The organism is Pseudomonas sp. NY15437, assembly GCF_048068435.1.
Taxonomy (GTDB): Bacteria; Pseudomonadota; Gammaproteobacteria; order Pseudomonadales; family Pseudomonadaceae; genus Pseudomonas; species Pseudomonas nitroreducens_B.
This window is the reverse complement of sequence record NZ_JBLUQC010000016.1, coordinates 1-56046: the sequence shown is the minus strand read 5'-3', so window position 1 is coordinate 56046 and position 56046 is coordinate 1. Positions and strand designations below refer to the sequence as shown.

Annotated in this window: 52 protein-coding genes and 3 tRNA genes; 37 read left to right on the top strand and 18 right to left on the bottom strand. The window is 64.2% G+C overall.

Annotated features, from left to right (window positions below; translation table 11 throughout):
• Positions 1-153 precede the first annotated feature (153 nt).
• The 7 genes from ACNFIA_RS27055 to ACNFIA_RS27025 all read right to left on the bottom strand — a co-directional run bounded on the left by ACNFIA_RS27055 (position 154) and on the right by ACNFIA_RS27025 (position 4384).
• Positions 154-227, bottom strand: a tRNA-Cys gene (locus ACNFIA_RS27055).
• Between the two features lie 35 nt (positions 228-262).
• Positions 263-338 (bottom strand) — tRNA-Gly (locus tag ACNFIA_RS27050).
• A gap of 68 nt (positions 339-406) precedes the next feature.
• Positions 407-967, bottom strand: a complete 561-nt coding sequence (gene pgsA, locus ACNFIA_RS27045) for a CDP-diacylglycerol--glycerol-3-phosphate 3-phosphatidyltransferase (RefSeq protein ID WP_259755083.1) — start codon at positions 965-967, stop codon at positions 407-409.
• 32 nt (positions 968-999) lie between these two features.
• Positions 1000-2826, bottom strand: coding sequence for an excinuclease ABC subunit UvrC (gene uvrC / locus ACNFIA_RS27040; RefSeq protein ID WP_416790060.1), 1827 nt, complete (start codon positions 2824-2826; stop codon positions 1000-1002).
• A gap of 2 nt (positions 2827-2828) precedes the next feature.
• Positions 2829-3473, bottom strand: a complete 645-nt coding sequence (gene uvrY / locus ACNFIA_RS27035; protein ID WP_017517075.1) for a UvrY/SirA/GacA family response regulator transcription factor — start codon at positions 3471-3473, stop codon at positions 2829-2831.
• 343 nt (positions 3474-3816) lie between these two features.
• Positions 3817-4080: a hypothetical protein gene (locus tag ACNFIA_RS27030; RefSeq protein WP_416790058.1), complete on the bottom strand. Its 264-nt coding sequence runs from the start codon at positions 4078-4080 to the stop codon at positions 3817-3819.
• Positions 4081-4296: 216 nt separating this feature from the next.
• Positions 4297-4384 (bottom strand) — tRNA-Ser (locus ACNFIA_RS27025).
• Positions 4385-4518: 134 nt separating this feature from the next.
• On the opposite strand from ACNFIA_RS27025, the gene ACNFIA_RS27020 reads away from it, so the two are divergent.
• From ACNFIA_RS27020 to ACNFIA_RS26990, 7 genes are all read left to right on the top strand, one after another.
• Positions 4519-5184, top strand: a complete 666-nt coding sequence (locus ACNFIA_RS27020) for a Bax inhibitor-1/YccA family protein (protein WP_416790057.1) — start codon at positions 4519-4521, stop codon at positions 5182-5184.
• A 112-nt stretch (positions 5185-5296) separates the two neighbouring features.
• Positions 5297-5689, top strand: coding sequence for a sulfurtransferase complex subunit TusD (tusD, locus tag ACNFIA_RS27015; RefSeq protein WP_416790055.1), 393 nt, complete (start codon positions 5297-5299; stop codon positions 5687-5689).
• Positions 5689-6048 (top strand): sulfurtransferase complex subunit TusC, encoded by a 360-nt coding sequence (gene tusC / locus ACNFIA_RS27010; protein WP_416790054.1) that lies wholly within the window; start codon positions 5689-5691, stop codon positions 6046-6048. Before tusD ends, tusC begins: the two co-directional genes overlap by 1 nt.
• Positions 6048-6350, top strand: coding sequence for a sulfurtransferase complex subunit TusB (tusB, locus tag ACNFIA_RS27005; protein WP_416790052.1), 303 nt, complete (start codon positions 6048-6050; stop codon positions 6348-6350). Before tusC ends, tusB begins: the two co-directional genes overlap by 1 nt.
• Complete coding sequence (locus ACNFIA_RS27000; RefSeq protein ID WP_416790050.1) at positions 6347-6682, top strand: TusE/DsrC/DsvC family sulfur relay protein; 336 nt, start codon at positions 6347-6349, stop codon at positions 6680-6682. The genes tusB and ACNFIA_RS27000 overlap by 4 nt, the downstream gene beginning before the upstream one ends.
• Positions 6679-7677 (top strand): glycosyl transferase family protein, encoded by a 999-nt coding sequence (locus ACNFIA_RS26995; RefSeq protein WP_416790049.1) that lies wholly within the window; start codon positions 6679-6681, stop codon positions 7675-7677. The genes ACNFIA_RS27000 and ACNFIA_RS26995 overlap by 4 nt, the downstream gene beginning before the upstream one ends.
• Before the next feature lie 86 nt (positions 7678-7763).
• Complete coding sequence (locus tag ACNFIA_RS26990; protein WP_416790048.1) at positions 7764-8765, top strand: glutathione S-transferase family protein; 1002 nt, start codon at positions 7764-7766, stop codon at positions 8763-8765.
• Positions 8766-9107: 342 nt separating this feature from the next.
• On the opposite strand, the gene ACNFIA_RS26985 is transcribed toward ACNFIA_RS26990, so the two are convergent.
• The 6 genes from ACNFIA_RS26985 to ftsK are packed head-to-tail and all read right to left on the bottom strand — an operon-like array spanning position 9108 to position 16599.
• Positions 9108-9398, bottom strand: a complete 291-nt coding sequence (locus ACNFIA_RS26985) for a lysozyme inhibitor LprI family protein (protein ID WP_416790167.1) — start codon at positions 9396-9398, stop codon at positions 9108-9110.
• Positions 9399-9451: 53 nt separating this feature from the next.
• Positions 9452-10837: a siroheme synthase CysG gene (cysG, locus tag ACNFIA_RS26980; protein WP_416790047.1), complete on the bottom strand. Its 1386-nt coding sequence runs from the start codon at positions 10835-10837 to the stop codon at positions 9452-9454.
• Position 10838: 1 nt separating this feature from the next.
• Positions 10839-12119, bottom strand: coding sequence for a serine--tRNA ligase (gene serS, locus ACNFIA_RS26975; RefSeq protein WP_416790046.1), 1281 nt, complete (start codon positions 12117-12119; stop codon positions 10839-10841).
• 46 nt (positions 12120-12165) lie between these two features.
• Complete coding sequence (locus ACNFIA_RS26970; protein ID WP_259755099.1) at positions 12166-13491, bottom strand: replication-associated recombination protein A; 1326 nt, start codon at positions 13489-13491, stop codon at positions 12166-12168.
• A 53-nt stretch (positions 13492-13544) separates the two neighbouring features.
• Entirely contained in the window at positions 13545-14168 is a 624-nt protein-coding gene (lolA, locus tag ACNFIA_RS26965; protein ID WP_259755100.1) for an outer membrane lipoprotein chaperone LolA, read from the bottom strand.
• 19 nt (positions 14169-14187) lie between these two features.
• Complete coding sequence (gene ftsK, locus ACNFIA_RS26960) at positions 14188-16599, bottom strand: DNA translocase FtsK (protein WP_259755101.1); 2412 nt, start codon at positions 16597-16599, stop codon at positions 14188-14190.
• 221 nt (positions 16600-16820) lie between these two features.
• Here ftsK and trxB point away from each other — a divergent pair, with 221 nt between their 5' ends.
• From trxB to infA, 4 genes are all read left to right on the top strand, one after another.
• Positions 16821-17771 (top strand): thioredoxin-disulfide reductase, encoded by a 951-nt coding sequence (gene trxB / locus ACNFIA_RS26955; RefSeq protein WP_416790045.1) that lies wholly within the window; start codon positions 16821-16823, stop codon positions 17769-17771.
• Between the two features lie 36 nt (positions 17772-17807).
• On the top strand, positions 17808-18512 hold the full coding sequence (gene aat / locus ACNFIA_RS26950; protein WP_416790044.1) for a leucyl/phenylalanyl-tRNA--protein transferase: 705 nt from the start codon (positions 17808-17810) through the stop codon (positions 18510-18512).
• A gap of 31 nt (positions 18513-18543) precedes the next feature.
• Complete coding sequence (locus ACNFIA_RS26945; protein WP_416790043.1) at positions 18544-19251, top strand: arginyltransferase; 708 nt, start codon at positions 18544-18546, stop codon at positions 19249-19251.
• A 104-nt stretch (positions 19252-19355) separates the two neighbouring features.
• On the top strand, positions 19356-19574 hold the full coding sequence (infA, locus tag ACNFIA_RS26940; RefSeq protein ID WP_002553999.1) for a translation initiation factor IF-1: 219 nt from the start codon (positions 19356-19358) through the stop codon (positions 19572-19574).
• Between the two features lie 83 nt (positions 19575-19657).
• Here infA and clpA read toward each other — a convergent pair whose 3' ends face one another.
• Positions 19658-21931 (bottom strand): ATP-dependent Clp protease ATP-binding subunit ClpA, encoded by a 2274-nt coding sequence (gene clpA / locus ACNFIA_RS26935; RefSeq protein WP_416790042.1) that lies wholly within the window; start codon positions 21929-21931, stop codon positions 19658-19660.
• 28 nt (positions 21932-21959) lie between these two features.
• Entirely contained in the window at positions 21960-22322 is a 363-nt protein-coding gene (gene clpS, locus ACNFIA_RS26930) for an ATP-dependent Clp protease adapter ClpS (protein ID WP_259755106.1), read from the bottom strand.
• Between the two features lie 228 nt (positions 22323-22550).
• On the opposite strand from clpS, the gene cspD reads away from it, so the two are divergent.
• Positions 22551-22826, top strand: coding sequence for a cold shock domain-containing protein CspD (gene cspD / locus ACNFIA_RS26925; protein ID WP_259755107.1), 276 nt, complete (start codon positions 22551-22553; stop codon positions 22824-22826).
• 73 nt (positions 22827-22899) lie between these two features.
• Here cspD and icd read toward each other — a convergent pair whose 3' ends face one another.
• Positions 22900-24153: an NADP-dependent isocitrate dehydrogenase gene (icd, locus tag ACNFIA_RS26920; RefSeq protein ID WP_259755108.1), complete on the bottom strand. Its 1254-nt coding sequence runs from the start codon at positions 24151-24153 to the stop codon at positions 22900-22902.
• Between the two features lie 357 nt (positions 24154-24510).
• On the opposite strand from icd, the gene ACNFIA_RS26915 reads away from it, so the two are divergent.
• The 24 genes from ACNFIA_RS26915 to nuoN all read left to right on the top strand — a co-directional run bounded on the left by ACNFIA_RS26915 (position 24511) and on the right by nuoN (position 51765).
• A complete protein-coding gene (locus ACNFIA_RS26915) occupies positions 24511-26733 on the top strand; it encodes an NADP-dependent isocitrate dehydrogenase (protein ID WP_416790041.1) in 2223 nt (740 codons plus the stop codon).
• Between the two features lie 103 nt (positions 26734-26836).
• On the top strand, positions 26837-27280 hold the full coding sequence (locus tag ACNFIA_RS26910; protein ID WP_416790040.1) for an NUDIX hydrolase: 444 nt from the start codon (positions 26837-26839) through the stop codon (positions 27278-27280).
• Positions 27281-27352: 72 nt separating this feature from the next.
• Positions 27353-28492: a tRNA 2-thiouridine(34) synthase MnmA gene (gene mnmA / locus ACNFIA_RS26905; RefSeq protein ID WP_416790039.1), complete on the top strand. Its 1140-nt coding sequence runs from the start codon at positions 27353-27355 to the stop codon at positions 28490-28492.
• On the top strand, positions 28489-29109 hold the full coding sequence (gene hflD, locus ACNFIA_RS26900; RefSeq protein WP_259755113.1) for a high frequency lysogenization protein HflD: 621 nt from the start codon (positions 28489-28491) through the stop codon (positions 29107-29109). Before mnmA ends, hflD begins: the two co-directional genes overlap by 4 nt.
• Before the next feature lie 95 nt (positions 29110-29204).
• Positions 29205-30575, top strand: a complete 1371-nt coding sequence (purB, locus tag ACNFIA_RS26895; protein ID WP_259755114.1) for an adenylosuccinate lyase — start codon at positions 29205-29207, stop codon at positions 30573-30575.
• 60 nt (positions 30576-30635) lie between these two features.
• On the top strand, positions 30636-31811 hold the full coding sequence (locus ACNFIA_RS26890) for a cupin domain-containing protein (RefSeq protein ID WP_259755115.1): 1176 nt from the start codon (positions 30636-30638) through the stop codon (positions 31809-31811).
• Positions 31804-32232, top strand: a complete 429-nt coding sequence (locus ACNFIA_RS26885; RefSeq protein ID WP_259755116.1) for a GNAT family N-acetyltransferase — start codon at positions 31804-31806, stop codon at positions 32230-32232. The genes ACNFIA_RS26890 and ACNFIA_RS26885 overlap by 8 nt, the downstream gene beginning before the upstream one ends.
• Positions 32233-32241: 9 nt before the next feature.
• Positions 32242-32868, top strand: a complete 627-nt coding sequence (locus ACNFIA_RS26880) for a histone acetyltransferase HPA2 (protein WP_416790037.1) — start codon at positions 32242-32244, stop codon at positions 32866-32868.
• Positions 32865-33680: a secretin N-terminal domain-containing protein gene (locus ACNFIA_RS26875; RefSeq protein ID WP_259755118.1), complete on the top strand. Its 816-nt coding sequence runs from the start codon at positions 32865-32867 to the stop codon at positions 33678-33680. The genes ACNFIA_RS26880 and ACNFIA_RS26875 overlap by 4 nt, the downstream gene beginning before the upstream one ends.
• A gap of 509 nt (positions 33681-34189) precedes the next feature.
• A complete protein-coding gene (locus ACNFIA_RS26870) occupies positions 34190-35785 on the top strand; it encodes an isocitrate lyase (RefSeq protein WP_259755119.1) in 1596 nt (531 codons plus the stop codon).
• A gap of 174 nt (positions 35786-35959) precedes the next feature.
• Positions 35960-36451, top strand: a complete 492-nt coding sequence (locus tag ACNFIA_RS26865) for a DUF4442 domain-containing protein (RefSeq protein ID WP_416790035.1) — start codon at positions 35960-35962, stop codon at positions 36449-36451.
• Between the two features lie 440 nt (positions 36452-36891).
• Positions 36892-37305, top strand: a complete 414-nt coding sequence (locus ACNFIA_RS26860; protein WP_017517108.1) for an NADH-quinone oxidoreductase subunit A — start codon at positions 36892-36894, stop codon at positions 37303-37305.
• Positions 37306-37315: 10 nt separating this feature from the next.
• Entirely contained in the window at positions 37316-37993 is a 678-nt protein-coding gene (locus ACNFIA_RS26855; RefSeq protein WP_017517109.1) for a NuoB/complex I 20 kDa subunit family protein, read from the top strand.
• A gap of 59 nt (positions 37994-38052) precedes the next feature.
• Positions 38053-39834, top strand: coding sequence for an NADH-quinone oxidoreductase subunit C/D (nuoC, locus tag ACNFIA_RS26850; RefSeq protein ID WP_017517110.1), 1782 nt, complete (start codon positions 38053-38055; stop codon positions 39832-39834).
• Positions 39831-40331 (top strand): NADH-quinone oxidoreductase subunit NuoE, encoded by a 501-nt coding sequence (gene nuoE, locus ACNFIA_RS26845; protein WP_259759663.1) that lies wholly within the window; start codon positions 39831-39833, stop codon positions 40329-40331. Before nuoC ends, nuoE begins: the two co-directional genes overlap by 4 nt.
• Positions 40328-41677: an NADH-quinone oxidoreductase subunit NuoF gene (gene nuoF, locus ACNFIA_RS26840; RefSeq protein ID WP_207883118.1), complete on the top strand. Its 1350-nt coding sequence runs from the start codon at positions 40328-40330 to the stop codon at positions 41675-41677. Before nuoE ends, nuoF begins: the two co-directional genes overlap by 4 nt.
• Positions 41678-41806: 129 nt before the next feature.
• Positions 41807-44521 (top strand): NADH-quinone oxidoreductase subunit NuoG, encoded by a 2715-nt coding sequence (gene nuoG, locus ACNFIA_RS26835; RefSeq protein ID WP_416790033.1) that lies wholly within the window; start codon positions 41807-41809, stop codon positions 44519-44521.
• Positions 44518-45507 (top strand): NADH-quinone oxidoreductase subunit NuoH, encoded by a 990-nt coding sequence (gene nuoH / locus ACNFIA_RS26830; protein WP_259755126.1) that lies wholly within the window; start codon positions 44518-44520, stop codon positions 45505-45507. Before nuoG ends, nuoH begins: the two co-directional genes overlap by 4 nt.
• Positions 45508-45518: 11 nt before the next feature.
• Positions 45519-46067 (top strand): NADH-quinone oxidoreductase subunit NuoI, encoded by a 549-nt coding sequence (gene nuoI / locus ACNFIA_RS26825; RefSeq protein ID WP_015477483.1) that lies wholly within the window; start codon positions 45519-45521, stop codon positions 46065-46067.
• Between the two features lie 11 nt (positions 46068-46078).
• On the top strand, positions 46079-46579 hold the full coding sequence (gene nuoJ, locus ACNFIA_RS26820) for an NADH-quinone oxidoreductase subunit J (RefSeq protein ID WP_017517115.1): 501 nt from the start codon (positions 46079-46081) through the stop codon (positions 46577-46579).
• Positions 46580-46583: 4 nt separating this feature from the next.
• On the top strand, positions 46584-46892 hold the full coding sequence (nuoK, locus tag ACNFIA_RS26815; RefSeq protein ID WP_017517116.1) for an NADH-quinone oxidoreductase subunit NuoK: 309 nt from the start codon (positions 46584-46586) through the stop codon (positions 46890-46892).
• Positions 46889-48736 (top strand): NADH-quinone oxidoreductase subunit L, encoded by a 1848-nt coding sequence (nuoL, locus tag ACNFIA_RS26810; protein WP_416790032.1) that lies wholly within the window; start codon positions 46889-46891, stop codon positions 48734-48736. The genes nuoK and nuoL overlap by 4 nt, the downstream gene beginning before the upstream one ends.
• A gap of 28 nt (positions 48737-48764) precedes the next feature.
• Positions 48765-50294 (top strand): NADH-quinone oxidoreductase subunit M, encoded by a 1530-nt coding sequence (gene nuoM / locus ACNFIA_RS26805; protein ID WP_259755128.1) that lies wholly within the window; start codon positions 48765-48767, stop codon positions 50292-50294.
• A 7-nt stretch (positions 50295-50301) separates the two neighbouring features.
• Complete coding sequence (gene nuoN / locus ACNFIA_RS26800) at positions 50302-51765, top strand: NADH-quinone oxidoreductase subunit NuoN (RefSeq protein WP_259755129.1); 1464 nt, start codon at positions 50302-50304, stop codon at positions 51763-51765.
• A gap of 160 nt (positions 51766-51925) precedes the next feature.
• Here the strand turns inward: nuoN and ACNFIA_RS26795 are convergent, their stop codons facing one another.
• Positions 51926-52993: an AI-2E family transporter gene (locus tag ACNFIA_RS26795; RefSeq protein WP_259755130.1), complete on the bottom strand. Its 1068-nt coding sequence runs from the start codon at positions 52991-52993 to the stop codon at positions 51926-51928.
• Positions 52994-53084: 91 nt separating this feature from the next.
• Positions 53085-54404 carry a Na+/H+ antiporter family protein gene (locus tag ACNFIA_RS26790; RefSeq protein WP_416790029.1) on the bottom strand — a complete coding sequence of 440 codons (1320 nt, stop codon included), beginning with the start codon at positions 54402-54404 and terminating at the stop codon, positions 53085-53087.
• Between the two features lie 293 nt (positions 54405-54697).
• On the opposite strand from ACNFIA_RS26790, the gene ACNFIA_RS26785 reads away from it, so the two are divergent.
• A partial coding sequence (locus ACNFIA_RS26785; protein WP_416790028.1) for a HAMP domain-containing protein occupies positions 54698-56046 on the top strand: 1349 nt, incomplete at its 3' end.

The window sequence follows — 56046 nt, the reverse complement described above, 5'->3', positions numbered from 1 at the left end:
CGCTTTGCAGCGTCGCCGGGCTCCTGGGAGCCCGGAAAGGGCTGGACTATATACAGCCCTCCTCCCCCTGCGCAAGTTGCTGGAACGCACAATCCCTGCAGTGGGCAGTTAAAGAAAAAGCCCTGTAAATCGAGGATTTACAGGGCTTTTTGTTGGAGGCTGAGGTCGGAATCGAACCGGCGTTCACGGATTTGCAATCCGGTGCATAACCACTCTGCTACTCAGCCATAACACGGATGACTCAAGGCGAATCATCAAAATCTGGAGCGGGAAACGAGACTCGAACTCGCGACCCCGACCTTGGCAAGGTCGTGCTCTACCAACTGAGCTATTCCCGCGTTGTCGTGTTGACGGGCGCCATTCTAACGCTTCAGAAATGCCTGTCAACTCCTTGATTCAAAAAAACTTATTTCTCTTTCGGGGTGGTATTCAGATGCGGCCACGCCGCCAGCAGGTAGTGCAGCATCGACCACAGGGTGAGCACGGCGGCAACGATCAGGAGCGCATAGCCCACCAGCACCCAGAAGGTCATCAGCGGCGGATTGGCCAGAAGAATCACCAGCGCCAGCATCTGCGCTGCCGTCTTCCACTTGCCCAGACTGGAAACCGCCACGTGCGCCCGCGCGCCGATTTCGGCCATCCACTCGCGCAACGCGGAAACGACGATCTCACGACCGATGATGATGGCCGCCGGCAGGGTCAGCCACAGGTTGGCGTGTTCCTCCACCAGCAGCACCAGCGCGGTGGCGACCATCAGCTTGTCCGCTACCGGGTCGAGGAAAGCACCGAAGGGCGTGCTCTGCCCCAGTCGCCGCGCCAGATAGCCATCCAGCCAGTCGGTGGCGGCGGCAAGGGCGAAGACGGCGCTGGCTGCCAGGTGGCTGGCCGGGAACGGGAGATAGAACAGCAGGATGAAGATCGGGATGAGCAGAACGCGAAGCAGTGTGAGCAGGTTCGGGATATTCATCGGGTCGGTGGTCTGCGAGTTGAGCCGGCATTCTACTCGCTGTGCAGCGCAGCATAAATCTGCTCTGCCAGCTTTTTGCTGATGCCGGGGGCCTTGGCAATTTCATCGATACTGGCTCTGGCCAGCTCCTGCAACCCGCCGAAGTGCTTGAGCAGGTCGCGGCGACGCTTGGGACCGACGCCAGCGACATCTTCCAATGTCGATGTGCGTCGCGCCTTGCCGCGCCGCGCACGGTGGCCGGTGATGGCAAAGCGGTGAGCCTCGTCGCGGATCTGCTGGATCAGGTGCAGCGCCGGCGAGTCGGCAGGTAGCGTGAATTCGTGTTCGGCGTCGTTGAGGTACAGTGTTTCCAGCCCGGGCTTGCGGGTGACGCCCTTGGCGACGCCCAGCAGCGTCAACCCCACGACCGCCAGTTCCTGGAGCACTTCCTGGGCCATTGCCAACTGCCCCTTGCCACCATCCACCAGCAGGATGTCAGGCATCTTGCCCTCGCCTTCCTTGAGACGGCTGAAGCGGCGCGTGAGCGCCTGGTGCATCGCGGCGTAGTCATCGCCGCCGGTGATGCCTTCGATATTGAAGCGCCGATAGTCGGACTTCAGCGCGCCTTCCGGGCCGAAGACCACGCAGGACGCCACCGTCGCCTCGCCGCTGGAGTGGCTGATGTCAAAGCATTCCAGACGCTGCGGCGGCTCGGGCAAGTCCAGCGCCTCGCCCAGCGCTTCGAAGCGCGCCGCCATGTGCTGGCGGTTGGCGAGCCGCGCGGCGAGCGCCTGTTCGGCATTGGTGACGGCCAGTTGCTGCCAGCGCGCCCGGGTGCCGCGGACTCGCGGAGTGATTTCCAGCTGCCGCCCGCGCGACTCCTCGATGGCGGATGCCAGGATCGGGAAATCTTCATGCACCGCGTTGACGATCAACTCGTTCGGCAGATCGCGCTCGTGATGGCTGAGGTAGTACTGCCCAAGGAAGGCCAGCAAGACGTCGCCCACCTCCTCTTCGATGGCCACCTGCGGGAAGAAATTCTTGCTGCCGAGCACTCGGCCGCCACGCACGCTGATCAGATGCACGCAGGCGCCGCCAGGCGTGACGATGGCCGCCACCACGTCGACGTTGCCGGTGCCGAACTCCATGCTCTGCTGATCCTGCACGCGTCGCAGAATCTGTACCTGGTCACGCAGTTCCGCCGCCTTCTCGAAGTCCAGGCGCATCGCCGCCTGCTCCATGCTGGTGGACAGCTCCTCGGCCAGCACATTGCTGCGCCCTTCGAGGAACATGATCGAGTGGCGCACGTCTTCGGCGTACTCCTCCTCGCTCACCAGCCCGACACAGGGCGCCTTGCACCGCTTGATCTGGTACTGCAGGCACGGCCGCGTGCGGTTGCGGTAGTAGCTGTCCTCGCATTGGCGCACGAAGAAGGCTTTCTGCAGCAGCGCCAGGCTTTCGCGAATGGCGCCGGCGCTGGGATAAGGCCCGAAATACCGCCCTTTCGCCCGCTTGGCGCCGCGGTGGATGGTCAGGCGTGGGAACGCGTCCTCGCTCGACAGGAAGACATACGGATACGACTTATCGTCGCGCAGCAGGATGTTGTACGGCGGCCGCCATTCCTTGATCAGCGTCTGCTCGAGCAGCAGCGCCTCGGTCTCGTTGGCGGTGATGGTGGTCTCGACCTGGGCGATCTTCGCCACTAGGGCGGCCGTCTTGGGCGCCAGGCCGGATTTGCGGAAATAACTGGAGAGCCGCTTCTTGAGGTCCTTCGCCTTGCCAACATACAGCAGCTTGGCCTCGGCGTCGAACATGCGATAAACGCCCGGCCGGCCGCTGCAGGTGGCCAGGAACGCCGCCGAATCGAACGGTTGCACCATGGTCAGTTGCTGGCGTCGACCATGCCGTGCCGGACAGCCAGCAACGCCAACTCGACGTCACTGGTGATCGAGAGCTTCTCGAAAATGCGGTAGCGGTAGGTGTTCACGGTCTTGGGCGACAGACACAGCTTGTCCGAGATGCTCTGCACCTTGTGGCAGTTGGCGATCATCAGCGCGATCTGGATTTCGCGCTCGGACAAGGTATCGAAGGGCGATGCGTTGCGTTCCGGTTCGAACGACTTCAAAGCGAGGTTCTGGGCGATCTGCGGGCTGATATAGCGCTGGCCGGCGAAGACCTGGCGAATCGCCTGGACCATCTCGTCCAGGGCGGCGCCCTTGGTGAGGTAGCCCGCCGCTCCCGCCTGCATCAGACGTGTCGGGAACGGATCTTCCTCGCACACCGTCACCACCACCACGCGTACGTCCGGCTGGCTGCGCAGCAACTTGCGAGTGGCTTCGAGGCCGCCGATGCCGGGCATCTTCACGTCCATCAGCACCACGTCAGGCTTGAGCTCGCGCGCCAGTTGCAATCCGCGCTCGCCGGAGTCGGCCTGCCCAACGACCTGCAGGCCGTCGATATCGGCCAGCATGCGGGTAATTCCGGTGCGCACCAGATCGTGATCATCGACCACCAGCACCTTAATCACGCAGCACCCCTTGAGCAGAATGGAATGGCGAGCCCCCGGAAAGAGACTCCAAACAATTGCCGAACCTTAACAGAAAGCGACTCTACGACCTAGCTTGGAAGCGCTTCGCCAAAATGCAAGCGCCAGAGAAATGTGGCGCGGGCGAGACAAATGCTGACAGATGCGTCAAAGCACCTCTAGGACGGCCGTTCCGACAGTTTCCCATGTCGAATGCGGGGACGACAAAAGAGAAGAAGGCGCTGACATCTGGGCGCTATCAATAGCTGCCAGTCTGCGCCGCCTCCGGAGTTACACGCCGCACCGGAATCATGGCGGCCCTTACCGCAGCCCAGAGCCGGGGAGCTCAGGCTTCGACGGCATCCAGCAGGGCCCAGGGCTTGTAGCCTGCGTTGCGCGCGGCCTTCTCCGCCTCCAGGATCGCCTCGGTGCGGCTCAGCGAGCGCGAGCGATGCTCGAAGCGAAATGCCGGGCCGGTCGCTCCCCTGACACTCAGAACGATCTGGTATCCGCGCATGGGGTTACTGGCTTCCCGAGTGGTTTTTTCTTTTTTCTGCGCAACGCCCAGCGCTTCGCGCATCTGCCGCTCGAGATCTTCGACTTGGTTCATTCAGAGTTTTCCGAGAAATGGGACTGGTAGTTTAACTGAGAGGAGCAATGCCCTACAGAATCTTCCCTGAGGTTTGATCGGCTTTTCTTACGTATTTCTACCGGGCATCCAGCAAATGGTTGCCCGCAGTAGCGGAACAGCAAGAACGGCACCCCGCGAAGTGCCTCGCCAGAAACGCGAAAGCCCCGCAGTGCGGGGCTTTCAACGTTGTAATAGTGGCGGAAGCGTAGAGATTCGAACTCTAGGACAGTTGCCCGTCGACGGTTTTCAAGACCGTTGCCTTAAACCACTCGGCCACGCTTCCACATGAGCGGGCGGCAATATTACCGGATCGCAACACACTGTCAAACTCTGATGATTCAGCCCGCTTTTGCCTCTGTTATCATGGGCATCACTACGGTCATGGATCCGTATCCCGCTTAACAGGAGTGTCTCGACATGCAAGAACGGCAATATCTCGACTCCACAGCCGTGGAGCAGAAAGAGGTCAGCGGCGTCCTGCGCAATACCTACGGCCTGCTGGCCCTGACCCTGGCCTTCAGCGGCCTGGTGGCCTACGCCTCGCAGCAACTGCGCCTGCCCTATCTGGGCCCCATCGTTACTCTGCTCGGCTTCTACGGCCTGTTCTTCCTCACCGTGAAGCTGCGCAACAGCGGCTGGGGCCTGGTCAGCACCTTCGCCCTCACCGGCTTCATGGGCTACACCCTCGGCCCGATCCTGAACATGTACCTGGGCATGGCCAATGGTGCGAGCGTGATCTCGTCGGCCTTCTTCATGACCGCCCTGGTGTTCTTCGGCCTGTCCGCCTACGTGCTGACGACCCGCAAGGACATGAGCTTCCTGTCCGGCTTCATCAGCGCGGGCTTCTTCGTGCTGCTGGGCGCCGTGCTGGTATCGCTGTTCTTCCAGATCAGCGGCCTGCAACTGGCCATAAGCGCCGGCTTCGTGCTGTTCTCCTCGGCGATGATCCTGTTCCAGACCAGCGCGATCATCCACGGTGGCGAGCGCAACTACATCATGGCGACCATCAGCCTGTACGTCTCGATCTACAACCTGTTCATCAGCCTGCTGCAGCTCTTCGGCATCATGGGCAGCGACGACTGATCCTTCGGCCCTGCGAAAAAGCCCGTCTCGACGGGCTTTTTTCATTTCCGACAGGGCAAAAAAGCCGTGTTGCCGTATCATTCCGCGAACTATCGTTGCAGTCAGTCACCGTATGAAATTCGTCATTGCCCTCTTCTCTGCGCCGCACTCGCCGGCCGCGCGACGCGCCCTTCGCTTCGCCGAGGCTGCGCTGGCTGGCGGCCACGAAATCACCCGGCTGTTCTTCTACCAGGACGGCGTGCACAGCGCCTCGGCGAACACGGTCGCCAGCCAGGACGAGTTGGATGTGGCCGCCGCCTGGACGCGCTTCGTGGCCGATAACCATCTGGACGGCGTGGTCTGCATTGCCGCTGCGCTACGTCGCGGCGTGCTCAATGAGGAAGAAGCCAATCGCTACTCCCGCCCCGCCGCGAACCTGCGGGCTCCGTGGGAGCTTTCCGGCCTCGGTCAGCTGCATGAAGCGGCGCAACTGGCGGACCGCCTGGTCTGCTTCGGAGGCGATTGATGGCCAAGTCCTTGCTGATCATCAGCCGCCAGGCGCCCTGGGCCGGCCCCGCTGCGCGCGAAGCGCTGGACATCGCCCTGGCTGGCGGCGCGTTCGACCTGCCGATTTCCATGCTGTTCCTTGATGACGGCGTGTTCCAGCTCGCCCCTGGCCAGCGCCCGGCGACGCTGGAACAGAAGGACCTGCAGGCCAACCTGCAAGCATTGCCCCTGTTCGGCGTGGAGGCGCTCTACGCCAGCAGCCTTAGCCTGGCGGAGCGCGGGCTGGACAGCGCCAGCCTGACGCTGCCTGTCCAAGCACTGGACGATGCCGCACTCCGCGACCTGCTGCAAACCCACGACCAGGTGATCACGATCTGATGGCCACTCTCCACCTGCTCTCGCACTCCCCCTTCAACGACGGTCGTTTCGACAGTTGCTTGCGACTGCTGGGCGCTGATGATGGCATCCTGCTGACCGGGGATGCGGCGTACGCCCTGCAGCCAGGCAGCAAGCCCGCCCAGGCGTTGCTGGCGCTGCCTGCCGACCATGCACTGTACGCGCTGCATGAAGATTTGCAGGCGCGCGGCCTGGACAATCCGCCCGCACGGGTCGTCGCCCTGGATTACTCCGGCTTCGTCGAACTCTGCACACGCTTTGACAAGGTGAACGCCTGGCTATGAGTACGCTACTGGTCAATGGCCAAGCCCTGCCGCTGGACAAGGACGGTTATCTGGTCGACCTCGACGACTGGAGCGACGCCGCCGCCGAAGCCCTCGCTCATAACGAGGGCCTCCAGCTGACGCCCGATCACTGGGAAATCCTCCTGCTGCTGCGCGAGTTCTATGGCGAGTTCCAGCTTTCGCCGGCCAACCGCCCGCTGATCAAGTACGTGGCCCAGAAACTCGGCACGGAAAAAGGCAGCAGCCTGCACCTAAACCTCCTGTTCAAGGGCACACCGGCCAAGCTTGCCGCCAAGCTCGCCGGCCTGCCGAAGCCGACCAATTGCCTATGACCGCCGCTCCGCTCGTCCTGCAGACTCCCGCCGAACACCCCTTCGCCCAGTTCGTGCGCATCCTCGGCAAAGGCAAGCGCGGCGCCCGCGGCCTGACCCGCGAGGAGGCCCGCGAAGCACTGGGCATGATCCTGGACGACCAGGTCGAGGAATCCCAGTTGGGCGCCTTCCTCATGCTCCTGCGGCACAAGGAAGAAAGCGCCGAAGAGCTCGCGGGTTTCACCGAGGCCGTGCGCTCCCGCCTGCAGGCGCCGAAGATCGCCGTGGACCTCGACTGGCCCAGCTACGCCGGCAAGAAGCGCCACCTGCCCTGGTACCTGCTGGCGGCCAAATGCCTGGCCGGCAGCGGCACGCGCATTCTGCTGCACGGCGGTGGCGCGCATACCGCCGGCCGGATCTATAGCGAGCAACTTCTGGAACGGCTCGGTTTGCCGCTGTGCCGTGACTGGAGCGCCGTCAGTGCTGCACTGGACGCCACGGGGATCGCCTTCGCCCCGCTGGTGGACTGGATGCCGCGCCTGCAGCGCATGATCGACCTGCGCAACACCCTGGGCCTGCGCTCCCCCATGCATTCGGCCGTGCGCCTGCTCAACCCGCTGGGCGCCACCTGCGTCCTGCAGAGCATCTTCCATCCCGGCTATCAGGAAGTGCACCGCGAGGGCAGCCGCCTGCTCGGCGACTACGCCATCGTCATCAAGGGCGAAGGCGGCGAGATCGAGATGAACCCCGACGCCACCTCGCACCTCTACGGCTGCCAGGGCGGTGAAGCCTGGGACGAAGAGTGGCCGGCGCTGTCGCCGCTGCGCCACGTCAAGCCGGAAACCCTGGACCCGGCCCACTTGGTCACCTTCTGGCGCGGCGAAACCGAGGACGCCTACGGCGAACTGGCCGTCCGCGCGACGATGGCATTGGCTCTGCGCGCCCTGGGCTTGCCGCGCGACGAAGCCTTCGCGGAAGCGGATAGACGCTGGGCCGCGCGCGACAGATCGATTTAATCGATATCTGGAATCCTGTTTTTGCGCTAAACAATCGAGCCACAGTCGATAGACTGGTCCCATCTCCCCACTTTCTGGAGAAGCAGATGGGACAATTGATCGATGGCCGCTGGCAGGACCAGTGGTATGACACCAGCAAGGACGGCCGCTTCCAGCGCGAAAACGCTCAGCGCCGCAATTGGGTTACTGCCGACGGCCAGCCCGGCCCCACCGGCGAAGGTGGCTTTCGCGCCGAAGCCGGTCGCTATCACCTCTATGTTTCCCTGGCCTGCCCGTGGGCGCACCGCACGCTGATCTATCGCCAGCTCAAGGGCCTGGAGTCGCTGATCGACGTCTCGGTGGTCAGTTGGCTGATGCTGGAAAACGGCTGGACGTTCGACAAGACGCTCGGCTCCACGGGCGACAAGCTGGACGGCCTGGACTTCCTCCATCAGCGCTACACCAGGGACGACGCGCACTACACCGGCCGCGTGACCGTGCCGGTGCTGTGGGACAAGCACGAGCAGCGGATCGTCAGCAACGAGTCGGCGGAGATCATCCGCATGTTCAACAGCGCCTTCGACGGGATCACCGGCAACACGCTGGATCTCTACCCTGAGCCCCTGCGCGCGCAGATCGACGCGCTGAACGAACGTATCTACCCGGCCGTGAACAATGGTGTGTACCGCGCGGGCTTCGCCACGACGCAGGACGCCTATGAAGAAGCATTCAAGACGCTGTTCAACGAACTGGACTGGCTGGAAGAGCGCCTGGGTACGCAGCGCTACCTCGCCGGCGAATACCTGACCGAGGCGGATGTTCGCCTGTTCACCACCCTGATTCGCTTCGATGCGGTCTACCACGGCCACTTCAAGTGCAACCTGCGGCGCCTGGCGGATTACCCGAACCTGTCCGGCTGGCTGCGCGAGCTGTATCAGTTGGAGGGTGTCGCCGGAACCGTGGATTTCCAGCACATCAAGCATCACTACTACGGCAGCCACCGGACCATCAACCCGACCGGCATCGTGCCGCTCGGCCCGCAGCAGGACTTCACCGGCCCGCACGGGCGGGGGCATCTGCCAGGCAAGGGGATTGCGCGCCGAGGCTGACCCACGGCGCCGCCTTTGTAGGAGCGGGCCATGCCTGCGATTCGCGGACAAAGTCCGCTACTACCTGGAAACTCCTTCGCTGGCCCCAGCCCTCTCCCCCCGCCCTCTCCCTGAAGGGAGAGGGAGCCATCCGAGCCGGCTGACGCTACAGTTTCATCCTGCACCATACGGTCCCCTCTCCCTTCAGGGAGAGGGTTAGGGTGAGGGAAACGGACTTTCAGAAGAAGACAGTGCCCTGCAGGAGCCCTACAGCACCTGTAGGAGCGAGCTTGCTCGCGAAGCTCAGGGCAATTTCACGGCTTCAAGCGGTTCGCGAGCAAGCTCGCTCCTACAACGAACCGGTCAGATCGGCTTTTCGATGCCGTCGTAGACCTTCTGCAGCGCATCCAGGCGCTCCTGGTAGCGCTGCTTGAGACACGCCTTGTTGGCACCACAGGCGCGGCGCTGCTCCAGCCACGCGAGCTGGGAGTCGCCCAGGTTGCCACGCATGCCCATCGCGAACAGGCCGCGCAGCAGGCGGTAGGTGGTGGCCACCTGCACGTCCAGCTCGGACAACTGGCGATCCGCGCAGATGGCTTTCTCGTCGGCCTGTCGGGCCTTCTTGCAGTCGAAACTGGCCGCCGAGGCAGCCATGGCGAAGCAACCCAGGGCGCACGCGGCGCCGAGGATTGCCGCCCGCAGCGGTTTCACGGCTGCCCCTCGAACCAGGCGAGTTTTTCGCGCAGCTGCACCACTTCCCCGACGATCACCAGGGTGGGCGCATGGACCTCATGCTCGGCCACCAGCGTCGGCAGGTTCCCCAACGTGCCAGTGAAGACCCGTTGGTGGACCGTGGTGCCTTGCTGGATGAGCGCGGCCGGGGTGTCTGCCGAGCGGCCATGGCGCACCAGTTGCTCGCAGATGACCGGCAAGCCGACCAGCCCCATGTAGAACACCAGGGTTTGTCCCGGAGCAACCAGGTCATTCCAGGGCAGGTCAGTGCTGCCGTCCTTCAGGTGACCGGTCACGAAACGCACGGACTGCGCATAATCGCGGTGGGTCAGCGGGATACCGGCGTAGGCCGCGCAGCCGCTGGCGGCGGTAATGCCGGGCACGACCTGGAACGGGATGCCATTGGCCGCCAGTTCGTCGATCTCCTCGCCGCCTCGGCCGAAGATGAAGGGATCGCCGCCCTTCAGGCGCAATACACGCTTGCCCTGCTGGGCCAGTTCCACCAGCTTGCGATTGATCTCATCCTGCGGCACGGCGTGGTCCGCACGGCGCTTGCCGACGTAGAGGCGGTCGGCGTCGCGGCGGCACAGCTCGAGGATGGCCGGTGCGACGAGACGGTCGTAAAGCACCACATCGGCCTGCTGCATCAGGCGCAGCGCGCGGAAGGTCAACAGATCGGGATCGCCGGGGCCGGCGCCCACCAGATAGACCTCGCCACGGGATTCGGCCTGCGGCGCTTCCAGCTTTTCCGCCAGCAGGCGCTCGGCTTCGCTGGGCTGGCCGGCCAGCAGGCGCTCGGCGACCGGGCCCTGGAACACGTCTTCCCAGAACTGGCGGCGCTGCTGCAGGTCCGGCAGGCGCTGCTTCACGCGCTCGCGGAAGCGGCTGGCGAGGCCCGCCAGCTGGCCGTAAGTGGCGGGAATCCAGGTTTCCAGCTTGGCACGCAGCAGTCGCGCCAGCACCGGCGCATCGCCACCGCTGGAGACCGCCACCACAAGCGGCGAACGATCGACGATGGCCGGGAAGATCACGCTGCACAGTGCCGGCGCATCGACCACGTTGACCGGCACGCCACGGGCGTGGGCGTCGCGGGAGACCTGGGCGTTGAGCGGCTCGTCATCTGTCGCGGCGATGACCAGCACACAATCCTGCAGGTCCCCCTGGGCGTAGGGGCGCTGGAGCAGTTCGCCCGCGCCCTCCTCGACCAGCTCGCGCAGCTCCGCATGCACCTCCGGAGCCACGACGCGCAGCACTGCGCCGGCATCGCTCAGCAGGCGCGCCTTGCGCAGTGCGACATCACCGCCGCCGACCAGTAGCGCGCGACGTCCGCGCAGGATGTGGAACAGCGGCAGGAAGTCCATCTCAGCCGATGACCTCGATGCCCGCCATGTAAGGCTTGAGCACCTCCGGCACGCGGATCGAGCCGTCGGCCTGCTGGTAGTTCTCCAGCACGGCGACCAGGGTACGGCCTACGGCCAGGCCCGAGCCGTTGAGGGTGTGCACCAGCTCCGGCTTGCCGGTTTCCGGGTTGCGGTAGCGCGCCTGCATGCGGCGGGCCTGGAAGTCGCCGCAGTTGGAGCAGGAGGAAATCTCGCGGTACTTGTCCTGGCTCGGCACCCAGACTTCCAGGTCGTAGGTCTTGGCGGCGCCGAAGCCCATGTCGCCAGTGCACAGCGCCAGGGCGCGGTACGGCAGCTCCAGGGCCTGGAGGACCTTCTCGGCGTTGCCGACGAGGCTTTCCAGGGCTTCCCAGGATTTCGATGGCTCGACGATCTGCACCATCTCGACCTTGTCGAACTGGTGCTGGCGGATCATGCCGCGGGTATCGCGGCCCGACGCACCGGCTTCGCTGCGGAAGCACGGGGTGTGGGCGACGAACTTCAGCGGCAGTTCCTTCGCGTCGAGAATCTGCCCGGCGACGATGTTGGTCAGCGAGACTTCAGCAGTCGGGATCAGGTACAGGTCCGCTTCGTCTTCGCGCTGGATCTTGAACAGGTCTTCCTCGAACTTCGGCAGCTGGCCGGTGCCTTGCAGCGCCGGAGCCTGCACCAGATACGGGGTGTAGGCCTCTTCGTAGCCGTGCTCGCGGGTGTGCAGGTCGATCATGAACTGCGCCAGGGCGCGGTGCAGGCGGGCGATCGGGCCGCGCATCAGGGCGAAACGGGCGCCGGACAGGCGGGCGGCGGTCTCGAAGTCCAGCCAGCCGTGTTTTTCGCCCAGGGCGACATGGTCCTTGATCTCGAAATCGAAGGTGCGCGGCGTGCCCCAGCGACGGACTTCGACGTTGTCGTCTTCATCGGCGCCCACCGGCACGGACTCGTGCGGCAGGTTGGGGATGTTCAGCAGCAGGCTGTCCAGCTCGGCCTGGATGGCGTCCAGCTTGCGCTTGCCGGCATCCAGTTCTTCGGCCATGCGGTTGACCTCGGCCTTCAGCGGCGCGACGTCCTCACCGTTCTTCATGGCCTGACCGATGGCCTTGGAGCGCGAATTGCGCTCGGCCTGCAGGGTCTCGGTGCGGGTCTGCACGGCCTTGCGCTGGCTCTCCAGCGCTTCGATGCGCGCCACGTCCAGGGTGAAGCCACGGGTGGCCAGGCGTTCGGCCACTTCCTGCGGCTGGGTACGAACCAGTTTGGAATCGAGCATGGTGTCTTCTCGTGTCGAGTGTCAGGCGGCGCTCGCGGGCGCCACTTCAGGATTTTCTGCGACGGCGGGAACTGGCCTTGTCGAGGCTGGCCAAGTGGCGCAGCTTTTCGCCGATCTTCAGTTCAAGCCCGCGCGGCACGGGTTGGTAATACTGGCGCGGTTCCATGGACTCGGGGAAGTAGTCTTCCCCGGCCGCGTAGGCATCCGGCTCATCATGGGCATAGCGGTACTCGTCGCCATAACCCAGGTTCTTCATCAGCTTGGTCGGTGCGTTGCGCAGATGCAGCGGCACTTCCAGCGAACCGCTCTCCGCCACGTCACGACGCGCCGTGTTGTAAGCGTTGTAGACGGCATTGCTCTTGGGCGCACAGGCCAGATAGACGATAGCCTGCGCAATCGCCAGCTCGCCTTCGGGGCTGCCGAGGCGCTCCTGCACATCCCAGGCGTGCAGGCACAAGGTCAGGGCGCGCGGGTCGGCGTTGCCGATGTCCTCGCTGGCCATGCGTACCACGCGACGGGCGATATAGAGCGGGTCGCAGCCGCCATCGAGCATGCGCGCATACCAGTAAAGCGCGCCATCCGGGCTGGAGCCGCGCACCGATTTGTGCAGCGCACTGATCTGGTCGTAGAAGGCTTCGCCACCCTTGTCGAAGCGCCGGCGCGAATCGCCCAACAGGTTCTGCAGCAGTTCGGCGCTGATCTCGCCGTTGTCCTCGGCGAGGTCGGAGGCGTTCTCCAGCAGGTTGAGCAGGCGCCGGCCATCGCCGTCGGCGGCAGCCATGAGAATCGCGAAGCTGTCGTCGGGCAGGCTCAGGTTGCGCTTGCCCAGGCCCTTCTCTTCGGTCAACGCACGCTCCACCAGCCGGCGCAGAGCCGCTTCGTCCAGGCTTTTCAGCACGTAGACGCGGGCACGGGAAAGCAGTGCATTGTTCAGCTCGAAGGACGGGTTCTCGGTGGTCGCACCGATGAAGATCAGCGTGCCGTCTTCCACGTAGGGCAGGAAGGCATCCTGCTGACTCTTGTTGAAGCGGTGCACCTCGTCGACGAAGAGGATGGTGCGGCGGCCGTACTGCGCGGCGTGCTGCTTGGCCACTTCCACCGACTGGCGGATTTCCTTCACGCCCGAGAGCACCGCCGAGATGGTCTCGAAATGCGCGTCGGTGACCTGGGCCAGGAGCTTGGCCAGGGTGGTCTTGCCGACCCCGGGCGGCCCCCAGAAGATCATCGAGTGCAGCGCGCCCTGTTCCAGCGCCTCGCGCAGCGGCTTGCCGCGGGCGAGCAGGTGCTCCTGACCGACGTACTCGTCCAGGCTGGTCGCGCGCAGGCGCGCGGCCAGGGGCTGGGAAACGGGGGCGGAGCGGAACAGATCCACGGTCTTACCTATTTACTCGAAACGGGTTACTCGGCGCGAACAGGGCGCGCCGGTCACTCCTGGATGACGTCGACGCCCTTGGGCACTTCGAAGACGAACTGCTTGGCGTCTATCGCCTCGTTCATCTTCACGTCGAAGAACAGGATGTTGGTGCGCTGGCCGACGCTGTCGATCAGCTGCATGTCGTTCACCACGCCGCTGCGGAAGGAAATCCGCAGGCTGTCGAACAGGGTGTCCTTGGACTTCGGCTTGAGGGTGAAGTCGACCACGTTGCCGCCGTCTTTGGCGGTGATGTCGAAGCTTTGGCCGATCTTCGACACATCGCCGGAGAGCAGCAGGGCCGGCGTCTGGGTCAGGCGCTGGTCGAGCTTCTGGATGGTCACCTGCTCCAGGTCCGGGTCGTACAGCCAGATCTTCTCGCCATTGGAGATGAGCAGTTGCTCGTTCGGCGCATCGGTGTGCCAACGGAACAGACCCGGCCGCTTGAGGCCCAGGGTGCCGGCGGTTTCCTGCAGGCGGGTGCCGCTGCCATCCAGGGTCAGCTGGGAGAAGCGCGCGGTCATGGTCTGGGCCTTGGTGAGCATCCCGCTCAGGCGCTGCGCAGCAGCTTCGTCGGCATGGGCCTGGACGCCGGCGACAGCCAGCGCAGCAACGAACAACAGGCGGATCAGACGCATCGAAATCCTCGAAATCGAATCAATCACGGATCGGGGCCGGCGCGATCACTTCGCGCGAGCCATTGGTATTCATCGGGGTGACCACACCGGCCATTTCCATGGCCTCGATCATCCGCGCGGCGCGGTTATAGCCGATCTTCAGCTTGCGCTGCACGGCGGAAATCGACGCCCGGCGGCTTTCGGTCACGAAGCGTACGGCTTCGTCATACAGCGGGTCGTCCTCGCTGCCCTCGCCACCTTCGCCGCCACCGCCACCTTCGAACGAACCGCCACCGCCTTCTTCGGCGCCGGCGAGGATGTCCTCGATGTAGTTCGGCGCGCCACGCAGCTTCCAGGCTTCGACGACGCGGTGCACTTCGTCGTCGGAGACGAAGGCGCCATGCACGCGGATCGGCAGGCCAGTGCCCGGCGGCAGGTAGAGCATGTCGCCGTGGCCGAGCAACTGTTCGGCGCCGCCCTGGTCGAGGATGGTGCGCGAGTCGATCTTGCTGGAGACCTGGAAAGCGATACGGGTCGGAATGTTCGCCTTGATCAGGCCGGTGATCACGTCAACCGACGGACGCTGGGTCGCCAGGATCAGGTGGATACCAGCGGCCCGCGCCTTCTGGGCGATACGGGCGATCAGCTCTTCCACCTTCTTGCCGACGATCATCATCATGTCGGCGAACTCATCCACCACCACCACGATGGTCGGCAGGGTCTGCAGCAACGGCGCTTCGTCTTCCATGCTTTCGCGGCGGTACAGCGGGTCGGTCAGCGGCGTGCCGGCCTCCTCCGCGTCCTTCACCTTGCGGTTGAAGCCGGCGAGGTTACGCACGCCCATGGCCGCCATCAGTTTGTAGCGCCGCTCCATCTCGGCGACGCTCCAGCGCAGCGCGTTGGCGGCCTCCTTCATGTCGGTGACCACCGGGCAGAGCAGGTGCGGAATGCCCTCGTAGATCGACAGCTCCAGCATCTTCGGGTCGATCATGATCAGCCGCGCCTCTTCCGGCGTGGACTTGAACAGGATCGACAGCAGCATGGCGTTCACGCCCACAGACTTACCCGAACCGGTAGTACCGGCCACCAGCAGGTGCGGCATCTTCGCCAGGTCGGTGATGATCGGGTTGCCGCCGATGTCGTGGCCCAGGGCCAGCGGCACGGTGGACTTGTGCTCGTCGTATTCGGGGGTCATCAGCACTTCGGAGAAGCGCACCATCTGCCGGTCTTCGTTGGGAATCTCGATGCCGACGGTGGTCTTGCCGGGGATGACTTCCACCACGCGCACGCTGATGACCGCCAGCGAGCGCGCCAGGTCCTTGGCCAGGTTGGAAATGCGGCTGACCTTCACGCCAGCGGCCGGCTGGATTTCGAAACGGGTGATCACCGGGCCCGGATGCACGGACTCGACGATAACTTCGACGCCGAACTCCTTGAGCTTGATTTCCAGCAGGCGCGACATGGCCTCCAGGGACTCGGGCGAGTAGCTCTGTTTCTTTTCGGCGGCCGGGTCGAGGATCGACAGCGGCGGCAGGGTACCTTCCACGGCGGTATCGACGAACAGCGGCGCCTGCTTTTCCTTCAGCACGCGCTTGCTCGGCTCGACCGGTTTGGAGGGCGGCGGCGGGACGTCGATCTTTGGCGCCACGCGCTTCTCGCGCTCCTGCACGCTCTTGACCAGCGCTTCCTCGCGCTCGATCAGGCGCTCCTTGACCTTGGCCTGCTCGCGGCGGTCGGCCACGATGGGCGCGGCGACTTCGGCCACGCGCTCGTCGACTTCGCGAAGCTGAGCGACCAGTTGCTTGTGCTCGCTACGGGCGCTCCACCAGCGATTGGTGGCGTTGTGGATCAGCTCGAAGAGGTCGAGGGTGATCTTGCCGGTGACGTCCATCACCTTGAACCAGGACAGATCGGCGAACACCGTCATGCCGAACAGGAACAGCGCCAGGAACAGCAGCGTACTGCCCTGCACGTTCAGCGCGTTGATACCCAGCTGGCCGAGGCTTTCGCCCAGGGCACCGCCGGCCGTGGCCGGCATATGGGCACCGCTGGTATGGAAGTGGATGTAGGCCAGCGCAGAGCCCGACAGCACCAGGAACACCAGGCCGATCAGCCGCCAGGAGAACAGCCAGCCGCTCCACTCCCACGGCAGGTGGCGCTTGCGGAAGACCTGATAGGTCTTCACCGCCAGCAGCAGCGGGAACAGGTAGGCGAAATAGCCCAGCACCATGAACAGGATGTCGGCGCTGAGCGCGCCCAGGCGGCCAGCCGCGTTCTGCACCTGCTCGACGTGACTGGAGTGGCTCCAGCCCGGATCGGAGGAATCGTAGGTGAGCAGTGCCATCCACAGGTACAGGCAGAGCGCGCCGAGCGCGATCAGAGCCCCTTCCTTCAGACGGTAATGCAGTTGCTGGCGCCAGGCGGCGGCATGGCTTGCTGTGGTGTCCTTCAAAACGCTTCTATTCCTGCGCTATACGCGCGTCCGAGAGTCGTTGGGCCGCGAAACGGGCCTATTGTACGGCTTTGGCCGGCCGATGCCAGCGAACCCGGGTGTGCCTGACTGCGCTTTTGCCGGCTTTCCGGGGTTCGGTGTAGCATAGCCCAACACCGCTTTGCGGCTGCTCAATTGGAGCATGCATTCTCTTACGTGACAAAGGCTTATGGAGTCTTTTTATGAGTGAAGTCAAGCATTCGCGCCTGATCATCCTGGGCTCCGGCCCCGCGGGTTACACCGCGGCCGTGTACGCCGCGCGCGCCAACCTCAAGCCTGTTGTCATCACCGGCATCCAGCCCGGCGGCCAGCTGACCACCACCACCGAGGTCGACAACTGGCCCGGCGACGTCGAGGGTCTGACCGGCCCCGCCCTGATGCAGCGCATGGAGCAGCACGCCAAGCGTTTCGATACCGAGATCGTCTACGACCACATCCATACCGCGGAGTTGCAGCAGAAGCCCTTCACCCTCAAGGGTGACAGCGGCACCTACACCTGCGACGCGCTGATCATCGCCACCGGCGCCTCGGCCCAGTACCTGGGCATGTCTTCGGAAGAGGCGTTCATGGGCAAGGGCGTTTCCGCCTGTGCCACCTGCGACGGCTTCTTCTACCGCAACCAGGTGGTCTGCGTGGTCGGCGGCGGCAACACCGCCGTGGAAGAGGCGCTGTACCTGTCCAACATCGCCAAGGAAGTCCACCTGATCCACCGCCGCGACAAGCTGCGTTCGGAGAAGATCCTCCAGGACAAGCTGTTCGAGAAAGCCAGGAACGGCAATGTGCGCCTGCACTGGAACACCACCCTGGACGAGGTGCTGGGCGATAACATGGGCGTCGTCGGCGTTCGCCTGAAAGACGTCGACAGCGGCGAAACCCGCCAGCTGGACCTGGCCGGCGTGTTCATCGCCATCGGCCACAAGCCCAATACCGACCTGTTCAAGGGCCAGCTGGAAATGCGTGACGGCTACCTTAAGGTCAAGGGCGGCGCCGAAGGCAATGCGACCCTGACCAGCATCGATGGCGTCTTCGCCGCCGGCGACGTGGCCGACCACGTCTACCGCCAGGCGATCACCTCCGCTGGCGCCGGCTGCATGGCCGCGCTGGACGCCGAAAAGTTCCTCGACGACAACTGATCGGCGCCAGGGGAGGCTCGCCCTCCCCTCCTCCCTATGCTCAAGTGGCTTTCCCGCAGCAATTTCGACTTTCCGCCCCTCGACAAGGCCCTGCATGAGCCCAACGGTCTGCTCGCGGCCGGCGGGGACCTGAACCCGCAACGCCTGATCCAGGCCTACCGCCACGGGTGCTTCCCCTGGTACCAGGACGGCCAGCCGATCCTCTGGTGGTCACCCGACCCGCGTACGGTGCTTTTCCCGGAGGAACTGCACGTTTCCCGCAGTCTCGCCAAGTTCATTCGACAGCAGCAGTACCAGATCACCATCGACCAGGCGTTCGAGCAGGTCATCCAGGGTTGCGCCGGCCCGCGCGATTACGCGGACGGCACCTGGATCACCACGCCGATGCAGGAGGCCTATTGCCAGTTGCACCGCCTGGGAGTCGCCCACTCGGCGGAAGCGTGGCAGGGCGATGAACTGGTCGGCGGGCTGTACGGCCTGGCCATCGGTCGGTTGTTCTTCGGCGAATCGATGTTCAGCCGCGCCGACAATGCCTCCAAGGTCGCCTTCGTCACGCTGGTGCAGCGCCTGAAAGCGGCCGGCTTCGTGCTGATCGACTGCCAGATGCCGACCCAGCACCTGCACAGCTTCGGCGCCCGGGCCATTTCCCGCGGCGAATTCGCTCGCTACCTGCGCCGTCATCTCGACGAAACACCGACGCAGGACTGGACTTCGCGAGCGGACCTGCTCAGCCTGTCTTAAACTTGCCTGAGGGACCTCGCAGGGGTTGAAGATGACCGAGCTCGCCCGCCTGAAGTTTTACGCCACACAACCGCATCCATGCAGCTATCTGCCCGAAGAGCAGGCCACCACCCTGTTCCTCGATCCCAGCCAGCCCATGGACGCGCAGTTGTATGCCTCGCTGTCCGAGGTCGGTTTCCGGCGCAGCGGCGAACACCTCTACCGGCCGCACTGCCAGCACTGCACTGCCTGCATCCCGGCGCGCATCCCGGCCGCCGGCTTCCAGCCCAGCCGCCAGCAGAAGCGCATCATCAAGCGCAACGCCGACCTGGAAGTCGTCCGCAAGCGCCCGGCCTTCACCGAGGAGTACTACGCCCTCTACATGCGCTACATCGAGCAGCGGCATGCCGACGGTGACATGTACCCGCCCAGCCGCGACCAGTTCGCCACCTTCCTGGTGCGCGACCTGCCCTTCAGCTGCTTCTTCGAATTCCGCCTGCAAGGCAGGCTGCTCGCCGTCGCCGTGACCGACGTCCTGCCCAACGGCCTTTCCGCCGTCTATACCTTCTACGATCCGGACGAAGAGCGCCGCAGCCTCGGGCGTTTCGCCATTCTCTGGCAAATCGGCGAGACCGAAAGACTGGGCCTGCACGCGGTTTACCTGGGCTACTGGATCAAGAACTGCCGAAAGATGAACTACAAGACCCAGTACCGTCCGATTGAGCTTTTCGTCAATCAGCGCTGGGTGGCGTTGAACTGAGACGAAAACAGCCATTGGCGTTATGGGGTGATTTCAGGCACAATGTGTGCCTTTTTTAATGCCCTGAAACTTCAGGCAACCATAGATACCGAGGGTTCTACTGCATGTCGAAAGAAGACAGCTTCGAAATGGAAGGCACTGTCGTCGACACCCTGCCCAACACCATGTTCCGCGTGGAGTTGGAGAACGGGCACGTCGTTACCGCGCACATCTCCGGGAAGATGCGCAAGAATTACATCCGCATCCTGACTGGCGACAAAGTTCGCGTTGAACTGACGCCCTACGACCTGTCCAAGGGTCGTATTACCTACCGCGCTCGCTGATAGACGGTAGGTGCCGGCAAATCCGGCACACAGAAAAACGCCCGGCATTGCCGGGCGTTTTCGTTTGGAACGCCCGACTGGCGTCAGGCAGGCTCTGCGGCGATCACTTCGAACTCGAAGGCCAGCTCGCCATCTTTCAGGTCCACATGGGCCACACCGCCGTGCTCGGCCAGCTCCCCGAACAGGATCTCCTCGGCCAGCGGCCGCTTGATCTTGTCCTGAATCAGCCGCGCCATGGGGCGAGCGCCCATCTGCGGATCGTAACCCTTGTCCGCCAGCCAACCGCGGGCGGCGTCGCTGACCTCGATCTGCACGTGCTTGTCCTCCAGCTGCGCCTGCAGCTCGGTGAGGAACTTGTCGACGATGCTCTTGATGGTCTCGTGACTCAGGCGGCCGAACTGGATGATGGTATCCAGGCGGTTGCGGAACTCCGGGGTGAAGCTCTTCTTGATCACTTCCATGGCATCGGTGGAGTGGTCCTGCTGCGTGAAGCCGATGGAGGCCCGCGCCGCGGTTTCCGCGCCAGCGTTGGTGGTCATGATCAGGATGACGTTGCGGAAGTCCGCCTTGCGCCCGTTGTTATCGGTCAGGGTGCCGTGGTCCATCACCTGCAGCAGCAGGTTGAAGACTTCCGGGTGCGCCTTCTCGATCTCATCCAGCAGCAGCACGCAGTGCGGCGTCTTGGTAATGGCCTCGGTGAGCAGGCCGCCCTGGTCGAAACCGACATAGCCCGGAGGCGCGCCGATCAGACGGGACACGGTATGCCGCTCCATGTACTCGGACATGTCGAAGCGCACCAGCTCCACGCCCAGCGCCTTGGCCAACTGCCGCGCCACCTCGGTCTTGCCCACCCCGGTCGGGCCGGAGAATAGGAAGGAACCCACGGGCTTGTCCGGCGACTTCAGGCCGGCGCGTGACAGCTTGATGGCGGTGGACAGCGACTCGATGGCCGCCGCCTGGCCGAACACGGTCAGCTTCAGGTCGCGTTCCAGGTTACGCAGCAGCTCCTTGTCGGAGCTGGAGACGTGCTTGGGCGGAATCCGCGCGATCTTCGCGACGATGTCCTCGACCTGCGGCACTTCGATGCGCTTCACGCGCTTCTCTTCCGGCTGCAGGCGCTGGTAGGCACCCGCCTCGTCGATGACGTCGATGGCCTTGTCCGGCATGTGCCGGTCGTTGATGTAGCGGGCGGCCAGCTCGGCGGCGGCGCGCAGCGCTTCATCGCTGTACTCGATGTGGTGGTGCTGCTCGAAGCGCGGCTTCAGGCCCTTCAGGATGCCGAAGGTGTCCTCGACGGACGGCTCGGTGACGTCGACCTTCTGGAAGCGACGAGCCAGGGCGCGATCCTTCTCGAAGATGCCGCGGAATTCCTGGAAGGTGGTCGAACCGATGCAGCGGATCTCACCGGACGACAGCAGCGGCTTGAGCAGGTTGGACGCATCCATCACCCCGCCCGATGCCGCGCCGGCGCCGATGATGGTGTGGATTTCGTCGATGAACAGCACGGCATGCGGCCGTTTGCGCAGCTCGTTGAGCAGCGCCTTGAAGCGCTTCTCGAAGTCGCCGCGGTACTTGGTGCCCGCCAGCAGCGCGCCCAGATCCAGGGAGTAGACGACGCTGTCGGACAACAGATCCGGCACCTGGCCGTCGACGATGCGCTTGGCCAGGCCTTCGGCGATGGCGGTCTTGCCCACGCCAGCCTCCCCCACCAGCAGCGGGTTGTTCTTGCGCCGACGGGCGAGGATCTGCGCGACACGCTCGACTTCCGACTCACGGCCGACGAGCGGGTCGATACGCCCCTGGCGCGCCAGGTCGTTCAGGTTGCTGGCATAGGCATCCAGCGGATGACTGGAGGTGGATGACTCGCCGCCCTCCTCGTCCTGCATCTCCTGCTCGCTGTCCGGGTGCTCGGCATGGCCGGGCACCTTGGAGATGCCGTGGGCGATGTAGTTGACCACGTCGATGCGGGCGACGCTCTGCTGCTTGAGCAGGAACACCGCCTGGCTCTCCTGCTCGCTGAAGATGGCGACCAGCACATTGGCGCCGGTGACTTCACGCTTGCCGGAACTCTGCACGTGGAATACGGCACGCTGCAGGACACGCTGGAAGCCCAGGGTCGGCTGGGTTTCGCGATCCTCGTCGTGCTGGGGGATCAGCGGCGTCGTGGAATCGATGAACTCCTGCAGGTCTCGCCGCAGCTTGTCCAGATTCGCACCGCACGCCTTCAGAACCGTCGCGGCAGCCTCGTTATCCAGAAGCGCCAACAGCAAGTGCTCAACGGTCATGAACTCATGCCGCTTCGCCCGCGCCTCCTTGAAGGCGAGATTGAGGGTGACTTCGAGCTCTCGATTCAACATGACTTCACCTCGCTCCCAAACATCCGCATCAACCTTCTATCTCAATTTCGCACAACAGTGGATGTTGGCTCTCCCTCGCATATTGATTGACCTGCATGGCTTTGGTTTCCGCGACATCGCGGGTAAAGGTCCCGCAGTTCGCCTTGCCCTGGGTATGCACAGTCAACATGACCTTGGTTGCCTGCTCGCGGTTCATGTTGAAGTACAGCTCCAGCACCTCAACCACGAAATCCATCGGGGTGTAATCATCGTTGAACATGATGACCCGATACATGGACGGCGCCTTGAGGGCTGGTTTGGCTTCTTCAACCGCCAGCCCCGTCCCGTCGTCTTCCATTGGATCCGGGCGGTCCTGATTGAATGTTAGTCGAATCTGGCTACTTGCATGCATGCTGGAATAAAAGCTTTGCGAGTGGGTGAATGAGTGGGCCGGTTGGAGTTTGAATCGCCTCTCAGGCCCAGACGACGCCGCCTTGACTAACGGCAAAAGGGTGTTACAACCAAAGGATACCCCCCGGAGGGTATCAGGAGTTCCGGACGCCAGTCTTTACAAAAAGGCATAGCGGAATAGTAGTGGATGATACTCCAGCGATGGAGTCCTTTGCAGAGGGATATCAGCATGCTTAGCGGTAAGGTCAAGTGGTTCAACAACGCCAAGGGCTATGGTTTCATCCTGGCTGATGGCCGAGATGAGGACCTGTTTGCTCATTATTCGGCAATCCAGATGGATGGCTACAAGACTCTCAAGGCCGGCCAACCCGTCAGTTTCGAGATCCTGCAAGGTCCGAAAGGGTTGCACGCGGTGAACATTCAGCCCGTCAACGCCAATGCATCCACCCCAGCCGCGCAGACTGCCCCGAGCAGCGAGGTCGAGAACCTCACGGCGGAAGCCTGATTCGTCACGGATCAGACGAAACGAAAAAGGCCGGCAGCAAGCCGGCCTTTTTCATGGGCGAGGAATTACCCCGTTACATCTTGGCGATGATCGCGTCGCCGAACTCGGAGCAGGACAGCAGCTTGGCGCCGTCCATCAGGCGCTCGAAGTCGTAGGTCACGGTCTTCGCGGCGATCGCGCCGTTCACACCATCAATGATCAGGTCGGCCGCCTCCGGCCAGCCCATGTGGCGCAGCATCATCTCCGCGGAGAGGATCACCGACCCCGGGTTGACCTTGTCAAGCCCCGCGTACTTGGGCGCGGTACCGTGGGTCGCCTCGAACATGGCCACCGAGTCGGACAGGTTGGCCCCCGGCGCGATGCCGATGCCGCCCACTTCCGCCGCCAGGGCGTCGGACAGGTAGTCACCGTTCAGGTTGAGGGTGGCGATCACGTCGTATTCGGCCGGGCGCAGCAGGATCTGCTGCAGCATGGCGTCGGCGATGACGTCCTTCACCACGATGTTCTTGCCGGTGGTCGGGTTCTTGAACTGCATCCACGGGCCGCCGTCGAGCAGTTGGGCGCCGAACTCGTCGCGGGCCACTTCGTAGCCCCAGTCCTTGAACGCACCCTCGGTGAATTTCATGATGTTGCCCTTGTGGACCAGGGTGACCGAGCTGCGGTCATTGTCCACGGCATATTGCAGGGCCTTGCGCACCAGGCGTTTGGTGCCTTCCTGGGAAACCGGCTTGATGCCGATGCCGCAGTTGTCGGTGAAGCGGATCTTCTTGACGCCCATTTCCTCGGTGAGGAACTTGATCACCTTCTGCGCTTCCGGCGAGCCCGCCTTCCACTCGACACCGGCATAGATGTCCTCGGAGTTCTCGCGGAAGATCACCATGTCCACGTCGCCGGGCTTCTTCACCGGGCTGGGCACACCTTCGAACCAGCGCACTGGACGCAGACAGACGTACAGGTCGAGCTGCTGGCGCAAGGCCACGTTCAGAGAGCGAATGCCGCCGCCCACCGGGGTGGTCAGCGGGCCCTTGATGGACACCACGTAATCGCGAACGGCATCCAGGGTTTCCTGGGGCAGCCAGGTGTCCTGGTCGTAGACCTGGGTGGCTTTCTCGCCGGCGTAGACTTCCATCCATGCGATCTTGCGGTCGCCCTTGTAGGCTTTCTCGACGGCAGCGTCGACGACCTTGATCATGACCGGGCTGATGTCCACGCCAATGCCATCACCCTCGATGAACGGGATGATCGGGTTCTTCGGTACATTCAAGGACATATCGGCGTTGACGGTGATTTTGTCACCGGCCGGCACCTGGATCTTTTGGTATCCCATGCTGAACTCCGCTTTTTGGTTGAAACCCACTTGCAGCCACTGAGGGTAGCTCACAAGTCGATGATCGAACCACATCATTCCTTAGTCTAAAAAAGCCACGCGCATCAGCCGGCCTTTAGGGTGGTATACTGGCCGGCATGACTTAATGGTCATCGAGGTCCGAGCAGTCTGGGACCAGACTCTCTCCTCGCAGCGGCGCACATCCCCATCAGGATCCCGCCGTACAACGCTCTACTGGCGCCCCAATATCCCCGCGGCAAATCTCGAAGGTCGGTCAACCACTTCGTTGAACGCAAGCGTGTACCAACGCGATTCGAGACTCTGTGCGCGCCCAGCAAAGAAGAGAGTTAGAACGAGATGTCCATCCGCTCGAAGATCACCTACACCTTCACCGACGAAGCACCCGCCCTTGCCACCTATTCGCTTCTTCCCATCGTAAAAGCCTTTGCCGCTTCCGCCGGCATCGACGTCGAGACCCGCGACATCTCTCTTTCGGGCCGTATCCTGGCCTCCTTCGCTGACAAGCTCGGCGACAAGGCGATCGAAGACGATCTGGCCTACCTGGCCGTGCTGGCCACCGACCCCAAAGCCAACATCATCAAGCTGCCGAACATCTCCGCTTCGGTACCGCAGCTCAAGGGCGCCATCGCCGAGCTGCAGAAGCTTGGCTACGCCGTTCCGGACTTCCCGGAAGACCCGCAGACCGACGAAGAGAAAGACACCCGCGCCCGCTACGCCAAGGTCCTGGGCAGCGCCGTGAACCCGGTCCTGCGTGAAGGCAACTCCGACCGCCGCGCCCCGGCCGCCGTGAAAGCCTACGCCCGCAAGCACCCGCACAGCATGGGCAAGTGGAGCATGGCATCGCGCTCCCACGCCGACTACATGCGTGGCGGCGACTTCTTCTCCAGCGAACAGTCGGTCACCATCCCGAAGGCCGGTGAAGTCCGCATCGAGTTCGTCGGCAAGGACGGCAAGGTCGAGACCAAGAAGACCCTGAAGATGCAGGACGGCGAAGTCCTCGACAGCATGTTCATGAGCTGCAGCAAACTGCGCGCCTTCTTCGAGAAGACCCTGCAGGACTGCAAGGAAACCGGCGTCATGTGGTCCCTGCACGTCAAGGCCACCATGATGAAGATCTCCCACCCGATCGTCTTCGGCCACGCCGTCACCGTCTACTACAAGGACGTGTTCGAGAAGTACGGCCAGCTGTTCGAAGAGCTCGGCGTCAACCCGAACAACGGCATCTCCAGCGTCTACGACAAGATCAAGTCGCTGCCGGCCTCGCAGCAGGAAGAAATCCTGCACGACATTCACGAGGTGTACAGCCACCGCCCGGAAATGGCGATGGTCGACTCGGTCAAGGGCATCACCAACCTGCACATCCCCAGCGACGTGATCGTCGACGCCTCCATGCCGGCCATGATCCGCAACTCGGGTCAGATGTGGGGCAAGGACGGCAAGCAGAAAGACACCAAAGCGGTAATGCCGGAAAGCACCTACGCCCGCATCTACCAGGAAATGATCAACTTCTGCAAAACCAACGGCGCGTTCGACCCGACCACCATGGGCAGCGTACCGAACGTCGGCCTGATGGCGCAGAAGGCCGAGGAATACGGCTCCCACGACAAGACCTTCGAACTGGAAGCTGACGGCGTGATGCGCGTCGTCGATGCCGACGGCAAGGTCCTGATGCAGCACGAAGTGCAGGCTGGCGACATCTGGCGCGCCTGCCAGACCAAGGACGCCCCGATCCGCGACTGGGTCAAGCTGGCCGTTACCCGCGCCCGCGCCTCCAACACCCCGGCCATCTTCTGGCTGGACCCGGAACGCGCCCACGACAACGAGCTGCGCAAGAAGGTCGAGCTGTACCTGAAGGACCACGACCTGACCGGCCTGGACATCAGCATCAAGGGCTACAACGAAGCCATCCGCACCAGCATGGAGCGCCAGCTGCGCGGCCTGGACACCATCTCGGTGACCGGCAACGTCCTGCGCGACTACCTGACCGACCTGTTCCCGATCATGGAACTGGGCACCTCGGCCAAGATGCTGTCCATCGTTCCGCTGATGGCGGGCGGCGGCATGTACGAAACCGGCGCCGGCGGCTCGGCTCCGAAACACGTGCAGCAGCTGGTCGAAGAGAACTACCTGCGCTGGGATTCCCTGGGCGAGTTCCTGGCCCTGGCGGTCTCCTTCGAGGAAGAAGGCATCAAGACCGACAATGCCAAGGCCAAGGTACTGGGCAAGACCCTGGATATCGCCACCGGCAAGCTGCTCGACAACAACAAGTCGCCGTCGCGCAAGATCGGTGAGATCGACAACCGCGGCAGCCACTTCTACCTGGCCATGTACTGGGCCCAGGCCCTGGCCGAGCAGAACGACGACGCCGAGCTGAAGGCCCACTTCGCGCCCCTGGCCAAGACCCTGACCGAGAAGGAAGCAGCGATCGTTGCCGAGCTCAACGGCGTACAGGGCAAGCCGGCGGACATCGGCGGTTACTACCGTTCCAACCCGGAGCTGACCAGCAAGGTCATGCGCCCGAGCGCGACCTTCAACGCCGCGATCGACGCACTGGCGTAAGCCGCTTCGCGTGACACCAGAACCCCCGGGCCTTCCCGGGGGTTCTGCTTTCTGCGGCCGGCAACGTTAAACTCGCGCCTTTCCGACTCATGAGAATCAATCCATGCGCTGGCTAGCACACGTCACCGTCGCCACCATCGTCGAAGACCAGGGCCGCTTCCTGCTGGTGGAGGAAATGTCCGCTGACAAAAAACAGGTCTTCAACCAGCCCGCCGGCCACCTGGAAGCCAACGAGACCCTGCTCGAGGCCGCTGTGCGCGAAACCCTCGAGGAAACCGGCTGGGACGTAGAGCTGACCGCCGTGACCGGTATCTACCTGTACACCGCACCAAGCAACGGCGTGACCTACCAACGCGTGTGCTTCGCCGCCCGCCCCCTGCGCCACCACCCCGAGCGCGCACTGGACGAGGGCATCCTCGGCGCCCGCTGGATGACGCGCGAAGAACTGGCCGTGCAGCCCGATCGCTGGCGCAGCCACCTGGTGCTGCGTTGCATCGACGACTACCTCGACGGCGAGCGCTTCCCGCTTGCCCTGATCCGCGACTGAACCCGCAGCCGAGCCTCAACCGCTCGGCTCTGGTAGAATCCTCGCCTTTACCTGCACCCGTGATGCGCCACCATGCCTGATTCGTCCCCGTCCTTGCTGAAAAGCCCCCAGAACACCCGCGTCATCGTCGGCATGTCCGGCGGCGTGGATTCCTCCGTCTCTGCCCTCCTCCTCAAGGAACAGGGCTACCAGGTGGAAGGTCTGTTCATGAAGAACTGGGAAGAAGACGACGGCACCGAGTACTGCACCGCCATGACCGACCTGGCCGACGCCCAGGCCGTCTGCGACCGCATCGGCATCACGCTGCACACTGCCAACTTCGCCGCGGAATACTGGGACAACGTCTTCGAGCACTTCCTCGAGGAGTACAAGGCCGGCCGCACGCCGAACCCGGACATCCTCTGCAACCGCGAGATCAAGTTCAAAGCCTTCCTCGACTACGCCGTCGCCCTGGGCGCGGACCTCATTGCCACTGGCCACTACGTGCGCCGCCGCGATATCGACGGCCGCAGCGAACTGCTCAAGGGCCTGGACCCGAACAAGGACCAGAGCTACTTCCTCCACGCCGTGGGCGGCGAGCAGATCGGCAAGACCCTGTTCCCGGTCGGCGAACTGGAAAAGCCCGAGGTCCGCGCCATCGCCGAGAAATACGGCCTGGCCACCGCGAAGAAGAAGGACTCCACCGGCATCTGCTTCATCGGCGAGCGTCGCTTCAGCGACTTCCTCAAGCAGTACCTGCCGGCACAACCGGGCGACATCGAGACCACCGACGGCAAGGTCATCGGCAAACACGTCGGCCTGATGTACCACACCATCGGCCAGCGCCAGGGCCTGGGCATCGGCGGGCTGAAGAACGCCGACGACAGCCCCTGGTACGTGCTGGAGAAAGACCTCGCGCGCAACGTCCTGGTCGTCGGCCAGGGCAACGACCACCCCTGGCTGTTCTCCCGCGCCCTGCACGCCTCGCACATCTACTGGGTCAACCCCATCGACCTGGACCAGCCCAAGGCCCTGCGCGCCAAGGTGCGCTACCGCCAGGCGGACCAGGACTGCGTGCTGGAGCGCACCGCGAACGGCTACCGAGCCGTCTTTGACGAGCCCCAGCGCGCCGTCACCCCGGGCCAGTCCGTCGTCTTCTACGACGGCGAGATCTGCCTCGGCGGCGGCGTGATCGAATCCGCTGAACCTGCGTTCGCTAAGGAAACCGCATGAGCGATCTGCACGACCAGATCATCGCCCTTTCCGGCGTCTTCGAAGCCGCCGCCCTGGTAGACCGCCTCGCTCGCACCGGGCAGATCCCGGAGGCGCCCCTGGGCTGCATGCTCGGCAGCCTGCTGGTGCGCGACCCGAAGACCACCCTCGACGTCTACGGCGGCGACACCGCCAACCTGCGCGAAGGATTCCGCGCCCTGGTCAGCGCCCTGGAACGGGACCCCAACAGCCTGCAGCGCGAGCCGCTGCGTTATGCCCTGTCGCTGATCGGCCTGGAACGCCAACTCAACAAGCGCGACGACATGCTCGACATCATGGGCACCCGCCTGGACCAGATCCAGCAACAGGTACAGCACTTCGGCCTGGTCCACGAGAACGTCATCGCCTCCTGCGCCGGCCTCTACCAGGACACGCTCAGCACCTTCCGCCAACGCATCCAGGTGCATGGCGACATGCGCCACCTGCAGATCAATGCGAACGCCGCGCGCATTCGCGCCCTGCTGCTGGCCGGCATCCGCTCCGCGCGCCTGTGGCGACAGCTCGGCGGCAACCGCTGGCAGATGCTGTTCAGCCGGAAGAAAATGCTCAACGAACTGCGCCCCCTGCTGCGCGGCTGAAACCTGCCCTTGCGGTCGCCGCAAAGGCGACCGCATCGCGCCATTCGTGTATGATGTGCGCCCTTTTCGTTGACCGACAGCTACGAGAACGCCCCATGCAGCTTTCCTCCCTTACCGCGGTTTCCCCCGTTGACGGCCGTTACGGCAGCAAAACCAGCGCCCTGCGTCCGATTTTCAGCGAATACGGTCTGATCCGTTTCCGCGTCCTGGTGGAGGTTCGCTGGCTCCAGCGTCTCGCCGCCCACGCCGGCATCCCTGAAGTGGCGCCCTTCTCCGCCGAAGCCAACGCCCTGCTGAACCAGCTCGCCGACGACTTCCAGCTGGAGCACGCCCAGCGCATCAAGGACATCGAGCGCACCACCAACCACGACGTCAAAGCCGTGGAATACCTGCTCAAGGAACAAGCCGCCCAACTGCCGGAACTGGCCAAGGTCAGCGAGTTCATCCACTTCGCCTGCACCTCCGAGGACATCAACAACCTGTCCCACGCCCTGATGCTGCGCGAAGGCCGTGACACCGTGCTGCTGCCGCTGATGCGCCAGATCGCCGACTCCATCCGTGAGCTGGCAGTGAAATTCGCCGACGTGCCGATGCTGTCGCGCACCCACGGCCAGCCGGCCTCCCCGACCACCCTGGGCAAGGAACTGGCCAACGTCGTCTACCGCCTGGAGCGCCAGATCAAGCAGGTCGCCTCGGTCGAGCTGCTGGGCAAGATCAACGGTGCCGTGGGCAACTACAACGCCCACCTGTCGGCCTACCCGCAGGTGGATTGGGAAGCCAACGCCCGCGAATTCATCGAAGGTGACCTGGGCCTGAACTGGAACCCCTACACCACCCAGATCGAGCCGCACGACTACATCGCCGAGCTGTTCGACGCCATCGCGCGCTTCAACACCATCCTCATCGACTTCGACCGCGACGTCTGGGGTTACATCTCCCTGGGCTACTTCAAGCAGAAGACCGTCGCCGGCGAGATCGGCTCCTCGACCATGCCGCACAAGGTCAACCCGATCGACTTCGAGAACTCCGAAGGCAACCTGGGCATTGCCAACGCGCTGTTCCAGCACCTGGCCAGCAAACTGCCGATCTCCCGCTGGCAGCGCGACCTGACCGACTCCACCGTGCTGCGCAACCTCGGCGTCGGCTTCGCCCACAGCGTCATCGCCTACGAAGCCAGCCTCAAGGGCATCGGCAAGCTGGAGCTGAACGCCGCGCGCATCGCCGAAGACCTGGACGCCTGCTGGGAAGTCCTGGCCGAGCCGGTACAGACCGTCATGCGCCGCTACGGCATCGAGAACCCCTACGAGAAGCTCAAGGAGCTGACCCGCGGCAAAGGCATCAGCGCCGAAGCCCTGCAGGTGTTCATCGACGGCCTCGACATGCCCGCCGACGCCAAGGCCGAGCTGAAGAAACTCACCCCCGCGAACTACATCGGTAACGCTGCCGCCCAGGCCAAGCGTATCTGAGATTCGCCCCGACTTTGCACGCCCGGCTGTGCCGGGCGTTTTTGTTTCAAGGACTTAACCATGAATCCTGCTATTCCTCTTCAGCTTCTGGGCGGCATCAGCGCCGACGAATTCCTCCGCGATTACTGGCAGAAAAAGCCCCTGCTGGTGCGCCAGGCCATCCCCGACTTCAAGAGCCCGCTGGACCCTGACGAGCTGGCCGGCCTCGCCCTGGAAGAGATGATCGAGTCGCGCATCGTTCTCGAACACGGCGACAGCCCCTGGGAGCTGCGCCGCGGCCCGTTCCAGGAAGACACCTTCAGCCAGATGCCCGAGCGCGACTGGACCCTGCTGGTGCAGGCGGTCGACCAGTTCATCCCGGAAGTCGCCGAACTGCTGGAGCACTTCAAGTTCCTGCCCAGCTGGCGTATCGACGACGTGATGATCAGCTACGCCGCGCCGGGCGGCGGTGTCGGCCCGCACTTCGATAACTACGACGTGTTCCTGCTCCAGGGCCACGGCCATCGCCGCTGGAAGGTCGGCCAGGTCTGCGATGCCAGCAGCCCGATGCTGCCCCACGCCGACCTGCGCATCCTCGCCGAATTCGAAGAGAGCGCCGAATGGGTGCTGGAACCGGGCGACATGCTCTACCTGCCGCCGCGCGTGGCGCACTACGGCATCGCCGAAGATGACTGCATGACCTACTCGGTCGGCTTCCGCGCGCCCAGCGCCGCCGAAGTGCTGACCCACTTCACCGACTTCCTTGCGCAGTTCCTCTCCGACGAGGAACGCTACAGCGACGCCGGCATGGCGGCCATGAAAGGCGACGCTGACCAGCACCAGATCCAGCGCGACGCCCTGGACCGCCTGAAGAACCTGCTGCAGGAACACATGAGCGACGAGCGCCTGCTGCTCACCTGGTTCGGCCAGTTCATGACCGAGCCGCGCTACCCGGAACTGGTGGCCGGCGAGGAGATCGAGGAAGACGACCTGACCACCGCCATCCAGGATGGCGAGGTGCTGATCCGCAACCCCAGCGCCCGCATGGCCTGGAGCGAAGTGGATGTCGGCCTGCTGCTGTTCGCCAGCGGCCAGACCGTGGTCCTGCCGGAAAAACTGCGCGATCTGCTCAAGCTGGTGTGCTCGGCCCAGTCGCTGCACGAAGGGAATCTCGGCCAATGGCTGGCCGACGACGATGGGCGTAAGCTCATCGGAGAACTGATCAAACAGGGCAGTCTGGAGTTTGCCGATGAGTAGCAAGATCAGGGTTCGCGTCGCGGACTGGCAGAAGGATAATGCCGATCTGCGGCGCATTCGCGAGGCGGTGTTCATCGCCGAGCAATCGGTCCCGCCGGAACTCGAATGGGACGCCGAGGACGTCGAAGCCGTGCACTTCCTGGCCTTCGAAGGCGACTACGCCATCGGCACCGCCCGCCTCCTGCCGGACGGGCACATTGGCCGCGTATCGGTCCTCAAGGACTGGCGCGGCCTGAAGGTCGGCGACCTGCTGATGCGCGCCGCCATCGAGCAGGCGGAGAGCCAGGGGCTCAATCGCCAGTTGCTGACGGCCCAGGTCTACGCCATTCCCTTCTACGAACGGCTAGGCTTCCAGGTGGCCAGTGGCGAATTCCTCGACGCCGGCCTCCCCCACGTGGACATGGTGCGCGAAAGCGCCTGAAGGAGCGGCATGGACAACGCCCCGGATCAAGACGACCTCCCGGCAGACCTGCCGGCCATCGAGTTTCAGTCACCGGGGCGTTTTGCGGTCCACAACCCGCCCAGCGAAGCGCTGCCGCCCGAGGCGCTGGAGCCGGCGCCCTTCCGCCTCGGCGAAGGCGGCCAGTTGCACCGCTTCAACACGCCGGACGACGCCCGCGCCCACGCGCTGGCGCTGATCCAGCAGGCGCGCCGCACCCTCTACCTCTACACACCCGACCTGGAGCCCTGGCTGTATCACCACAGCAGCATCCAGGAAGCCTGCACCCAGCTGCTGCTGGGTAACCCGCGCAATCGCCTGATGATCCTGGTGCGCGACAGCACCCGCGCAGTGAAGGAAGGCCATCGCCTGCTCAACCTCAGCCGTCGCCTCTCCAGCTACTGCCAGATCCGCCGGATCAACCCCGATTACCCGAGCGACGAGCATGCCTTCCTGCTCGCCGACGACTGCGGCCTGCTGTTGCGCCCGGAACCGGGCGACTACGCCGGCTACGCGCACTACAACAACGCCGGCCGCGTTCGCCAATTGATTGCGCAATTCGAACAGACCTGGAACACCAGCCTCCTCGACCCGAACCTGCGGAGCTTCCTGATTTGAGCCGACATCCTCTCGCCCTGACGCTCGCCTGCGCCATCAGCCTGACCGCCGTCGCGGCGCCGCGCACCGAGATCATCCCGCTCAACTACCGCACCGCCGAAGACGTGCTGCCGGTGGCGCAGCAGGTGCTGGGCAACGAGGGTCGGGTGACCGCCTACGGCAACCAACTGGTAGTGAACGCTGAGCTCGAAAAAATCCGCGAACTGCAGCAGGTGCTCGAACAACTCGACACCCGCCCTCACCAGTTGCTGATCAGCCTCGACACCGTCGACGGCAGCCAGGGCAGCCAGAGCGGCTATTCAGTGAACGGCTCGGTCAGCGCCGGCAACGTTGAAATCCAGGCCGGTCGCGGCGAAGTCAACGGCCGCGACCAGGTGCGCATCATCAACCGCTCCACCAGCAGCCGCGGCGGCGGCACCCAGCAGGTGCGCGCCACCGAGGGCTCGCCGGCCTTCATCCAGGTGGGCCAGAGCCAACCGGTGACCAACGCCGGTATCGGCCCCTACGGCCAGGTCTACAGCCAGACCGAATACCGCGACGCCAACCAGGGCATGTACGTGACGGCAAGCCTCTCCGGCAATCTCGTGCACATCACCCTGAGCACCCGCAACGATCGCTTCAATGGCAACTACCAGGGCTCGATGAACACCAGCTCGGCCGATACCCGCGTCAGCGGCCCGATCGGCCAATGGATCGAGATCGGCGGCGTCAGCGAGAGCAACCAGAGCACCCAGAACGGCTACACCCGCCAATACAGCACCCAGGGCCGCAGCGACAGCAGCCTGCGGGTGAAGGTCGACGTGCTCGACTAAGCCTTCCGTAGGTGACTTGCCAGTCCTCCTTAGACCTTCGTGTAGTAGTCCAAAAAAAACACTACAAAACGTTTGACGAACGCTCGTTTGAAAGTGCATGATGGCCTCGCTCCCGCTAACCAGAGGGCCTCAAAGCCCTCCGGACCGCGCCAGCGACACACCCGTCGCGCCGGTTCGTGTTGTTAAGCCCACAAGGCGGATCGACGAGGTTGCGACTGGCAAGAGGTTGTCCTGAGGGACGGGGAAGCAAGCCTAAGCAACAGCACGACGTGACGGATTCAGCCGTCCACCATCGCCCAACGGCTGCCACGAGCCGGCAAGCGATTCTGGATGCCACTGCTGCAGTCACCCGTCTTTGCACCGCGCCACCCCCTCCCCCTGCGTCACTCCTTCTTTTCGGTCGCCCCTTCGCCATCCCGCGGCGAGCAACCCGCAGTCATTACCGTTCAGGTGCGGTTTTATGTGGGTAGTCGGTGCTTAACCAAATACATTCTTTTGAAGGATTGGCCATGTCCGCATATCAGAACGAGATCAAAGCAGTCGCCGCGCTCAAAGAGAAGAACGGCAACAGCTGGAGCGCGATCAACCCCGAGTACGCTGCCCGCATGCGCGTCCAGAACCGCTTCAAGACCGGTCTGGAAATCGCCAAGTACACCGCAGCCATCATGCGCAAGGACATGGCTGAGTACGATGCGGACTCCTCCGTCTACACCCAGTCCCTGGGTTGCTGGCACGGCTTCATCGGCCAGCAGAAGCTGATCTCCATCAAGAAGCACCTGAAGACCACCAACAAGCGCTACCTCTACCTGTCCGGCTGGATGGTTGCCGCCCTGCGCTCCGACTTCGGCCCGCTGCCGGACCAGTCGATGCACGAGAAGACCGCCGTTGCCGGCCTGATCGAAGAGCTCTACACCTTCCTGCGCCAGGCTGACGCCCGCGAACTGGACCTGCTGTTCACCGCCCTGGACTCCGCCCGCGCTGCCGGCGACAAGGCCAAGGAAGCAGAAGTACAAGCTCAGATCGACAGCTTCGAAACCCACGTGGTACCGATCATCGCCGACATCGACGCCGGTTTCGGTAACGCCGAGGCGACCTACCTGCTGGCCAAGAAGATGATCGAAGCCGGTGCCTGCTGCATCCAGATCGAAAACCAGGTTTCCGATGAGAAGCAGTGCGGCCACCAGGACGGCAAAGTGACCGTTCCGCACGAAGACTTCCTCGCCAAGATCAACGCCGTTCGCTACGCGTTCCTCGAGCTGGGCGTTGACGACGGCGTGATCGTCGCCCGTACCGACTCCCTGGGCGCTGGCCTGACCAAGCAGATCGCCGTTACCCGCGAGCCGGGCGACCTGGGCGACCAGTACAACTCCTTCCTGGACTGCGAAGAAATCTCCGCTTCCGACCTGCAGAACGGCGACGTGGTGATCAACCGCGGCGGCAAGCTGCTGCGTCCCAAGCGCCTGGCTTCCAACCTGTTCCAGTTCCGCAAGGGCACCGGCGAAGACCGCTGCGTCCTGGACTGCATCACCTCGCTGCAGAACGGCGCCGACCTGCTGTGGATCGAAACCGAGAAGCCGCACGTTGGCCAGATCAAGGGCATGGTTGACCGCATCCGTCAGGTCATCCCGAACGCCAAGCTGGTGTACAACAACAGCCCGTCGTTCAACTGGACCCTGAACTTCCGCCAGCAGGTGTTCGATGCGTTCGTCGCCGAAGGCAAGGACGTTTCCGCCTACGACCGCGCCAAGCTGATGAGCGTCGAGTACGACGAAACCGAACTGGCCCAGATCGCCGACGAGAAGATCCGTACCTTCCAGCGTGACGGTTCCGCCCACGCCGGCATCTTCCACCACCTGATCACCCTGCCGACCTACCACACCGCCGCGCTGTCCACCGACAACCTGGCCAAGGGCTACTTCGCCGACCAGGGCATGCTGGCCTACGTGAAAGGCGTTCAGCGTCAGGAACTGCGTCAGGGCATCGCCTGCGTCAAGCACCAGAACATGGCTGGCTCGGACATCGGCGACAACCACAAAGAGTACTTCGCTGGCGAAGCCGCTCTGAAAGCCTCGGGTAAAGACAACACCATGAACCAGTTCCACTAAGAGCTGGCTCAACCAGCCCCTCGGGGCTGGGAGGCACCGCGAAACCCCGGCTCCGGCCGGGGTTTTGCTTTTGCGCTTGGCCGAATCGCCAGCCATCCCTTCCCGCCCGCCAAGGGCAGCACCGCTTCGACATGCCAGCCTCGGCCTTCCTTTATATATGAACCCGGAAAGCCCATGCCTAAGCGCAACCGTCTCGCCCTCGCCGCCCACCTCATCCAACGCCTGCCGCGTCGGCTGCAGGAGCCTCTGCTGACGCGCCTGTTCTGCTCCCAGGTGCGCTTCGCCGGTACCGCCGGCGTACGCATCCAGAAGCTGTCCGACAGCGAGGTGCGCATGAGCCTCGCCAACCGCCGTCGCGCGCGAAACCACATCGGCGGCGTGCATGCCGCGGCGATGGCGCTGCTGGCCGAGTCCGCCAGCGGCTGCATGGTCGGGATGAACCTGCCCGATGACAAACTGCCGCTGATCAAGAGCCTCAAGATCGACTACCTGCGCCGGGCCAGCGGCGGCCTGCGCGCCATCGCCACGCTCGAGCCCGCGCAGCGACAGGCCATGCTCGAGCAGGACAAAGGCGAAACCCTGGTGCACGTGATGCTGCTGGATGATTCCGGCGCGCAGCCGGTGCGCTGCGATATGCGCTGGGCGTGGATTCGGAAGAGAAACTGAACCACCCTCGCCGTGGGGCGACCAAGAAGATTGCGAAGGGATAATTCGACGTCGATATGCGGACGAAATAAAAGCCGCGCCGCTTATATGTAGTAAAGTTACGGATATACGACACTGCAAATGATAATACTTATCATTTGTTGATCACCGATTTATTGCCGACAAATACCTCGAAAGTACTATTCGACCAAAGCCCAAGTGCCGTCAGACTAGGCATCCAGAGCCGCGCAAACAGGGCGCTACGGGAAATGCAAAAGGCTTTTGCCCGAAATAGAAGCATCTGTTTGTGTTGGAAAAATTTACTTGCTGAAGGCTTTGGGCATAAAATTGGAAAGATGACCTGAACCCTTAGCTCACTATCCTTGAGTTGTCGGGTTCGCAGTACTCGGGCATTGCGCCCGGCACCCAAGACAATCGTTTTTGTAGGAAGGAGTATCGGCATGCCCAATCCAGCTGAACTTGCAGCTCAACACTGGGGACTCGCCGCCTTCCTTTTAGGAGTGCTGGGGCTGCTCGCCTTCATGCTAGGGGTTTCCAGCCTGCTTGGCAGTAAGGCATTTGGTCGCAGCAAGAACGAACCCTTCGAATCCGGTATCGTTCCCACCGGCAGCGCCCGCCTGCGCCTGTCGGCAAAATTCTATCTGGTCGCGATGCTCTTCGTGATCTTCGACGTCGAAGCCCTCTTCCTCTTCGCCTGGTCCGTGTCCGTCCGTGAAAGCGGTTGGGCAGGTCTGATCGAGGCAACCATTTTCATAGCAATTCTGTTGGCAGGTCTTGTCTACCTGTGGCGTATCGGCGCGCTCGATTGGGCGCCGGCGGCACGTCGCGCACGGCAGGCGAAGCTAAAACAATGAGGCTTTGGCGATGCAATACAAACTTACCCGGATCGATCCGGATGCGCCCAATGATCAATACCCGATCGGCCAGCGCGAAACGGTAGAAGACCCGCTCATCGAAGGGCAGGTCCACAAGAACATCTTCATGGGCAAGCTCGAGGATGTTCTCAACGGTGCGGTGAACTGGGGTCGCAAGAACTCCCTGTGGCCGTACAACTTCGGGCTGTCCTGCTGCTACGTGGAGATGACCACGGCGTTCACCGCGCCGCACGACATCGCCCGTTTCGGCGCCGAAGTGATCCGTGCATCGCCCCGCCAGGCTGACTTCATGGTCATCGCCGGCACCTGCTTCATCAAGATGGCTCCGGTCATCCAGCGCCTGTACGAGCAGATGCTGGAACCCAAGTGGGTGATCTCGATGGGGTCGTGCGCCAACTCTGGCGGCATGTACGACATCTACTCGGTCGTTCAGGGGGTCGACAAGTTCCTCCCCGTGGACGTGTACATCCCCGGCTGCCCGCCCCGTCCGGAGGCGTTCCTGCAAGGCCTGATGCTGCTGCAGGAATCCATCGGCCAGGAGCGTCGCCCGTTGTCCTGGGTCGTAGGCGACCAAGGCGTCTATCGCGCCGACATGCCTGCCCAGAAGGATCTCAAGCGCGAACAGCGCATTGCGGTCACCAACCTGCGCAGCCCCGACGAAGTGTGATCCGGCCCTCCACGAGAGGCCCGTTTTCACTCCACCGTTGACCGAGTGACTTAAAGACTATGAATGCAGACTCCGCTCTGTACATCCCGCCTTACAAGGCAGACGACCAAGATATCGTCGTCGAACTGAATTCCCGCTTTGGCGCCGAGACCTTCACCGTCCAGGCCACCCGCACCGGCATGCCGGTGCTCTGGGTTGCCCGTGAGCGCCTGATCGACGTCCTCACCTTCCTGCGCAATGTGCCCAAGCCGTACGTCATGCTCTATGACCTGCACGGTGTCGACGAGCGCCTGCGCACCCACCGTCGCGGCCTGCCGGGCGCCGACTTCAGCGTGTTCTACCACCTGATGTCGCTCGAACGTAATAGTGACGTGATGATCAAGGTGGCCTTGTCCGAGGGCGACCTCAACCTGCCCACCGCCACCCGTATCTGGCCGAACGCCAACTGGTACGAGCGTGAGGTCTGGGACATGTACGGGATCACCTTCAATGGTCACCCGCACCTGACCCGCATGCTGATGCCGCCGACCTGGGAAGGCCACCCGCTGCGCAAGGACTACCCGGCGCGCGCCACCGAGTTCGATCCCTACGCGCTGTCCGCCGCCAAACAGGACCTCGAGCAGGAAGCGCTGCGCTTCAAGCCCGAAGACTGGGGCATGAAGCGCCACGGCGAGAACGAGGACTTCATGTTCCTCAACCTCGGCCCGAACCACCCGTCCGCCCACGGTGCGTTCCGCATCATCCTGCAGCTGGACGGCGAAGAGATCCTCGACTGCGTTCCGGAGATCGGCTACCACCACCGTGGCGCCGAGAAGATGGCCGAGCGCCAGTCCTGGCACAGCTTCATCCCCTACACCGACCGTATCGACTACCTCGGCGGCGTGATGAACAACCTGCCGTACGTGCTCTCGGTCGAGAAGCTCGCCGGCATCAAGGTGCCGCAGCGCGTCGACGTCATCCGCATCATGATGTCGGAGTTCTTCCGCATCCTGAACCACCTCCTCTACCTGGGTACCTACATCCAGGACGTGGGCGCGATGACCCCGGTGTTCTTCACCTTCACCGACCGCCAGCGCGCCTACAAGGTCGTCGAGGCCATCACCGGCTTCCGCCTGCACCCGGCCTGGTACCGCATCGGCGGCGTAGCCCACGACCTGCCGCGCGGCTGGGACAAGCTGGTCCGCGAATTCCTCGACTGGATGCCCAAGCGCCTGGACGAGTACGAAACCGCCGCCCTGAAGAACAGCATCCTGCGTGGCCGTACCATCGGCGTTGCCCAGTACAACACCAAGGAAGCGCTGGAATGGGGCACCACCGGCGCCGGCCTGCGCGCCACCGGTTGCGACTTCGACCTGCGTAAAGCGCGCCCGTACTCCGGTTACGAGAACTTCGAGTTCGAAGTCCCGCTGGCCGCCAACGGCGATGCCTACGACCGCTGCATGGTCAAGATGGGCGAAATGCGCCAGAGCCTGCGCATTATCGAGCAGTGCCTGAAGAACATGCCCGAAGGCCCGTACAAGGCCGACCACCCGCTGACCACGCCGCCGCCCAAAGAGCGCACGCTGCAGCACATCGAAACCCTGATCACCCACTTCCTGCAGGTTTCCTGGGGCCCGGTCATGCCGGCCAACGAAGCCTTCCAGATGGTGGAAGCGACCAAGGGCATCAACAGCTACTACCTGACGAGCGATGGCAGCACCATGAGCTACCGGACCCGTATCCGGACGCCCAGCTTCGCGCACCTGCAGCAGATTCCGTCGGTGATCAACGGCAGCATGATCGCTGACCTGATCGCCTATCTGGGCAGTATCGACTTCGTTATGGCCGACGTGGACCGCTGATCATGAGTACCCTTATCCAGACTGATCGTTTCGAACTCAGCGAAACCGAGCGCTCGGCCATCGAGCACGAGATGCACCACTACGAGGACTCCCGTGCGGCGTCCATCGAAGCCCTGAAGATCGTCCAGAAGCAGCGCGGCTGGGTGCCGGACGGCGCCATTCCGGCCATCGCCGAGATTCTCGGCATCCCGGACAGCGACGTCGAAGGCGTGGCGACCTTCTATAGCCAGATCTTCCGCCAGCCGGTCGGCCGCCACATCATCCGCGTCTGCGACAGCATGGTCTGCTACATCGGCGGCCACGAATCCGTGGTCGGCGAGATCCAGAAGCAGCTGGGCATCGGTCTCGGCCAGACCACCGCCGACGGCCGCTTCACGCTGCTGCCGGTGTGCTGCCTGGGCAACTGCGACAAGGCCCCGGCGATGATGATCGACGACGACACCTTCGGCGACCTGCGTCCGGACGGCGTCGCCAAACTGCTGGAGGCCTACGCATGAGTCGCCTCACCTCCTACGGCACGCCCAACCGCACCGCGCGCGCGGCCGAAACCCACCCGCTGACCTGGCGCCTGCGTGACGACGGCGCCCCGGTCTGGCTGGAGGAATACCAGTCGAAGAATGGCTATGCCGCTGCCCGCAAGGCATTGGCGCAGATGGCCGCCGACGACATCGTCCAGACCGTCAAGGACTCCGGCCTCAAGGGCCGCGGCGGTGCGGGCTTCCCCACCGGCGTGAAGTGGGGCCTGATGCCCAAGGACGAATCCCTCAACATCCGCTACCTGCTGTGCAACGCGGACGAGATGGAGCCCAACACCTGGAAGGACCGCATGCTCATGGAGCAGCTGCCGCACCTGCTGGTGGAAGGCATGCTGATCTCCGCGCGCGCCCTGAAGGCCTACCGCGGCTACATCTTCCTGCGTGGCGAGTACGTCGATGCCGCCCGCAACCTCAACCGCGCCATCGAGGAGGCCAAGGCCGCAGGCCTGCTGGGCAAGAACATCCTCGGCAGCGGCTTCGATTTCGAGCTGTTCGTGCACACCGGCGCCGGCCGCTACATCTGTGGCGAAGAGACCGCGCTGATCAACTCGCTGGAAGGCCGCCGCGCCAACCCGCGCTCCAAGCCGCCCTTCCCCGCCGCCGTCGGCGTCTGGGGCAAGCCGACCTGCGTGAACAACGTCGAGACCCTGTGCAACGTACCGGCGATCGTCGAGCACGGCGTCGACTGGTACAAGGGCCTCGCCCGTCCGGGCAGCGAAGACATGGGCACCAAGCTCATGGGCTTCTCCGGCAAGGTGAAGAACCCCGGCATCTGGGAACTGCCCTTCGGCCTGCCGGCCCGCGAGCTGTTCGAGGACTACGCCGGCGGCATGCGCGACGGCTACAAGCTCAAGTGCTGGCAGCCCGGCGGCGCCGGTACCGGCTTCCTCCTGCCGGAGCACCTGGACGCGCTGTTCTACGCCGGCGGCGTCGCCAAGGTCGGCACCCGGATGGGTACGGGCCTGGCCATGGCGGTGGACGACAGCGTCAACATGGTCTCCCTGCTGCGCAACATGGAAGAGTTCTTCGCCCGCGAATCCTGCGGCTGGTGCACGCCGTGCCGCGACGGCCTGCCGTGGAGCGTGAAGGTCCTGCGCGCACTGGAGAAGGGCGAAGGTGCCCAGGGCGACCTGGAAACCCTCGAGCAGCTCGTCAACTTCCTCGGCCCAGGCAAGACCTTCTGTGCCCACGCACCGGGTGCCGTCGAGCCGCTGGGCAGCGCACTGAAGTATTTCCGTCCCGAGTTCGAAGCGGGCATTTCCCGCCAGGCTCAGGCCGTACAAGCACCGCAGACCGTCGGCGCTTGATGCTTTGATCGCCGGGCGCGCGCGTCCGGCGTTGTTTCGTTGCAGTGCCGCGGTGTGCCGCTGGCCCGATGAAACCGTGATTTCTATTAGCCACGCCCGCTGACAACGGGCCAACGAAGACTTAGACCCATGGCCACGATTCACGTAGACGGCAAGACGTTAGAAGTCGATGGAGCGGACAACCTGTTGCAGGCCTGTCTCTCCCTCGGTCTCGACATCCCCTACTTCTGCTGGCACCCGGCGCTCGGTAGCGTCGGCGCCTGCCGCCAGTGCGCGGTCAAGCAGTACACCGACGAGAACGACAAACGCGGTCGTCTCGTCATGTCCTGCATGACCCCTGCCACCGACAACACCTGGATTTCCATCGAAGACGAAGAGGCCAAGCAGTTCCGCGCCAGCGTCGTCGAATGGCTGATGACCAACCACCCGCACGACTGCCCGGTCTGCGAGGAAGGCGGTCACTGCCACCTGCAGGACATGACGGTGATGACCGGCCACAACCAGCGCCGGTACCGCTTCACCAAGCGCACCCACCAGAACCAGGAGCTCGGCCCGTTCATCGCCCACGAGATGAACCGCTGCATCGCCTGCTACCGCTGCGTTCGTTACTACAAGGACTACGCCGGCGGTACCGACCTGGGCGTGTACGGCGCGCACGACAACGTCTATTTCGGCCGGATCGAGGACGGTGTGCTGGAGAGCGAATTCTCCGGCAACCTGACCGAGGTCTGCCCGACCGGCGTGTTCACCGACAAGACCCACTCCGAGCGCTACAACCGCAAGTGGGACATGCAGTTCGCCCCGAGCATCTGCCATGGCTGCTCCAGCGGCTGCAACATCAGCCCCGGCGAGCGTTACGGTGAAATCCGCCGCATCGAGAACCGCTACAACGGCTCGGTGAACCACTACTTCCTGTGCGACCGCGGCCGCTTCGGCTACGGCTACGTCAACCGCGAAGACCGCCCGCGCCAGCCGCAGCTGGTGCTGAGCAAGCAGAAGCTGTCGCTGGACGGCGTCCTGGACCAGACCGCTGCCTTGTTGAAAGGCCGCAAGGTCATCGGCATCGGCTCGCCGCGCGCCAGCCTGGAAAGCAACTACGCCCTGGCCGAACTGGTCGGCGCGCAGAACTTCTACAGCGGCATCTCCGCCGACGAGCTGCAGCGCCTGCAACTGGTGCTCAAGGTGATGCAGGACGGCCCGCTGCCGGTGCCGACCATCCGTGACATCGAAGACCACGACGCGGTATTCGTGCTCGGCGAAGACCTGACCCAGACCGCTGCCCGTATCGCCCTGGCCCTGCGCCAGTCGGTGAAAGGCAAGGGCGAGGAGATGGCCGCCGCGATGAAGATCCAGCCGTGGCTCGACGCCGCGGTGAAGACCATCGCCCAGCACGAGATGAACCCGCTGTTCATCGCCAGCCTCGATGAAACCCGCCTGGACGACGTTGCCGCCGAGTGCGTGCACGCCGCCACCGAAGACCTGGCTCGCCTGGGCTTTGCCGTGGCCCACGCCATCGACGCGAGCGCCCCGGCCGTGGCCGGCCTCGACGCCGACGCCGCCGCCCTGGCCCAGCGCATCGCCGATGCGCTGGTCGCCGCCAAGCGCCCGCTGGTCATCTCCGGCACCTCGCTGGGCAGCAACGCCCTGATCGAAGCCGCCGCCAACATCGCCAGCGCGCTGAAGAATCGCGAGAAGAACGGCTCCCTGAGCCTCGTGGTTCCGGAAGCCAACAGCCTGGGCCTGGCCCTCTTCGGCGGTGATTCAGTCGAGAAAGCGCTGGAGCAACTGTCCTCCGGCGCCGCCGATGCCGTGGTCATCCTGGAGAACGATCTGTACCGCCGCGCCGACGCAGCCGCCGTCGATGCCGCCCTGGCCGCCGCGAAGATCGTCGTCGTCGCCGATCACCAGCAGACCGCCACCACCGCCAAAGCGACCGTGCTGCTGCCGGCCGCCAGCTTCGCCGAAGGCGATGGCACCCTGGTCAGCCAGGAAGGCCGCGCCCAGCGCTTCTTCCAGGTGTTCGATCCGACCTACTACAACGCTGACAACCTGGTCCGCGAAGGCTGGCGCTGGCTGCACGCCCTGCACAGCACCCTCGAGGGCAAGCGTGTCGACTGGACCCAGCTGGACCACGTGATCGACGCCGTCGTCGCCGCCAAGCCGCAACTGGCCGGCATCCGCGACGCCGCGCCGAACGCCGCGTTCCGCATCAAGGGCCTGAAGCTGGCGCGCGAGCCGCACCGCTACTCCGGCCGTACCGCCATGCGCGCCAACATCAATGTCAGCGAGCCGCGTCAGCCGCAGGACATCGACTCCGCGTTCGCCTTCTCCATGGAAGGCTACGCCGGCAGCGCCGAACCGCGTCAGCAGATTCCGTTCGCCTGGTCCCCGGGCTGGAACTCCCCGCAGGCCTGGAACAAGTTCCAGGACGAAGTCGGCGGCCACCTGCGCGCCGGCGACCCGGGCGTGCGCCTGATCGAGGCCAAGGGTGAAGCCCTGTGGTTCAGCGAGATTCCCGCGCCGTTCCACACCGCCGCCAGCCAGTTCAAGGTGGTGCCCTTCTATCACCTGTTCGGCAGCGAGGAGAATTCCGCCAAGGCCGCCCCGGTGCAGGAGCGCATCCCGCAGACCTACGTCACCCTGGCGAAGTCCGAGGCTGACCGCCTGGGTGTCAACGAAGGGGCGATCATCCGCCTGACCGTCAAGGGCCAGGAACTGCGCCTGCCGCTGCGCGTGAGCGAAGAGCTCGGCGCCGGCCTGGTCGCCCTGCCGGTCGGTCTGCAAGGCATCCCCGCCGGCGTCATCGGCGCTGTCGTTGAAGGTCTGCAGGAGGCTGCGCAATGAGTTGGCTGACACCCGCCATCGTCGACATCCTGATCGAGGTCATCAAGGCCATCGTCATCCTGCTCGCCGTGGTCGTCTGCGGCGCGCTGCTCAGCTGGGTCGAGCGTCGTCTGCTCGGTCTCTGGCAGGACCGCTACGGTCCGAACCGGGTCGGCCCCTTCGGTGCCTTCCAGCTCGGTGCCGACATGCTGAAGATGTTCTTCAAGGAAGACTGGACCCCGCCGTTCGCCGACAAGCTGATCTTCACCCTCGCCCCCATGATCGCCATGGGCGCGCTGCTGGTCGCCTTCGTCGTCATCCCGATCACCCCGACCTGGGGCGTGGCGGACCTGAACATCGGCATCCTGTTCTTCTTCGCCATGGCCGGCCTGACCGTGTACGCGGTGCTGTTCGCCGGCTGGTCGAGCAACAACAAGTTCGCCCTGCTCGGCAGCCTGCGCGCCTCGGCCCAGACCATCTCCTACGAGGTGTTCCTGGCCCTGTCGCTGATGGGCATCGTGGCCCAGGTCGGTTCGTTCAGCCTGCGCGACATCGTCGATTACCAGGCCGAACACATGTGGTTCATCATCCCGCAGTTCTTCGGCTTCATGACCTTCTTCGTCGCCGGCGTCGCCGTGACCCACCGTCACCCGTTCGACCAGCCCGAAGCCGAGCAGGAACTGGCCGACGGTTACCACATCGAGTACGCCGGCATGAAATGGGGCATGTTCTTCGTCGGCGAGTACATCGGCATCGTGCTGGTGTCCGCGCTGCTGGCGACCCTGTTCTTCGGCGGCTGGCACGGTCCCTTCGGCATCCTGCCGCAGATCCCGTTCATCTGGTTCGCCCTGAAAACCGGCTTCTTCATCATGATGTTCATTTTGCTGCGGGCCTCCATCCCACGCCCGCGCTATGACCAGGTGATGGCCTTCAGCTGGAAGTTCTGCCTCCCGCTGACCCTGATCAACCTGCTGGTGACCGGCGCTGTCGTGCTGGCCAGCCAGTAAGGAGTAGGACCATGATCAAGTACATTTTCGACGTGGTGCACGGCACCTACACCCAGCTGCGCAGCCTGGTGATGATCTTCGGTCACGCCTTCCGCAAGCGCGACACCCTGCAGTACCCGGAAGAGCCCGTGTACCTGCCGCCGCGCTACCGTGGCCGCATCGTGCTCACCCGCGACCCCGACGGCGAAGAGCGCTGCGTGGCGTGCAACCTGTGCGCCGTGGCCTGCCCGGTGGGCTGCATCTCCCTGCAGAAGGCCGAGACCGACGACGGTCGCTGGTACCCCGAGTTCTTCCGCATCAACTTCTCCCGCTGCATCTTCTGCGGCCTGTGCGAAGAAGCCTGCCCTACCACCGCGATCCAGCTGACCCCGGATTTCGAGATGGGCGAGTTCAAGCGCCAGGACCTGGTCTACGAGAAGGAAGACCTGCTGATCTCCGGCCCCGGCAAGAACCCGGACTACAACTTCTACCGCGTTGCCGGCATGGCCATTGCCGGCAAGCCGAAAGGCGCCGCGCAGAACGAAGCCGAACCGATCAACGTCAAGAGCCTGCTGCCGTAAGGAGACGTCGCGTGGAATTCGCTTTCTACTTCGCCGCCGGCGTCGCCGTGCTGGCAACCTTCCGGGTCATCACCAACAGCAATCCGGTGCATGCCCTGCTCTACCTCATCATTTCGCTGCTCGCGGTATCGATGACCTTCTTCAGCCTCGGCGCTCCGTTCGCCGGTGCGCTGGAAATCATCGTCTACGCCGGCGCGATCATGGTGCTGTTCGTCTTCGTGGTGATGATGCTCAACCTCGGCCCGGCGATTGCCGAGCAGGAGCGCAAGTGGCTCAAGCCCGGCGTCTGGATCGGCCCCGGCGCCCTGGCCGCCGTGCTGCTGGTCGAACTGCTGTGGATGCTCTCGCGCACGCCCAGCGGCATCGGCATCGGCCACACCACCGTGGACGCCAAGGCCGTGGGCATCAGCCTGTTCGGCCCGTACCTGCTGGTCGTCGAACTGGCCTCGATGCTGCTGCTGGCGGCACTGGTCGCCGCCTACCACCTCGGCCGCCACGAAGCGAAGGACTAACACCATGAATGCAATCCCTCTCGAACACGGACTGGCGCTCGCCGGTGTGCTGTTCTGCTTCGGCCTGGTGGGCCTGATGGTACGACGCAACATCCTGTTCGTACTGATGAGCCTGGAAGTGATGATGAACGCCGCCGCGCTGGCCTTCGTGGTCGGCGGCGCCCGCTGGGGCCAGCCTGACGGCCAGGTGATGTTCATCCTGGTGCTCAGCCTGGCTGCGGCCGAGGCCAGCATCGGCCTGGCGATCCTGCTCCAGCTGTATCGCCGCTTCCATACCCTCGATATCGACGCTGCCAGCGAGATGCGCGGATGAACCTGCTGCCCCTTACTTTCCTGTTCCCCCTGGTCGGCTTCCTGCTGCTCTCGTTCTCCCGTGGCAAGTGGTCGGAAAATCTCTCGGCACTGGTGGGTGTCGGCTCCGTGGGCCTGGCGGCCCTCTCCGCCTTCTGGGCGATCTGGAGCTTCCACAGCAATCCGCCCGAAGGTGGCGCCTACAGCCTGGTGCTGTGGCAATGGATGAGCGTTGGCGATTTCAAGACCAACTTCACCCTGTACCTGGACGGCCTGTCGGTCACCATGCTCGGCGTGGTCACCGGCGTCGGCTTCCTGATCCACCTGTTCGCCTCCTGGTACATGCGCGGCGAGACCGGCTACTCGCGGTTCTTCGCATACACCAACCTGTTCATCGCCAGCATGCTGTTCCTGGTGCTGGGCGATAACCTGCTGTTCATGTACTTCGGCTGGGAAGGCGTGGGCCTGTGCTCCTACCTGCTGATCGGTTTCTATTACAACCACGTACCGAACGGCAACGCGGCGCTCAAGGCCTTCATCGTGACCCGCGTGGGTGACGTGTTCCTCGCCATCGGCATGTTCATCCTGTTCCAGCACCTGGGCACGCTGAACATCCAGGAGCTGCTGGTCCTGGCCCCGCAGCACTTCGCCAAGGGCGACCTGTGGATCAACCTGGCGACCCTGATGCTGCTCGGCGGCGCCGTCGGCAAGTCCGCCCAGCTGCCGCTGCAGACCTGGCTGGCCGACGCGATGGCCGGCCCGACCCCGGTCTCCGCGCTGATCCACGCCGCCACCATGGTGACCGCGGGCGTCTACCTGATCGCCCGCTGCCACGGCCTGTTCGAGCTGGCGCCCAACGTCCTGGAGCTGGTCGGCATCGTCGGCGCCGTGACCCTGGTGCTGGCCGGCTTCGCCGCCCTGGTGCAGACCGACATCAAGCGCATCCTCGCCTACTCGACCATGAGCCAGATCGGCTACATGTTCCTGGCCCTGGGCGTCGGCGCCTGGGGTGGCGCGATCTTCCACCTGATGACCCACGCCTTCTTCAAGGCCCTGCTGTTCCTTGCCTCCGGTGCGGTGATCGTCGCCTGCCACCACGAGCAGAACATCTTCAAGATGGGTGGTCTGTGGAAGAAACTGCCGCTGGCCTACGCAAGCTTCGTGGTCGGCGGTGCGGCCCTGGCCGCCCTGCCCTTCCTGACCGCGGGCTTCTACTCCAAGGACGAGATCCTCTGGGAAGCCTTCGCCAGCGGCCACCAGAACCTGCTGATCGCAGGCCTCGTGGGCGCGTTCATGACCTCGCTGTACACCTTCCGCCTGATCTTCATCGCCTTCCACGGCGAAGCGAAGACCGAGGCGCACGCCGGTCATGGCATCAGCCACTGGCTGCCGCTGGGTGTCCTGATCGTGCTCTCCACCTTCGTCGGCGCGCTGATCACCCCGCCGCTGGCCGGCGTCCTGCCGGAAAGCGCCGGTCACGCCGGTGGTGAAGCCAAGCACAGCCTGGAAATCGCCTCGGGCGCCATCGCCATCGCCGGTATCCTGCTGGCGGGCCTGCTGTTCCTCGGCAAGCGCCGCTTCGTCACTGCCGTCGCGCAGAGCGCACCGGGCCGCTTCTTCGGCACCTGGTGGTACCACGCCTGGGGCTTCGACTGGCTGTACGACAAGCTGTTCGTGAAACCCTACCTGCTGATCTGCCGCCTGCTGGGCGCGGACCCGATCGACAAGACCCTTGTCCTCGTCCCGCTCACCGCCCGCGGCGGTCACAAACTCCTCAGCCTCACCGAGAACGGCCGCCTGCGTTGGTACGCCGCTTCCCTGGTGGGCGGCGCCGCGCTGCTCCTCGGCGCGCTGCTGCTGGCTTAATGAATTCACGAAAGAGATTGAGCCCGACATGATTCTGCCCTGGCTAATCCTGATCCCCTTCATCGGCGGCTTCCTTTGCTGGATCGCCGAGTACACCAGCAAGACCCTGCCCCGCTGGGTCGCCCTGGGATCGATGGTCCTCACCCTGGCGCTGAGCCTGTGGGTGTGGCACACCGGTGACTTCCAGCTGGCCCCGGCGCCGGGTGGCGAGCCGCAGTGGACCCTGCAGTTCCAGGTGTCCTGGATCGAGCGCTTCGGCATCAGCGTGCACCTGGCAATGGACGGCCTGTCCCTGCTGATGGTCGCGCTGACCGGCCTGCTCGGCGTGCTGTCCGTCCTCTGCTCGTGGAACGAGATCCAGCGCCGCATTGGCTTCTTCCACCTGAACCTGCTGTGGATCCTGGGCGGTGTGATCGGCGTGTTCCTCGCCGTCGACCTGTTCCTGTTCTTCTTCTTCTGGGAAATGATGCTGGTGCCGATGTACTTCCTCATCGCGCTCTGGGGTCATAGCTCGGACGACGGCAAGAAGACCCGCATCTACGCCGCCACCAAGTTCTTCATCTTCACCCAGGCCAGCGGCCTGGTGATGCTGGTGGCGATCCTGGGCCTGGTGTTCGTGCACTACAACAGCACCGGCGTGCTCACCTTCAACTACGCCGACCTGCTGAAGACCCAGCTGCCGCCGCACACCGAATGGCTGCTGATGCTCGGCTTCTTCGTCGCCTTCGCGGTGAAGATGCCGGTCGTGCCGGTGCACTCCTGGCTGCCGGACGCCCACGCCCAGGCGCCGACCGCCGGTTCCGTCGACCTCGCCGGCATCCTGCTGAAGACCGCCGCCTACGGCCTGATCCGCTTCGCCCTGCCGCTGTTCCCCAACGCCTCGGCCGAGTTCGCTCCGGTTGCCATGACCCTGGGTCTGATCGGCATCTTCTACGGCGCCTTCCTGTCGTTCGCGCAGACCGACATCAAGCGCCTGGTGGCCTACTCCTCCGTGTCGCACATGGGCTTCGTGATGATCGGCATCTACTCCGGCAGCCCGCAGGCGCTGCAGGGTGTCGTCGTGCAGATGATCGCCCACGGTCTGTCCGCCGCCGCGCTGTTCATCCTCTGTGGCCAGCTGTACGAGCGCCTGCACACCCGTGACATGCGCAAGATGGGCGGCCTGTGGTCGCGCATCCCGTACCTGCCGGCCGTGGCCCTGTTCTTCGCCACCGCCTCGCTGGGCCTGCCGGGCACCGGCAACTTCGTCGGCGAATTCCTGATCCTGCTGGGCAGCTTCAAGGTCGTCCCGGTGATCACCGTCATCGCCACCTTCGGCCTGGTGTTCGGCTCGGTCTACTCGCTGATCATGATCCACCGCGCGTACTTCGGCCCGTCCAAGTCCGACACCGCCATCGCCGGCCTGAACGCCCGCGAACTCTCCATGGTGCTCGGCCTGGCGGTGCTGCTGATCGTTCTCGGCGTCTACCCGCAGCCGGTCCTCGACACCTCCGCGGCAACCATGCACGGCGTCCAGCAATGGCTGGGCTCCGCCCTCTCCACCCTGGCAGCACGGTAAGCGCGACATGACCTTCACGATTCAACACTTCATCGCGCTCCTGCCACTGCTCATCACCAGCGCCACCCTGGTGGTGGTGATGCTCGCGGTAGCCTGGAAGCGTAACCACTCGATGGCCGCCACCCTCTCGGTGATCGGTCTGAACCTGGCCCTGCTGTCGATCATCCCGGTGCTGAACGTCACCCCGATCGAAGTCACCCCGCTCATGGTGGTCGACAACTTCGCCTGCTTCTACATGGCCCTGATCCTGATCGGCGCCCTGGCCTGCACCACCCTCGCCCACGCCTACCTGGAAAGCTTCCCGGGCAACCGTGAAGAGCTGTACCTGCTCCTGCTGCTGTCCACCGCGGGCGGCCTGGTGCTGGTCAGCGCGCAGAACCTGGCCGGCCTGTTCATCGGCCTGGAACTGCTGTCGGTGCCGGTCTACGGCATGGTGGCCTACGCCTTCTTCAACAAGCGCACCCTGGAAGCGGGTATCAAGTACACCGTACTGTCCGCCGCCGGCTCCGCCTTCCTGCTGTTCGGCATGGCGCTGCTCTACGCCGAGTCCGGCAACCTGGGCTTCGCCGCCATCGGCGCGTCCCTGGCCGAAGGCACCAGCCACGGCCCGCTGCTGGCCATCGGCGTCGGCATGATGGTCGTCGGCCTGGGCTTCAAGCTGTCCCTGGCGCCGTTCCACCTGTGGACCCCGGACGTCTACGAAGGCGCCCCGGCCCCGGTAGCCACCTTCCTGGCCACCACCGCCAAGGTTGCCGTGTTCGCCGTGCTGCTGCGCCTGTTCCAGATCGCACCGGCGGCCCTGAACAACGGCCTGCTGCATGACGCCATCGCGGTCATCGCCATCGCCTCGATCCTGATCGGCAACCTGCTGGCGCTGACCCAGAGCAACATCAAGCGCCTGCTGGGCTACTCCTCCATCGCCCACTTCGGCTACCTGCTGATCGCCCTGGTGGCGAGCAAGGGCCTGGCCGTGGAAGCGGTCGGCGTCTACCTGACCACCTACGTCGTCACCACCCTGGGCGCCTTCGGCGTGGTCACCCTGATGTCCACTCCGTACAGCGGCCGCGACGCCGACGCGCTGTTCGAGTACCGCGGCCTGTTCTGGCGCCGTCCGGTGCTGACCGCGGTGATGACCGTGATGATGCTGTCCCTGGCCGGCATCCCGCTGACCGCCGGCTTCATCGGCAAGTTCTACATCGTCGCCACCGGCGTCGAGTCCCAGCACTGGTGGCTGGTCGGCGCCCTGGTACTGGGCAGTGCCATCGGCCTGTTCTACTACCTGCGCGTCATGGTGACCATGTACCTGGTCGAGCCGAACATGAAGCGCCACGACGCGCCCCTGGACTGGGCCCAGCGCGCCGGCGGCATCATGCTGGTGGCCATCGCCCTGCTCGCCTTCTTCCTCGGCGTCTACCCGCAGCCGCTGCTGGACATCCTCCAGCACAGCGGCCTGGTAGCCGTCGCCGGCTAAGTTCGACAGGCAACAAAAACCCCGCTTCGGCGGGGTTTTTTATTGGGCAGGATTCCTATCGTGAAGCCTTGCGGCCTTTCGTAGGAGCGAGCTTGCTCGCGAACAACCCCCGCTGCGAGGCCGAGTTCGCGAGCAAGCTCGCTCCTACAATGCCACTGCCCTACTCCGCCCGCTTGGGCGTTTCGCCCTCGCGGCCGGTGAAGAGGTCCCACGAGGCCATGAACAGCGCCGCGATCAGCGGGCCGATGACGAAGCCGTTGAGGCCGAACAGCGACATGCCGCCCAGGGTAGAGATCAGCACCACGTAGTCGGGCATCTTGGTGTCCTTGCCCACCAGGATCGGGCGCAGGATGTTGTCCACCAGGCCGATCACCACCACGCAGAACAGCGTCAGCACCACGCCCTGCCAGATCGCCCCGGTGAGCAGGAAGTAGGCCGCCACCGGCACCCAGATCAGCCCCGCGCCGATGGCCGGAAGCAGCGAGAGGAAGGCCATCAGCGTGCCCCAGAGCAGCGAGCCCTGGATACCGAGGAACCAGAAGATCAGCCCGCCCAGCGCACCCTGGGTCGCGGCCACGGCGATGTTGCCCTTCACCGTGGCGCGGATCACCGTGGTGAACTTGGTGAACAGGTGCTGCTTGTGCTCCGCGCTCAGCGGCACCGCCTGCTTGATCCGTCGGCCCAGCGCCGGGCCATCGCGCAGGAGGAAGAACAGCAGGTAGAGCATGATGCCGAAGCTGATGACGAACTCGAAGGTGTTCTGGCCGATGCTGAACGCCTTGGTGGCCACCAGTTGGCTGGCCTGCATCGCGCCCGCCGAGAGCTTTTCCTGCAGGCTGGAGAGGTCCGCCAGGTCGAAGCGCTCCAGCAGCTGGTGCGCCCAGGCGGGCAGCGCGGCGACCGCCTGCTGGTAGTAGACGATGAAGTTCAGCTCACCGGACTTCAATCGCTGGTAGACGGTGGCGCCCTCCTGCACCAGCGCCCCGGCGATGAAGGTCACCGGCAGGATCACGATGAGGAAGCACACGGCCAGGGATATCAGCGCCGCCAGGTTGTTGCGGTCGTTCAGGCGCACGCGCAGGCGGCGCTGCAACGGGGCGAAGATGATCGCCAGGATGGTGCCCCAGAAGACCGCCCCGTAGAACGGCAGAAGGATCCAGCCGAAGGCGAGTGTCACCACCAGCAGCAGGACGAGGAACGTCCGGTATTCCAGTTTCGATTCGAACATGAGCGGGTCCAGGATGGATAAACCTGCTCATTAGTCAGCAGTTGCCCTGCCAAGTGCAACTTTCGGCGCGCGTTCCGTGCACGCGAGCGCTCTACAGCACCATCGCCGCAACCCAGCCGAACGCCAGCAGCGGCAGGTTGTAGTGCAGGAACGTCGGCACCACGGTGTCCCAGATGTGGTTGTGCTGGCCGTCCACGTTCAGGCCGGAGGTCGGGCCCAGGGTCGAGTCCGACGCCGGCGAACCCGCGTCCCCCAGCGCACCGGCGGTGCCGACGATGCTGACGATGGCCAGCGGGCTGAACCCCAGGTGCACCGCCAGCGGCACGAAGATCGCCGCGATGATGGGCACCGTGGAGAACGACGAGCCGATACCCATGGTCACCAGCAGGCCTACCAGCAGCATCATGAAAGCGCCCAGCGCCTTGCTGCTGCCGATCCAGCCGGCGGCGCTGTCCACCAGGCTGGCGACCTGCCCGGTGGCGGTCATCACCGCGGCAAAGCCCTGGGCGGCGATCATGATGAAGCCGATCATCGCCATCATCTTCATGCCCTCGGTGAACAGGTCGTCCGCTTCCTTCCAGCGCACCACGCCGGACAGCGAGAACACCAAAAAGCCCACCAGCGCGCCGAGGATCATCGAGTCCAGCAGCAATTGCACGGCAAAGGCCGCGGCGACGGCGACACCCGCCACCACCAGGCTCATCCTGCTGTAGGGCGTGTCGACCCGCTCGGCCTGCTCGATGCGCGCGAGGTCGTAGTCCCGCTGGCGGCGATAGCTGAAGAACACCGCGATCAGCAGGCCACAGACCATGCCCAGCGCCGGGATCAGCATGGCGTGGGTGACGTTGATGCCCTGCACGTCCACACCGGCGCGGGCGACGTTGGCCAGCAGGATCTGGTTCAGGAAGATGTTGCCGAAGCCCACCGGCAGGAACATGTAGGGTGTGATCAGGCCGAAGGTGATCACGCAGGCGATCAGCCGGCGGTCGATGCGCAGGCGGGTCAGCACATAGAGCAGCGGCGGCACCAGCAAGGGAATGAAGGCGATGTGGATCGGCAGGATGTTCTGCGAGGAAATCGCCACCGCCAGCAGCAGCCCGACCATGATCCACTTGAAACCGCTGGCGCCGTTTGCCTCGTGCCGGCCGAGCATCGCCAGGGCACGGTCAGCCAGGGCGTGCGCCATGCCGGAGCGCGCAATGGCCACCGCGAAGGCGCCGAGCATGGCGTAGGACAATGCCACCGTGGCGCCGGCGCCCAGCCCGTCGTTGAAGGCCTTGAGCGTGCCGTCCATGCCCAGGCCACCCAGCAGGCCACCCGCCACCGCGCCGGCGATCAGTGCGACCACCACGTGCACGCGACACAGGCTCAGCACCAGCATCAGGCCAATGGCAATCAGCACCGCATTCATCGTCACCACTCCTCTTGCGTATCGCCCCACCGGGGCACGGGCAAAAGGCGCGCACTCTGCCAAAGGCCCGCTGGCGTGTCAAAACCTGAGTGGAATCAAGACGTTTCCGAACGAGGGCGGCGGGACTTTCACCGCGGTGCGCACGCTTTTTGCCTAGTTTTCTGCCGCTGGCTGCGACGGCACGCCAGAATCGCCTGTTTTCTGGCGTTTCGCCCCGTCACGGGTCAAGAAGATGCGGGAAACGCCGATATAGCGGGCGTCCCCAGGCTTAGTTCAAACAAGGATTCCCCTCCATGCTGCTGCGCCGTCTCTCCATCCAGTGGAAGATCACGTTGCTCGCCGGGCTGTGCCTGCTCGGCGTCGTCTCGCTGCTGTCCGGCCTATCGGTCTATCGCACCCAACACAGCACCTCGCTGGTCAAGCAATCGAGCACCGACATGCTCGACGAAGCGGCCAAGGCGCGCCTGCAATCGCGCGGCGAGGTCCAGGCCATGCGCATCCAGCGCTACATCATGGATGCCTACCAGTACGGCAAGGGCTTTTCGCGGCAGGTGCTGTTCCTGCGCGACCAGGCGCAGAAGCGCTTCCTCGACGCCTACGACCTGCGCGAGGACCTGACCCGCCAGGTCAAGACCGCACTGGAAGGCAACCCGGAGCTGCTCGGCCTCTACGTGGCCTTCGAACCCGATGCGCTGGACGGCAAGGACAAGCTCTTCGCCGGCCAGGGCGAGCTGGGCAGCAACGACGCCGGGCGCTTCTCCATCTACTGGTCCCAGGCCACGCCGGGCCAGCTGGAATCCGAGGCCATGGCCGAGTCGCTGCTCAATGACACCAGCCCCGGCCCCAGCGGCAGCGCGTACAACGCCTGGTTCACCTGCCCCAAGACCACCGGCCAGCCCTGCGTGCTCGATCCGTACTTCGACGAAGTGGGCAAGAAGAAGATGCTCATGACCAGCATCGCCTTCCCGCTGGAGCTGGACGGCAAGGTCATCGGCGTCATGGGCCTGGACATCAGCATGGAGAAGCTGCAGGACATCGCCGTCGAGGGCAGCCGGGAGCTGTACGACGGCCAGGGCCGCGTCAGCATCGTCAGCGCCGCCGGCCTGCTCGCCGGGCACAGCGCCGACGCCGCCAAGCTGAGCAAGAATCTCAAGGACGTCTATCCGAACCAGGGTGCCGAGCTGCTGCAAGCGGTGGCCAGCAACCATGAACAGGTATTCCGCCAGGACGATCAGCTACGCGTGATCGAACCCCTGCAGCCGATCCCCGGCTCCAAACCCTGGGGCGTGCTGCTGGAGGTCCCGCAGGACGTCCTGCTCGGCCCGGCCATCCGGTTGCAGAACCAACTGGACGACCAGCGCGTACAGGGCACCGTCTCGCAACTGGGCTTCGGGCTGGTCGCCATCCTGATCGGGCTGTTCGCCATGTGGCTCACCGCCCGCGGCGTGACCCGGCCGATCCTCGGCGTCGCCGCCATGTTGCGCAACATCGCCAGCGGCGAAGGCGACCTGACCAAGCGCCTGGACTACACCGGCAAGGACGAGCTGGGCGAGCTGGCCGGCTGGTTCAACCGCTTCCTCGACAAGCTGCAACCGATCATCCGCGACGTGAAATCCTCCGTGCAGGACGCCCGCGCCACTGC

What these genes read in the sequence shown, in the direction of transcription:
- pgsA (WP_259755083.1), bottom strand. Translation starts at nt 967, where the DNA reads ATGAATATCCCGAACCTGCTCACACTGCTTCGCGTTCTGCTCATCCCG.
- uvrC (WP_416790060.1), bottom strand. Translation starts at nt 2,826, where the DNA reads ATGGTGCAACCGTTCGATTCGGCGGCGTTCCTGGCCACCTGCAGCGGC.
- ACNFIA_RS27030 (WP_416790058.1), bottom strand. Translation starts at nt 4,080, where the DNA reads ATGAACCAAGTCGAAGATCTCGAGCGGCAGATGCGCGAAGCGCTGGGC.
- ACNFIA_RS27020 (WP_416790057.1), top strand. Translation starts at nt 4,519, where the DNA reads ATGCAAGAACGGCAATATCTCGACTCCACAGCCGTGGAGCAGAAAGAG.
- tusD (WP_416790055.1), top strand. Translation starts at nt 5,297, where the DNA reads ATGAAATTCGTCATTGCCCTCTTCTCTGCGCCGCACTCGCCGGCCGCG.
- tusC (WP_416790054.1), top strand. Translation starts at nt 5,689, where the DNA reads ATGGCCAAGTCCTTGCTGATCATCAGCCGCCAGGCGCCCTGGGCCGGC.
- tusB (WP_416790052.1), top strand. Translation starts at nt 6,048, where the DNA reads ATGGCCACTCTCCACCTGCTCTCGCACTCCCCCTTCAACGACGGTCGT.
- ACNFIA_RS27000 (WP_416790050.1), top strand. Translation starts at nt 6,347, where the DNA reads ATGAGTACGCTACTGGTCAATGGCCAAGCCCTGCCGCTGGACAAGGAC.
- ACNFIA_RS26995 (WP_416790049.1), top strand. Translation starts at nt 6,679, where the DNA reads ATGACCGCCGCTCCGCTCGTCCTGCAGACTCCCGCCGAACACCCCTTC.
- ACNFIA_RS26990 (WP_416790048.1), top strand. Translation starts at nt 7,764, where the DNA reads ATGGGACAATTGATCGATGGCCGCTGGCAGGACCAGTGGTATGACACC.
- ACNFIA_RS26985 (WP_416790167.1), bottom strand. Translation starts at nt 9,398, where the DNA reads ATGGCTGCCTCGGCGGCCAGTTTCGACTGCAAGAAGGCCCGACAGGCC.
- cysG (WP_416790047.1), bottom strand. Translation starts at nt 10,837, where the DNA reads ATGGACTTCCTGCCGCTGTTCCACATCCTGCGCGGACGTCGCGCGCTA.
- serS (WP_416790046.1), bottom strand. Translation starts at nt 12,119, where the DNA reads ATGCTCGATTCCAAACTGGTTCGTACCCAGCCGCAGGAAGTGGCCGAA.
- lolA (WP_259755100.1), bottom strand. Translation starts at nt 14,168, where the DNA reads ATGCGTCTGATCCGCCTGTTGTTCGTTGCTGCGCTGGCTGTCGCCGGC.
- trxB (WP_416790045.1), top strand. Translation starts at nt 16,821, where the DNA reads ATGAGTGAAGTCAAGCATTCGCGCCTGATCATCCTGGGCTCCGGCCCC.
- aat (WP_416790044.1), top strand. Translation starts at nt 17,808, where the DNA reads ATGCTCAAGTGGCTTTCCCGCAGCAATTTCGACTTTCCGCCCCTCGAC.
- ACNFIA_RS26945 (WP_416790043.1), top strand. Translation starts at nt 18,544, where the DNA reads ATGACCGAGCTCGCCCGCCTGAAGTTTTACGCCACACAACCGCATCCA.
- infA (WP_002553999.1), top strand. Translation starts at nt 19,356, where the DNA reads ATGTCGAAAGAAGACAGCTTCGAAATGGAAGGCACTGTCGTCGACACC.
- clpA (WP_416790042.1), bottom strand. Translation starts at nt 21,931, where the DNA reads ATGTTGAATCGAGAGCTCGAAGTCACCCTCAATCTCGCCTTCAAGGAG.
- clpS (WP_259755106.1), bottom strand. Translation starts at nt 22,322, where the DNA reads ATGCATGCAAGTAGCCAGATTCGACTAACATTCAATCAGGACCGCCCG.
- cspD (WP_259755107.1), top strand. Translation starts at nt 22,551, where the DNA reads ATGCTTAGCGGTAAGGTCAAGTGGTTCAACAACGCCAAGGGCTATGGT.
- icd (WP_259755108.1), bottom strand. Translation starts at nt 24,153, where the DNA reads ATGGGATACCAAAAGATCCAGGTGCCGGCCGGTGACAAAATCACCGTC.
- ACNFIA_RS26915 (WP_416790041.1), top strand. Translation starts at nt 24,511, where the DNA reads ATGTCCATCCGCTCGAAGATCACCTACACCTTCACCGACGAAGCACCC.
- ACNFIA_RS26910 (WP_416790040.1), top strand. Translation starts at nt 26,837, where the DNA reads ATGCGCTGGCTAGCACACGTCACCGTCGCCACCATCGTCGAAGACCAG.
- mnmA (WP_416790039.1), top strand. Translation starts at nt 27,353, where the DNA reads ATGCCTGATTCGTCCCCGTCCTTGCTGAAAAGCCCCCAGAACACCCGC.
- hflD (WP_259755113.1), top strand. Translation starts at nt 28,489, where the DNA reads ATGAGCGATCTGCACGACCAGATCATCGCCCTTTCCGGCGTCTTCGAA.
- purB (WP_259755114.1), top strand. Translation starts at nt 29,205, where the DNA reads ATGCAGCTTTCCTCCCTTACCGCGGTTTCCCCCGTTGACGGCCGTTAC.
- ACNFIA_RS26890 (WP_259755115.1), top strand. Translation starts at nt 30,636, where the DNA reads ATGAATCCTGCTATTCCTCTTCAGCTTCTGGGCGGCATCAGCGCCGAC.
- ACNFIA_RS26885 (WP_259755116.1), top strand. Translation starts at nt 31,804, where the DNA reads ATGAGTAGCAAGATCAGGGTTCGCGTCGCGGACTGGCAGAAGGATAAT.
- ACNFIA_RS26880 (WP_416790037.1), top strand. Translation starts at nt 32,242, where the DNA reads ATGGACAACGCCCCGGATCAAGACGACCTCCCGGCAGACCTGCCGGCC.
- ACNFIA_RS26870 (WP_259755119.1), top strand. Translation starts at nt 34,190, where the DNA reads ATGTCCGCATATCAGAACGAGATCAAAGCAGTCGCCGCGCTCAAAGAG.
- ACNFIA_RS26865 (WP_416790035.1), top strand. Translation starts at nt 35,960, where the DNA reads ATGCCTAAGCGCAACCGTCTCGCCCTCGCCGCCCACCTCATCCAACGC.
- ACNFIA_RS26860 (WP_017517108.1), top strand. Translation starts at nt 36,892, where the DNA reads ATGCCCAATCCAGCTGAACTTGCAGCTCAACACTGGGGACTCGCCGCC.
- ACNFIA_RS26855 (WP_017517109.1), top strand. Translation starts at nt 37,316, where the DNA reads ATGCAATACAAACTTACCCGGATCGATCCGGATGCGCCCAATGATCAA.
- nuoC (WP_017517110.1), top strand. Translation starts at nt 38,053, where the DNA reads ATGAATGCAGACTCCGCTCTGTACATCCCGCCTTACAAGGCAGACGAC.
- nuoF (WP_207883118.1), top strand. Translation starts at nt 40,328, where the DNA reads ATGAGTCGCCTCACCTCCTACGGCACGCCCAACCGCACCGCGCGCGCG.
- nuoG (WP_416790033.1), top strand. Translation starts at nt 41,807, where the DNA reads ATGGCCACGATTCACGTAGACGGCAAGACGTTAGAAGTCGATGGAGCG.
- nuoH (WP_259755126.1), top strand. Translation starts at nt 44,518, where the DNA reads ATGAGTTGGCTGACACCCGCCATCGTCGACATCCTGATCGAGGTCATC.
- nuoI (WP_015477483.1), top strand. Translation starts at nt 45,519, where the DNA reads ATGATCAAGTACATTTTCGACGTGGTGCACGGCACCTACACCCAGCTG.
- nuoK (WP_017517116.1), top strand. Translation starts at nt 46,584, where the DNA reads ATGAATGCAATCCCTCTCGAACACGGACTGGCGCTCGCCGGTGTGCTG.
- nuoL (WP_416790032.1), top strand. Translation starts at nt 46,889, where the DNA reads ATGAACCTGCTGCCCCTTACTTTCCTGTTCCCCCTGGTCGGCTTCCTG.
- nuoM (WP_259755128.1), top strand. Translation starts at nt 48,765, where the DNA reads ATGATTCTGCCCTGGCTAATCCTGATCCCCTTCATCGGCGGCTTCCTT.
- nuoN (WP_259755129.1), top strand. Translation starts at nt 50,302, where the DNA reads ATGACCTTCACGATTCAACACTTCATCGCGCTCCTGCCACTGCTCATC.
- ACNFIA_RS26795 (WP_259755130.1), bottom strand. Translation starts at nt 52,993, where the DNA reads ATGTTCGAATCGAAACTGGAATACCGGACGTTCCTCGTCCTGCTGCTG.
- ACNFIA_RS26790 (WP_416790029.1), bottom strand. Translation starts at nt 54,404, where the DNA reads ATGAATGCGGTGCTGATTGCCATTGGCCTGATGCTGGTGCTGAGCCTG.